At 61.4% G+C, this 57,259-nt stretch carries 52 protein-coding genes (1 of these 52 cut by a window edge); 24 read left to right on the top strand and 28 right to left on the bottom strand.

Features of this window, described 5'->3' with window-relative positions; translation table 11 throughout:
• The 9 genes from trpB to leuC all read right to left on the bottom strand — a co-directional run.
• Positions 1 to 1,186, bottom strand: partial view of a tryptophan synthase subunit beta gene (gene trpB / locus SB753_RS30210; RefSeq protein ID WP_020071052.1) — the 5' portion only. The gene continues 8 nt to the left of window position 1, outside the view; only the first 1,186 of its 1,194 coding nucleotides appear in the window; the start codon lies at positions 1,184 to 1,186; its stop codon lies off the left edge, out of view.
• A 52-nt stretch (positions 1,187 to 1,238) separates the two neighbouring features.
• On the bottom strand, positions 1,239 to 1,964 hold the full coding sequence (locus SB753_RS30205) for a phosphoribosylanthranilate isomerase (protein ID WP_310071945.1): 726 nt from the start codon (positions 1,962 to 1,964) through the stop codon (positions 1,239 to 1,241).
• Positions 1,954 to 2,772, bottom strand: coding sequence for a tRNA pseudouridine(38-40) synthase TruA (truA, locus tag SB753_RS30200; protein ID WP_131319599.1), 819 nt, complete (start codon positions 2,770 to 2,772; stop codon positions 1,954 to 1,956). The genes SB753_RS30205 and truA overlap by 11 nt, the downstream gene beginning before the upstream one ends.
• A complete protein-coding gene (locus SB753_RS30195) occupies positions 2,769 to 5,078 on the bottom strand; it encodes a FimV/HubP family polar landmark protein (RefSeq protein WP_410803515.1) in 2,310 nt (769 codons plus the stop codon). The genes truA and SB753_RS30195 overlap by 4 nt, the downstream gene beginning before the upstream one ends.
• Before the next feature lie 140 nt (positions 5,079 to 5,218).
• Positions 5,219 to 6,340 (bottom strand): aspartate-semialdehyde dehydrogenase, encoded by a 1,122-nt coding sequence (asd, locus tag SB753_RS30190; protein WP_027805102.1) that lies wholly within the window; start codon positions 6,338 to 6,340, stop codon positions 5,219 to 5,221.
• Between the two features lie 405 nt (positions 6,341 to 6,745).
• On the bottom strand, positions 6,746 to 7,813 hold the full coding sequence (gene leuB, locus SB753_RS30185; protein WP_410803512.1) for a 3-isopropylmalate dehydrogenase: 1,068 nt from the start codon (positions 7,811 to 7,813) through the stop codon (positions 6,746 to 6,748).
• 86 nt (positions 7,814 to 7,899) lie between these two features.
• Complete coding sequence (leuD, locus tag SB753_RS30180; RefSeq protein ID WP_020071058.1) at positions 7,900 to 8,553, bottom strand: 3-isopropylmalate dehydratase small subunit; 654 nt, start codon at positions 8,551 to 8,553, stop codon at positions 7,900 to 7,902.
• An 86-nt stretch (positions 8,554 to 8,639) separates the two neighbouring features.
• Positions 8,640 to 8,798, bottom strand: coding sequence for an entericidin A/B family lipoprotein (locus SB753_RS30175; RefSeq protein ID WP_020071059.1), 159 nt, complete (start codon positions 8,796 to 8,798; stop codon positions 8,640 to 8,642).
• A 5-nt stretch (positions 8,799 to 8,803) separates the two neighbouring features.
• Positions 8,804 to 10,213: a 3-isopropylmalate dehydratase large subunit gene (gene leuC / locus SB753_RS30170; protein ID WP_027779578.1), complete on the bottom strand. Its 1,410-nt coding sequence runs from the start codon at positions 10,211 to 10,213 to the stop codon at positions 8,804 to 8,806.
• Positions 10,214 to 10,583: 370 nt separating this feature from the next.
• On the opposite strand from leuC, the gene SB753_RS30165 reads away from it, so the two are divergent.
• The 3 genes from SB753_RS30165 to SB753_RS30155 all read left to right on the top strand — a co-directional run bounded on the left by SB753_RS30165 (position 10,584) and on the right by SB753_RS30155 (position 14,099).
• Positions 10,584 to 12,299, top strand: coding sequence for a putative bifunctional diguanylate cyclase/phosphodiesterase (locus SB753_RS30165; RefSeq protein ID WP_410803509.1), 1,716 nt, complete (start codon positions 10,584 to 10,586; stop codon positions 12,297 to 12,299).
• A gap of 280 nt (positions 12,300 to 12,579) precedes the next feature.
• Positions 12,580 to 13,545: a LysR family transcriptional regulator gene (locus tag SB753_RS30160; protein WP_087752695.1), complete on the top strand. Its 966-nt coding sequence runs from the start codon at positions 12,580 to 12,582 to the stop codon at positions 13,543 to 13,545.
• A 242-nt stretch (positions 13,546 to 13,787) separates the two neighbouring features.
• Positions 13,788 to 14,099, top strand: coding sequence for a DUF4148 domain-containing protein (locus SB753_RS30155; RefSeq protein WP_087752696.1), 312 nt, complete (start codon positions 13,788 to 13,790; stop codon positions 14,097 to 14,099).
• Between the two features lie 110 nt (positions 14,100 to 14,209).
• Here SB753_RS30155 and SB753_RS30150 read toward each other — a convergent pair whose 3' ends face one another.
• The gene (locus SB753_RS30150) at positions 14,210 to 14,776 is read right to left on the bottom strand and encodes a phosphate-starvation-inducible PsiE family protein (RefSeq protein WP_410803506.1); all 567 of its coding nucleotides are present in this window, start codon (positions 14,774 to 14,776) and stop codon (positions 14,210 to 14,212) included.
• A 291-nt stretch (positions 14,777 to 15,067) separates the two neighbouring features.
• On the opposite strand from SB753_RS30150, the gene SB753_RS30145 reads away from it, so the two are divergent.
• Positions 15,068 to 16,303, top strand: a complete 1,236-nt coding sequence (locus SB753_RS30145; RefSeq protein WP_410803504.1) for an NAD(P)/FAD-dependent oxidoreductase — start codon at positions 15,068 to 15,070, stop codon at positions 16,301 to 16,303.
• 59 nt (positions 16,304 to 16,362) lie between these two features.
• A complete protein-coding gene (locus SB753_RS30140) occupies positions 16,363 to 16,635 on the top strand; it encodes a UBP-type zinc finger domain-containing protein (protein WP_410803502.1) in 273 nt (90 codons plus the stop codon).
• Between the two features lie 53 nt (positions 16,636 to 16,688).
• Here the strand turns inward: SB753_RS30140 and SB753_RS30135 are convergent, their stop codons facing one another.
• The 3 genes from SB753_RS30135 to SB753_RS30125 form a co-directional block, all read right to left on the bottom strand.
• Positions 16,689 to 19,523 (bottom strand): AAA family ATPase, encoded by a 2,835-nt coding sequence (locus SB753_RS30135; RefSeq protein WP_408174729.1) that lies wholly within the window; start codon positions 19,521 to 19,523, stop codon positions 16,689 to 16,691.
• Positions 19,524 to 19,697: 174 nt separating this feature from the next.
• Complete coding sequence (locus tag SB753_RS30130; RefSeq protein WP_114199629.1) at positions 19,698 to 20,333, bottom strand: Hsp20/alpha crystallin family protein; 636 nt, start codon at positions 20,331 to 20,333, stop codon at positions 19,698 to 19,700.
• Between the two features lie 143 nt (positions 20,334 to 20,476).
• A complete protein-coding gene (locus SB753_RS30125) occupies positions 20,477 to 21,052 on the bottom strand; it encodes an HdeD family acid-resistance protein (protein ID WP_288830832.1) in 576 nt (191 codons plus the stop codon).
• Positions 21,053 to 21,499: 447 nt separating this feature from the next.
• Here SB753_RS30125 and SB753_RS30120 point away from each other — a divergent pair, with 447 nt between their 5' ends.
• A complete protein-coding gene (locus tag SB753_RS30120; protein WP_410803500.1) occupies positions 21,500 to 22,327 on the top strand; it encodes a helix-turn-helix domain-containing protein in 828 nt (275 codons plus the stop codon).
• Positions 22,328 to 22,443: 116 nt separating this feature from the next.
• Here the strand turns inward: SB753_RS30120 and SB753_RS30115 are convergent, their stop codons facing one another.
• Positions 22,444 to 23,097, bottom strand: coding sequence for a BON domain-containing protein (locus SB753_RS30115; RefSeq protein ID WP_131320587.1), 654 nt, complete (start codon positions 23,095 to 23,097; stop codon positions 22,444 to 22,446).
• Between the two features lie 433 nt (positions 23,098 to 23,530).
• Between SB753_RS30115 and SB753_RS30110 the strand changes: the two genes are divergently transcribed.
• From SB753_RS30110 to SB753_RS30080, 7 genes are all read left to right on the top strand, one after another.
• Positions 23,531 to 24,061, top strand: coding sequence for a DUF1269 domain-containing protein (locus SB753_RS30110; RefSeq protein ID WP_020071072.1), 531 nt, complete (start codon positions 23,531 to 23,533; stop codon positions 24,059 to 24,061).
• Positions 24,062 to 24,285: 224 nt separating this feature from the next.
• Entirely contained in the window at positions 24,286 to 24,945 is a 660-nt protein-coding gene (locus SB753_RS30105; RefSeq protein WP_410803498.1) for an SDR family oxidoreductase, read from the top strand.
• A gap of 191 nt (positions 24,946 to 25,136) precedes the next feature.
• Entirely contained in the window at positions 25,137 to 25,379 is a 243-nt protein-coding gene (locus SB753_RS30100) for a hypothetical protein (RefSeq protein ID WP_020071074.1), read from the top strand.
• 392 nt (positions 25,380 to 25,771) lie between these two features.
• Positions 25,772 to 26,986 (top strand): alkene reductase, encoded by a 1,215-nt coding sequence (locus SB753_RS30095; protein WP_410803496.1) that lies wholly within the window; start codon positions 25,772 to 25,774, stop codon positions 26,984 to 26,986.
• A gap of 89 nt (positions 26,987 to 27,075) precedes the next feature.
• Positions 27,076 to 27,432, top strand: coding sequence for a host attachment protein (locus SB753_RS30090; protein ID WP_087752704.1), 357 nt, complete (start codon positions 27,076 to 27,078; stop codon positions 27,430 to 27,432).
• A 328-nt stretch (positions 27,433 to 27,760) separates the two neighbouring features.
• Positions 27,761 to 28,888 (top strand): porin, encoded by a 1,128-nt coding sequence (locus SB753_RS30085; RefSeq protein WP_020071077.1) that lies wholly within the window; start codon positions 27,761 to 27,763, stop codon positions 28,886 to 28,888.
• 605 nt (positions 28,889 to 29,493) lie between these two features.
• Positions 29,494 to 30,117 carry a hypothetical protein gene (locus SB753_RS30080; protein WP_310071895.1) on the top strand — a complete coding sequence of 208 codons (624 nt, stop codon included), beginning with the start codon at positions 29,494 to 29,496 and terminating at the stop codon, positions 30,115 to 30,117.
• Positions 30,118 to 30,500: 383 nt separating this feature from the next.
• On the opposite strand, the gene SB753_RS30075 is transcribed toward SB753_RS30080, so the two are convergent.
• On the bottom strand, positions 30,501 to 31,904 hold the full coding sequence (locus SB753_RS30075; protein WP_410803494.1) for a PLP-dependent aminotransferase family protein: 1,404 nt from the start codon (positions 31,902 to 31,904) through the stop codon (positions 30,501 to 30,503).
• 389 nt (positions 31,905 to 32,293) lie between these two features.
• Here SB753_RS30075 and SB753_RS30070 point away from each other — a divergent pair, with 389 nt between their 5' ends.
• Entirely contained in the window at positions 32,294 to 33,529 is a 1,236-nt protein-coding gene (locus SB753_RS30070; protein ID WP_410803492.1) for an NAD(P)/FAD-dependent oxidoreductase, read from the top strand.
• 148 nt (positions 33,530 to 33,677) lie between these two features.
• Positions 33,678 to 34,829, top strand: a complete 1,152-nt coding sequence (locus tag SB753_RS30065; protein WP_020071081.1) for a branched-chain amino acid ABC transporter substrate-binding protein — start codon at positions 33,678 to 33,680, stop codon at positions 34,827 to 34,829.
• A gap of 143 nt (positions 34,830 to 34,972) precedes the next feature.
• Here SB753_RS30065 and SB753_RS30060 read toward each other — a convergent pair whose 3' ends face one another.
• The gene (locus SB753_RS30060) at positions 34,973 to 35,854 is read right to left on the bottom strand and encodes a hypothetical protein (protein ID WP_410803490.1); all 882 of its coding nucleotides are present in this window, start codon (positions 35,852 to 35,854) and stop codon (positions 34,973 to 34,975) included.
• A 466-nt stretch (positions 35,855 to 36,320) separates the two neighbouring features.
• Here SB753_RS30060 and sapR point away from each other — a divergent pair, with 466 nt between their 5' ends.
• The 7 genes from sapR to SB753_RS30025 are packed head-to-tail and all read left to right on the top strand — an operon-like array spanning position 36,321 to position 43,157.
• The gene (gene sapR / locus SB753_RS30055) at positions 36,321 to 37,199 is read left to right on the top strand and encodes a sap1 transcriptional regulator SapR (RefSeq protein ID WP_204523753.1); all 879 of its coding nucleotides are present in this window, start codon (positions 36,321 to 36,323) and stop codon (positions 37,197 to 37,199) included.
• Between the two features lie 5 nt (positions 37,200 to 37,204).
• Positions 37,205 to 37,771 carry a D-alanyl-D-alanine dipeptidase gene (gene ddpX, locus SB753_RS30050; RefSeq protein WP_027805108.1) on the top strand — a complete coding sequence of 189 codons (567 nt, stop codon included), beginning with the start codon at positions 37,205 to 37,207 and terminating at the stop codon, positions 37,769 to 37,771.
• Positions 37,772 to 37,828: 57 nt separating this feature from the next.
• A complete protein-coding gene (locus tag SB753_RS30045) occupies positions 37,829 to 39,436 on the top strand; it encodes an ABC transporter substrate-binding protein (protein ID WP_410803488.1) in 1,608 nt (535 codons plus the stop codon).
• A gap of 21 nt (positions 39,437 to 39,457) precedes the next feature.
• Positions 39,458 to 40,528 (top strand): ABC transporter permease, encoded by a 1,071-nt coding sequence (locus SB753_RS30040; RefSeq protein ID WP_410803486.1) that lies wholly within the window; start codon positions 39,458 to 39,460, stop codon positions 40,526 to 40,528.
• A gap of 58 nt (positions 40,529 to 40,586) precedes the next feature.
• Positions 40,587 to 41,501, top strand: coding sequence for a nickel transporter permease (nikC, locus tag SB753_RS30035; protein ID WP_410803585.1), 915 nt, complete (start codon positions 40,587 to 40,589; stop codon positions 41,499 to 41,501).
• Position 41,502: 1 nt separating this feature from the next.
• Positions 41,503 to 42,393: an ABC transporter ATP-binding protein gene (locus tag SB753_RS30030; protein WP_410803484.1), complete on the top strand. Its 891-nt coding sequence runs from the start codon at positions 41,503 to 41,505 to the stop codon at positions 42,391 to 42,393.
• A complete protein-coding gene (locus tag SB753_RS30025) occupies positions 42,390 to 43,157 on the top strand; it encodes an ABC transporter ATP-binding protein (protein ID WP_410803482.1) in 768 nt (255 codons plus the stop codon). The genes SB753_RS30030 and SB753_RS30025 overlap by 4 nt, the downstream gene beginning before the upstream one ends.
• A 37-nt stretch (positions 43,158 to 43,194) precedes the next feature.
• On the opposite strand, the gene SB753_RS30020 is transcribed toward SB753_RS30025, so the two are convergent.
• From SB753_RS30020 to SB753_RS29980, 9 genes are all read right to left on the bottom strand, one after another.
• Positions 43,195 to 44,223 carry a GntR family transcriptional regulator gene (locus SB753_RS30020; protein ID WP_392395422.1) on the bottom strand — a complete coding sequence of 343 codons (1,029 nt, stop codon included), beginning with the start codon at positions 44,221 to 44,223 and terminating at the stop codon, positions 43,195 to 43,197.
• A gap of 94 nt (positions 44,224 to 44,317) precedes the next feature.
• Positions 44,318 to 45,517, bottom strand: a complete 1,200-nt coding sequence (locus SB753_RS30015) for a PotD/PotF family extracellular solute-binding protein (RefSeq protein ID WP_310071863.1) — start codon at positions 45,515 to 45,517, stop codon at positions 44,318 to 44,320.
• Between the two features lie 32 nt (positions 45,518 to 45,549).
• The gene (locus tag SB753_RS30010) at positions 45,550 to 46,623 is read right to left on the bottom strand and encodes a CobW family GTP-binding protein (protein ID WP_410803479.1); all 1,074 of its coding nucleotides are present in this window, start codon (positions 46,621 to 46,623) and stop codon (positions 45,550 to 45,552) included.
• Positions 46,620 to 46,919, bottom strand: a complete 300-nt coding sequence (locus tag SB753_RS30005) for a hypothetical protein (RefSeq protein WP_020071093.1) — start codon at positions 46,917 to 46,919, stop codon at positions 46,620 to 46,622. Before SB753_RS30005 ends, SB753_RS30010 begins: the two co-directional genes overlap by 4 nt.
• Before the next feature lie 16 nt (positions 46,920 to 46,935).
• Positions 46,936 to 47,694 (bottom strand): SDR family NAD(P)-dependent oxidoreductase, encoded by a 759-nt coding sequence (locus SB753_RS30000; RefSeq protein WP_410803476.1) that lies wholly within the window; start codon positions 47,692 to 47,694, stop codon positions 46,936 to 46,938.
• Between the two features lie 58 nt (positions 47,695 to 47,752).
• Positions 47,753 to 48,508 (bottom strand): SDR family NAD(P)-dependent oxidoreductase, encoded by a 756-nt coding sequence (locus SB753_RS29995; RefSeq protein ID WP_020071095.1) that lies wholly within the window; start codon positions 48,506 to 48,508, stop codon positions 47,753 to 47,755.
• Positions 48,509 to 48,526: 18 nt separating this feature from the next.
• Positions 48,527 to 49,864 (bottom strand): MFS transporter, encoded by a 1,338-nt coding sequence (locus tag SB753_RS29990; protein ID WP_204523746.1) that lies wholly within the window; start codon positions 49,862 to 49,864, stop codon positions 48,527 to 48,529.
• Between the two features lie 68 nt (positions 49,865 to 49,932).
• Positions 49,933 to 50,814, bottom strand: coding sequence for a polysaccharide deacetylase family protein (locus tag SB753_RS29985; RefSeq protein ID WP_020071097.1), 882 nt, complete (start codon positions 50,812 to 50,814; stop codon positions 49,933 to 49,935).
• 22 nt (positions 50,815 to 50,836) lie between these two features.
• Positions 50,837 to 52,213 carry an amidase family protein gene (locus SB753_RS29980; RefSeq protein ID WP_410803474.1) on the bottom strand — a complete coding sequence of 459 codons (1,377 nt, stop codon included), beginning with the start codon at positions 52,211 to 52,213 and terminating at the stop codon, positions 50,837 to 50,839.
• 272 nt (positions 52,214 to 52,485) lie between these two features.
• Here SB753_RS29980 and SB753_RS29975 point away from each other — a divergent pair, with 272 nt between their 5' ends.
• A complete protein-coding gene (locus SB753_RS29975; protein WP_020071099.1) occupies positions 52,486 to 52,737 on the top strand; it encodes a GlsB/YeaQ/YmgE family stress response membrane protein in 252 nt (83 codons plus the stop codon).
• A gap of 145 nt (positions 52,738 to 52,882) precedes the next feature.
• On the opposite strand, the gene SB753_RS29970 is transcribed toward SB753_RS29975, so the two are convergent.
• On the bottom strand, positions 52,883 to 54,133 hold the full coding sequence (locus tag SB753_RS29970; RefSeq protein ID WP_410803472.1) for a DUF1479 domain-containing protein: 1,251 nt from the start codon (positions 54,131 to 54,133) through the stop codon (positions 52,883 to 52,885).
• 145 nt (positions 54,134 to 54,278) lie between these two features.
• Here SB753_RS29970 and SB753_RS29965 point away from each other — a divergent pair, with 145 nt between their 5' ends.
• Positions 54,279 to 55,370, top strand: coding sequence for a helix-turn-helix domain-containing protein (locus SB753_RS29965; RefSeq protein WP_410803470.1), 1,092 nt, complete (start codon positions 54,279 to 54,281; stop codon positions 55,368 to 55,370).
• A 154-nt stretch (positions 55,371 to 55,524) separates the two neighbouring features.
• Here SB753_RS29965 and gltA read toward each other — a convergent pair whose 3' ends face one another.
• Together gltA and SB753_RS29955 are read right to left on the bottom strand one after the other, a co-directional pair.
• The gene (gltA, locus tag SB753_RS29960; RefSeq protein WP_027805112.1) at positions 55,525 to 56,826 is read right to left on the bottom strand and encodes a citrate synthase; all 1,302 of its coding nucleotides are present in this window, start codon (positions 56,824 to 56,826) and stop codon (positions 55,525 to 55,527) included.
• Between the two features lie 72 nt (positions 56,827 to 56,898).
• On the bottom strand, positions 56,899 to 57,171 hold the full coding sequence (locus SB753_RS29955; RefSeq protein ID WP_020071103.1) for a succinate dehydrogenase assembly factor 2: 273 nt from the start codon (positions 57,169 to 57,171) through the stop codon (positions 56,899 to 56,901).
• Positions 57,172 to 57,259: the final 88 nt, after the last annotated feature.

Genomic DNA, 57,259 nt, shown 5'->3' with positions numbered 1-57,259 from the left:
GGATGCCCGATCGCTCGGCGACCGTGTGCATGTCCTTGTCGCCGCGGCCCGACAGGTTCACCAGAAGGTGCTTGTCTTTGGGCAGCGTCGGCGCGAGCTTCGTGGCGTAAGCCAGCGCGTGGCTGGACTCCAGCGCCGGAATGATGCCCTCGATGCGGCAGCAGTCGTGGAACGCCTTGAGCGCTTCTTCGTCGGTGATACCAACGTATTGGGCGCGGTTAATCTCTTTTAGCCACGCATGCTCAGGGCCGACGCCCGGATAATCGAGGCCCGCCGAGATCGAATGTGTCTCGATGATCTGCCCGTTCTCGTCCTGAAGCAGATAAGTACGGTTGCCGTGCAGAACCCCTGGACTGCCGCCGATCAGCGAGGCGGCGTGACGGCCCGACTCGATGCCGTCGCCCGCTGCTTCCACGCCGATGAGCTCGACCGCGGTGTCGTCGATATACGGGTAAAAAATGCCCATTGCGTTCGAACCGCCGCCGACGCACGCGATCACCGCGTCCGGCTGCCGCCCGATGAGTTCGGGCATCTGCACTTTGCACTCGTCGCCGATCACACGCTGGAAGTCGCGCACCATCATCGGATAAGGATGCGGCCCCGCCACCGTGCCGATGATATAGAACGTGTTTTCGACGTTCGTCACCCAGTCGCGCATTGCTTCGTTCAGCGCGTCCTTCAGCGTGCGCGACCCCGACTCCACTGGCACAACCGAAGCGCCGAGCAGCTTCATCCGGTAGACGTTCGCGGCCTGGCGGCGCACGTCCTCGGCGCCCATGTAGACCACGCATTCCATGCCGAAACGCGCGGCGATGGTCGCCGTGGCGACGCCGTGCTGGCCGGCGCCGGTTTCGGCGATCACGCGCGGTTTGCCCATGCGCTTGGCCAGCAATGCCTGGCCGATCACGTTGTTGATTTTGTGTGCGCCGGTGTGGTTAAGGTCTTCGCGCTTGAGAAAAATCTGCGCGCCGCCCAGCAGTTCGCTCCAACGCTGCGCGTGGTAAATCGGCGACGGCCGGCCAACGAAGTACTTTAGTTCGCGCTCGTATTCGGCGACGAACTCCGGGTCTTTCTGGAATTTCTCGTAGGCAGCACGCAGCTCGTCGAGCGCGTGCACAAGCGTTTCAGCGACGAACACGCCGCCAAACTGGCCGAAATGGCCTCTTTCGTCAGGCAAGTTGTACATGGTGATCACTCATATCTGGCGCGCGGCATTCTTTGGGTGCCGCGCCGCGAAATCATCCGGCATCCGCCGCGCGCACCGCGCGTACGAATGCCGCCATCCGGGCGTGATCTTTCACGCCCCTGGCGCCCGGTACTTCGATGCCGCTCGAGACATCGACCGCGTACGGGCGCACGCGATGGATCGCGTCACTGACGTTTTGCGCGTTCAACCCACCACTCAAAACGGCCCGACGCGCGAGCTCTGCTGGAATAAGTGACCAATCGAAAACCTTCCCGCCGCCGCCATAGCCTTCGACATGGGTGTCGAACAGAAAGCCGCTGGCAGCTGAATAGTTGAGAGCCGATTTTACCAAATCGGCCGGTTGAGTATCCGCCGCAACTCGCAGCGCGCGCAACCAAGGCAAACCCGCAACGCCGGCGAGCGATTCGCATTGGTCCGCCGTCTCGTCGCCGTGGAACTGCAACAGCGAAAGCCCGACGTTGCTCACCACCTCGCGCATCCAGTCGGGCGTGGGGTTCACGAACAAGCCGACCACCGACACGAACGGCGGCACCTGATGCACAAGCTCGACGGCCTGCGCAACGCTCACCGAACGCGGACTCGGCGGGTAGAACACGAGGCCGATGGCGTCGGCGCCGAGATCTATCGCGCAGCTGACGTCGGCGGGTTTCGACAGTCCGCACAGCTTGATGCGCGTTCGCCGCGGAATGCCTTGCTCAGGCGCGGCAGCGCCGGCTTCGTTCGCGAGGTTGTCAATCCCGTGATTTTCAAAGTTCATGATGTGCCTGCTCGTTCCATACGGTACTCCACGGCACGCTGCCGGTCTGCGGCGCGGGCACCGCGAAGTGCTCAGGATAGCCCACTTGCGCGAGATACAACCCGTCCGGCATGAAGGTCGGCGCCGCCCATTCGCGGTCGCGGCTCGCGAGCACTTCGGCCATCCACGCGACCGGGCGCCGACCCTTGCCGACATAGACCAGGCACCCCATCAGGTTGCGCACCATGTGATGCAGGAACGCGTTCGCCCGGAAACGGAAATGGATGAAGTCGCCCTGTTGCTGAATGTCGATCTGATACAGATGCTTGACCGGCGTCTTGGCCTGACATTGCGACGAGCGAAACGCCGAAAAGTCGTGTTCACCAATCAAAAGGGCGGCGGCCGCCCGCATCGCGTCTATATCGAGCGACGTGTGCACCCAGCCGGCGCGCGCTGCGAGCATCGGCGAGCGTACGGGATGGACGTACAACAGATAGTGATATGTGCGCTCGAACGCCGAAAACCGCGCGTGGAACGCTTCCGGCATCGGCTTCGCCCACTGCACGGAGATTGTTTTCGGCAAAAACGAGTTCGTCCCGCGAATCCACGAAATGTCCGCTCGATCGAGCTCCGTATCGAAATGCACGACCTGGCCGAGCCCATGGACGCCCGTGTCCGTGCGGCCGGCGACTACGGTGTGCACCGGCGTCTGTGCGAATTCGCGCAGCGCCTTTTCGAGCTCGTCCTGAACCGTGTTGCCATGCGGTTGCGACTGCCATCCGCAGAACGCCGAACCGTCGTACTGAACGCCTAAAGCAATCCGCTTCACGACAACGGAGCGAGCGTCGAGAGCAACGCGCGGGCGTCGTTGCGCGTGGCCGGATCGTTTGACTCGATCACTTCGTTAATCAGCGTGCGTGCGCCGGCAAGGTCGCCCAGTTCGATGTACTCGGCCGCCAGGTCCAGCTTGTTGCGCGCGATGCGGGCCAGGTCGGCAGGCGTGAACGCCGGTAACGGCTGGGCCGGGCTTGGCGGCAGCTCCAGATCGAAATCGAGCTTCAGCGCGCCGAAGCCCGCTGTACCGAGGTTGCCGGCACCGAGACCTGCCACGGCAGCACGGCCGGCGGTCCCGGCTGCGATTTCGTCCGCCGCATGCGGGGCTTCGTCCGCATCGGACGGCAGCACGGCCTGCCGCGCCGTTGCTTCCTGCGACGCGACGGGCTGTGTGCTCAGCGACTCGGGCGCATGAACGGTTTCTGCCGCCGACTCCACGCGCGGCGGCAAGGGCATATCGAGACTGCCGAATGCATCGAGGGCGTCGCGCGGGAAGTCCGCCGGCGCCTGGACGCGCGGCTGGTCGGCCGCTGCCGGTTGCGCGGGCGTGTCGACTTGATCGTCGTGGACTTGCGCGGTTGTCGCCAGCGGCTGCGGACTCAACGGCTCCATCGGCTCGGCCGGCAACGGCTCGTCGTCCCATTCGAGACGATGCGAAAGCGGTTCCGGCTCCCACGCTTCGTTAACCTGCTCGAGCGGCTCGAGCGGCAGCGCGTCGGCGCCTAGCTCGGCGGCGGCGTCGAGGCTGGCAACGGTCGTCGCAGCGTCCAGTTCGTGGTGAACCTGCACCGGCGGGGGTTCGGCTTGTTCCAGCGCAGCGGCTTCTGCGGGCGCGGCGTGGTCGTCGCTCAGCTCGGCGTTCGGCGCCGCGAAGTCCGCCGATGGCTCGTGCTCTCCGGCTGGCTGAGCCGTCTCGCGTACGCCCGCGACCTCGTCGGCAGCGCGTAGCGCAGTATCCCGCTCTGCTGCTCCCTGCTCTGCCGCCTGGCGCGCTTCAGCCTCGCGCGAAGCGGCTGCGCGAATTTCCGCCTCGCGCTCTGCAGCAACACGCTCCGACATTTCACGAGCGGCGGCTTCGCCCTCGGCAGCTTCGCGCTCGGCGGCGGCCATCGCGGCCGCATGCTGCGCGGCGGCGGCGTCCGCGTCGGTCAAGTTAGGCTCGACCACCTCGTCTGCAGGCGCAATCCGATTCGACTGCTCTGCCACGCCGGACGCCGCTGTGCCGTCCGCTGACGCCGCGTGTTCCTCCTGCGCCAGACGCTCACGCTTGCGCCGGCCAAGACGCAAGGCGGTCAACAGCACGACCAGCGCAGCGCCGACCGCCGCCGCGATAGCGAGGTTCGTCTGCGAAATGCCCGTATCGTTCGACGTGTTGGTCGCAGTGCCCGAACGACCGGGCACGACCGCGGCAGACGACGCACCCCCGGCCGATTGCGTGCCGCTTGCAACAGGCGCGACCGGCGCTGCCGGGGCCTTGCCGATGCCGTGCTTCTGCAACTCCATCAGCACGCGATTCTTGAGCGCGAGCAACTGCTGCAAGCTCGACACTTGTGCGCGCGGCTGCGAGGCGCCGGTGGCGGCGGCTGCCTCGCTTGCCGAGGGCTGGACCGAGCCGGCCCACACATGCGTGCCGCTCGCAGCCGATGCAGCTTGCGATCCGGCAGCAGTAGCAGCAGCCGACGATGCCGCGTCGCTCGTCACAGCGGAGCTTGCGTCGCTGGCTGAGCCCTGAACCGCAGGCGAAGTCGCAGCTTGCGTAGCGGGGCTCTGCCCGCCTGCCGCACTCGCCGCTGCTGCACTGCCAGGCGCGGCGCTGCTTACGCCGGATCCGGCTGCCGCATTCGACGACGAGCCGTTGTCAGCCGTCGGCACCGATGCCGGACCCGCTGCAGACGCGGCAACCGCGCCCGACGCGTCCAGCGCCGGCACGTTCAGCACTGAGCCCAATCGCATGCGGCTCGGATCGTGGCCCATGAAGGCGCTCGGATTCGCGTCGAAGAGCGCGCGGGCCGCGCGAGCGAGCGTGGCGCGGTCGTGTGACTGCGTGACGGCAATCGCCACGTCGTTCAGCGACTGACCGGGCCGCACCGTATATTGGCCCCCAGTCGCAGAGGAGACGGCCGCGGTTCCGGAAGCGGATACCGAAGCGCCGTCCGGCGCGCTCGCTGCGTCGACGGGCGCGGCCATGGCGCGGCTCGAAGCGGCGCCAGCCAGCATCACCGCCAAAGCGGCTGCGACCGCAAGGCGGCCGGTATCTGGGCGCGCAAACATGGCCCGAAGGGAAGAGAGTCGAAGATTCATCGGGACTCCTGGCGCGTCAGCGCGCGGCCCTTTTTTGCGGTTATAAAAAGACAAGATATTCGGAGCACACAAATGAAAAAAGCGCCGCGCAAGCGCGACGCTTCTTGAGTTTTCTACGCGTCGTGACCGCGTAGTTTACTTTACTTGTCGAGCACAATGCGAAGCATACGGCGCAGCGGCTCGGCCGCGCCCCACAACAGCTGGTCGCCGACCGTGAATGCCGACAGATATTCACCGCCCATGGCCAGCTTGCGCACCCGGCCGACCGGCACCGTAAGCGTTCCAGTGACCACTGCCGGCGAGAGGTCGCGCATGGACGCTTCGCGCTCATTCGGGACAACCTTGACCCAGTCATTGCCCGAAGCGAGGATGCTGTTCACTTCGTCGAGCGGCACGTCCTTGTTCAGCTTGATGGTCAACGCCTGCGAGTGGCAACGCATCGCACCGATCCGCACGCACAGGCCGTCTACCGGAATCGAACCCGGCGTGCCCATGGCCGGCTTGCCGAGAATCTTGTTGGTTTCGGCGCCGCCCTTCCACTCTTCCTTCGACATGCCGTTGCCAAGGTCTTTGTCGATCCACGGAATCAGCGAACCGGCGAGCGGCACGCCGAAGTTGTCGGTCGGCATGCGGTCGCTATTCATGGCGGACAACACGCGGCGGTCGATATCGAGAATCGCCGACGACGGATCAGCCAGATCTTCTTTGGCTGCGCCGTATAGCGTGCCCATTTGCTGCAGCAATTCGCGCATGTTCTGCGCGCCCGCACCTGATGCGGCCTGATACGTCATGGCCGTCATCCAGTCGACGAGGTTCTCGCGGAACAGGCCACCGAGCGCCATCAACATCAGGCTGACCGTGCAATTACCGCCGATGAAATTCTTCTGCCCCTTCACAAGGGCGTTCTTGATCACGTCGAGGTTGACCGGATCGAGAATGATGACCGCGTCGTCCTTCATGCGCAGCGACGAAGCCGCGTCGATCCAGTAGCCGTTCCAGCCGGCCGCGCGCAGCTTCGGGAACACCTCGTTTGTGTAGTCGCCGCCCTGGCAAGAGATGATTGCTTCGCACTTCTTCAGGTCTTCGATGCTTGTTGCATCTTTGAGCTTGGTCTCGTTTTTGGCGAACGACGGCGCGTTGCCGCCCGCGTTGCTGGTGCTGAAAAACACCGGTTCGATCAAGTCGAAATCGCCTTCCTGTTGCATGCGTTGCATCAGGACGCTGCCGACCATGCCGCGCCAACCTACGAGACCTACGTTCATGACTTCATACCCTTCGAGTGGAAACTTCCCCGCATCTTTGCCCGCAGTGACCGCGCGGGGAAGATGAGCGGGCACGACGGACGATCAGCGCTTCGTGATCGTTTTCGGGGTAATCGTTTTAATGGATGTTGCGGTGGTAATGGCGAGCTTAACCACACGGGCCGTTTTGCCGTGCAGTTTCGAAATCGAGGAGATTTGAGCCGTTTGTGCCATCGCTACAATATACACGAAAACCGGAATCCGGCGACGTCAATGTCCGTCGCTGCCGTCCGTATTACGCGCGAATCGGCCTTTTTGAAGGCCGATTCGCGTTTTTGACGCTGATTAATGACCTGGCTGATGAACTGACCGATCTTCCGTCAAGCCAGCCGCGCAGCCGAAAGCTTGTCGACGCGCGAGCGGTAGTTACAGCGCCGCGACGACGGCGTCGCCCATTGCGACAGTGCCGACCTGCTTGCAACCGGGCGTCAGAATGTCGCCGGTTCGGTAGCCTTGTTCAAGCACCTTCTTCACCGCATTTTCGATGCGATCCGCCTGCTCGGCCTTGTTCAGCGAATAACGCAGCATCATGGCCGCCGACAGAATAGTGGCCAGCGGATTCGCGACGCCCTTGCCCGCAATGTCCGGCGCGGAACCGTGCGACGGCTCGTACAAGCCCTTGTTGTTCTTGTCGAGCGAGGCCGACGGCAGCATGCCGATCGAGCCCGTCAGCATTGCCGCTTCGTCCGAAAGAATGTCGCCGAACATGTTGCCGGTCACGATCACGTCGAACGACTTCGGCGCCTTGACGAGTTGCATCGCGGCGTTGTCGACGTACATGTGCGACAACTCGACGTCGGCGTATTCCTTCGACACGTCGATCATGACGTCTCTCCAGAATTGCGACGTTTCGAGCACATTGGCTTTGTCCACAGACGTGAGCTTCCTGCCGCGCTTTTGCGCCGCCTGAAACGCGACGTGGGCGATGCGGCGCACTTCCGGCTCCGAGTAGCGCATCGTGTCGAAGCCTTCCTTCGAGCCGGCGAACAGGCCGTCCGGCGCTTCGCGCACGCCGCGCGGCGCGCCGAAGTAGATGTCGCCGTTCAGCTCGCGCACGATCAGAATATCAAGACCCGAAACGATTTCTTCTTTCAGCGACGACGCACCGGTCAATTGCGGATAGCAGATTGCCGGACGGAAGTTCGCGAACAATTGCAGATGCTTGCGCAGACCGAGAATCGCCTGCTCGGGGCGCAGCGCGCGTTCGAGCTTGTCGTACTTCCAGTCGCCGACGGCGCCGAACAGAATGGCGTCGGCTTCCTTAGCGAGCGCGAGCGTGGAATCGGGCAGCGGATGACCTTTCGCCTCGTAGCCCGCGCCGCCAACCGGCGCTTCTTCCAGTTCAAACTTTTCGCCAAGCACGTTCAGAACCTTCACGGCCTCTTTGACGATTTCGGGACCGATGCCGTCGCCCGGCAGCACTGCGATCTTCATGCGAATTCCTTAATGATTGTCTTCCAGGCTTCGAGCCTGAGCTAACAGGCGCGCCTCAAGCAATTAAGCACTCAAGCACGCAAGTCTTAACCGACGATGCGATGCGCGAGCCACGGCTGCTTCGCAATACGCTCGGCTTCGTACTGGCGAATCTTGTCGGCGTGACGCAGCGTGAGGCCAATGTCGTCGAAACCGTTCAGCAGGCAGTACTTGCGGAACGCAGCGACTTCGAACGGATACTCAGTGCCGCCATCCGAAGTGCGCACGACTTGCGCTTCGAGGTCGATGGTCAACTGAAAACCGTTGAACGCATACGTTTCGTTGAACAGGTGATCGACCTGCTGTTCGCTCAGCACGATCGGCAGCAAGCCGTTCTTGAAGCAGTTGTTATAGAAAATGTCGGCGAAACTCGGCGCGATGATCGCGCGAAAGCCGTATTGCTGAAGCGCCCAAGGCGCGTGCTCACGCGAGCTGCCGCAGCCGAAATTCTTGCGCGCGAGCAGCACCGAAGCACCCTGATAACGCGGCTGGTTCAGGACGAAGTCCGGATTCAGCGGACGCTTCGAATTGTCCTGACCCGGCTCGCCGTGGTCGAGGTAACGCCATTCGTCGAACGCGTTCGGACCGAAACCCGTTCGCTTGATCGATTTCAGGAATTGCTTCGGAATAATCGCGTCCGTGTCGACGTTCTCGCGATCGAGCGGGGCCACGACGCCTGTGTGTACGGTGAATTTATCCATGACGCTTGCGCCTGTTTCAGGACCGGGCGATGCGCGTGGCGGCATGAAAGCCGCTCGCCGCGTCGCCGGCAAAAATCAAAAACCGGTTATTTTTCAGCGTGATTGCTGATCGAATTGCCGAGGTGCGACATGTCCTGCCCAAATCCGTGCACCGTGTTGCAGCCGGTCAGACCGAGCAGTAGCCCAGCCAGAGTACCGAGCGCGAAGCGGCGCAAAAGAGCGGTGCGATTCATGTTCTTCATCATGCGATTTATCCCAGCTTGCGAATATCGACAAAATGCCCTTCGATGGCCGCGGCTGCGGCCATGGCGGGGCTCACGAGATGGGTACGGCCACCGGCGCCCTGACGACCTTCGAAATTACGATTCGACGTGGACGCGCAACGCTCGCCCGGATCCAGCCGGTCGGCGTTCATCGCGAGACACATCGAGCAGCCCGGCTCGCGCCATTCGAAACCGGCGTCTGTAAAGACCTTGTCGAGGCCTTCACGCTCCGCCTGCGCCTTGACCAGACCCGAACCCGGCACAACCATGGCGAGACGGATGTTCGGCGCGACGCGGCGACCCAGTTTCTTCACGACGTAAGCCGCGGCGCGAATGTCTTCAATGCGCGCGTTGGTACACGACCCGATGAAGATTTTATCCGGCTTGATCGACTCGATCGGCGCATTCGGTTCGAGCGCCATGTATTTGAGCGCGCGTTCCATTGCATCGCGCTTGACCGGGTCTTTCTCGCGCTCGGGATCCGGCACGCGGCCGTCCACGGCGGTGACCATTTCCGGCGACGTGCCCCAGGTAACCTGCGGCACGATGTCCGCCGCGTTGAGCTCGACAACGCGGTCGAACTGCGCGCCTTCGTCGGACTTGAACTGCTTCCAGTACTCGACCGCGTGATCCCACTCCGCGCCTTGTGGCGAGAACGGGCGGCCCTTGAGATATTCGATGGTCGTGTCGTCGACCGCGACCATGCCGGCACGCGCGCCCGCTTCGATCGCCATGTTGCAGACTGTCATGCGACCTTCCATGGACAGCGAGCGAATCGTCGAGCCGCCGAATTCGATGGCGTAACCAGTGCCGCCCGCCGTGCCGATCTTGCCGATGATCGCGAGCACGATGTCTTTCGCCGTGCAGCCGCGCGGCAACGGCCCTTCTACTTTCACCAGCATGTTCTTGCTCTTCTTCTGCAAGAGCGTTTGCGTGGCGAGCACATGCTCGACTTCCGACGTGCCGATGCCGTGCGCCAGCGCACCGAACGCGCCGTGCGTGGACGTGTGCGAGTCGCCGCAGACGATCGTCATGCCCGGCAGCGTAGCGCCCTGTTCCGGCCCGATGATGTGCACGATGCCCTGACGCAGGTCGTTCATCTTGAACTGCGTGATGCCGTAGGCGTCGCAGTTCGAATCGAGCGTATCGACTTGCAGCTTCGACACCGGATCGGCGATGCCGTGGCTGCGGTCCGTGGTGGGCACGTTATGGTCCGAGACGGCCAGATTCGCGCTGATGCGCCACACCGGTCGCTGAGCCAGCTTCAGACCTTCGAACGCCTGGGGGCTGGTCACTTCGTGCAGCAGGTGACGGTCGATATAGAGAATCGTCGTGCCGTCTTCTTCCGTGTGGATCACGTGTGTGTTCCACAATTTGTCGTAGAGAGTCTGTGCCATGGTATGCGGGGTAGTAATGACTGCGGGCTGACTGTGTCGGTCGATTATGCCACGCAAAGTCTCGCACCGGGGCGCCTCGCGATGGGAAAAAGCGATAAAAAACAGTGAGTTGGGTGGTAGTGTCGATACCTGTATCGACGTTACCCTGATGAGCGGGGAGATGCTGGTGGTGTTTGCAGAAGAAATCTGTTCCCGCTTGATCGACGGATTGATTGCGAACGCAATGCGCGATGAATGAGCGACTCGCTCAGCGGCGAGGCGCGACAGCTTTCAGTGTTCGAAAACGCTGACAAGTACGATTAGAATGCGACGAGCCCCGGTTTGCGCACGAGCGACGCCTTTGATCCGACGCGAATAGAAGGACAAAAAAATGGAACGACAGTCCGACTCTCGTCCTCCCCGCCCGACAGATGCCGGCTCCCGACAGTCTGCACCGACCCACCTCGCCGACATGCTCGACAGCTTGAGCGACGGACTCATGTCGATCGACAGGTCGTGGCGCTTCACCTATCTCAACCATACAGCTGAACGATTCTTGCAGCAGGAACGGCAAAATCTGCTCGGCCGCGACATATGGCAGTGTTACCCAGACCTGGTAGGCTCCGGCTACTATCGCGTCTATCAGGAGACGGCGGCAACGGGTCTTCCCGGCCGGCACACTGACTATTACGCACCGCTCGGCACGTGGTTCGAGGTTCGTTCATTTGCGCACGACGACGGCATTACCGTGCTCTTTCGCGACGTCACACGTGAACGCGAGCACGCGGCACAACTGGAATTCGAAGCGAGCCACGACTATCTGACCGGGTTGGCGAACCGGCGCAAGTGCATGGAAGTTCTGTCACGCGCGGTCGCTGAGGCTGCTTCGCCTCGCTCTACGCACGATGCTTCAGATGCGGTCCTGTTTATCGACCTTGACCATTTCAAGGAAGTCAACGACGCCTTTGGTCATGCTGTCGGCGATGAACTGCTGCGCGGCTTCGCGAAGAGGCTGATGGCCATTCCCGATCCAGCATTTTTCGCCGCACGCGTAGGGGGCGACGAGTTCGTTCTGTTGTTACGCAACACCACGGAAAGCGCGGCAGAAGCGTTCGCGCATGCGGTGCTTCGCGAACTTGCAGCGCCATTCGAAGTATCTGGAAGATCCATCTCGCTGTCGGCTAGCATTGGCATCGCGCTGCTAAGAGAAGCGCCAGGTTCGGCCGAGACGTTGCTCAATCATTCCGACGCGGCCATGTACGCAGCGAAGTCATCTGGCCGTTTCCAGGTGCGCTCGTACGATGGAGCCCTCGACCGGGGCGTGCGTGAGCGCCTTGCCTTGCGCATGGATCTTCGTGAAGCGTTTGAGGCGAACCAGTTCGAGCTTCATTTCCAGCCTCAGATATCACTCACGAACAATTCCGCAATCGGTGTCGAGGCACTTCTTCGCTGGCGTCATCCTGACCGAGGGTTGCTGACTCCGCACGCATTCCTCGCAGTCTTACTCGAGTCCCCTTATGAAGGGGCGCTCGTCGAATGGCTGCTCAATGCAGTTTGCCGGCATATTGCTGAATGGCGACGGCAGGGCATATACGTACCACGGGTCAGCCTCAATCTGTCGGCTCGGCAACTTCTGAGCGTGGGTCTTACAGACAAGATTCTCCATATCGCGACGAAATACGACGTTTCCCCCGCAATGCTCGACATTGAGGTCACGGAGGATTCGCTGGTAAGCGATATCGAAAAGGCAACGTCCATTCTGTCCGCGCTGAAGCAAGCGGGCATATCCACATCGCTGGACGACTTTGGCTCCGGGTACTCCAGCCTCGGCTATCTGGTCCGATTGCCTATAGACACGCTTAAGATCGACAAGTCGTTTGTTCGAGCACTGGCCGAGTCACAGAAGGCGTCGACGGTCATTCGAGGCATTGTCGGTCTCGCACGTTCGCTGGGCATGAAAACTATCGCGGAAGGCGTCGAGTGCCAACACCAGGCCGAAGAGTTGAAGGACGCCGGGTGCGATGCCATTCAAGGTTATCTGGTGAGCCGCCCGCTTGACTCGAAGGCCCTGGCGGAATTCATGTTGCGAGTGTCACAGCGCGATTGAAAGTAATGTTGGCGACTTCAGCTTGCAAACTGCGTGATGCTGATAATGCGGCTGATAATGCGGCCCGCCTGTTGTTTGTTCCAGGTTGTGCCGTGCACACGAATGCTCTCCGATCGACCCGGCGGGAAAGCATGTCGACAGCGAACGCAGTACACTCTCCATGACGGACTTGCAATGCTTGCAACAGCACAAGGCCCTGAGCACTGAGGCACAGTCAACGCGCCACTGCGCTTGAGCAAATAATCCCGACTCCCACTTCCGCTGCACGCGTCAGTGATCGATGGACACATTACAGAACATGCGCGTTTTCGTGCGCGTGGTGGAGGCCGGCAGTTTCACCGCCGCCGCTCAGTCTTTTAATTCGACGACCGGCGCCATGTCACGCGCAGTCTCCGAACTGGAGGCTCATCTGCGCACGCGCTTGCTCAATCGCTCCACACGCCGTCTCGCGCTCACTACCGCAGGCGAGCGTTATCTCAAGCGATGTCAACAGATTCTTGCGGATATCGACACAGCGGAAGAAGAAGCGAGTTGTGCCCACGAACGCCCGAGCGGCGCGCTCCGTATGCATAGCTTTGCGAGTATCGGACAACACTATGTGCTGCCCGCCATCGCACACTATCGCGCGCTTTATCCCGACGTGACCGTTGAGCTGACACTGTCGCAGCGCATGCCGGATCTTTTCGAAGGCAGCGCGGATGTCGCCGTGATTGGTGCTTCTGCACTACCCGATTCCGACCTCGTTTCGTTCCCGCTTGGAACGACGTTCAGCATACTGTGCGCATCGCCCTCGTATGTAAAAACGCACGGTGCGCCGCAGCGGCCGGCGGATCTTGCAGACCATGAGTGCCTGATTCTGCAGACGCCCGCATTCGCGCCGCACGAGTGGATACTCGACGGGCCAAACGGCAGTGAAGCGATGCAGATCGACGGCCCGGTTCAGGTGAATATCGCGGAGTCGCTCGTCGTTGCGATCCGGGAAGGGATGGGCATTGGCATGGTGCCGCTTTACGCGGCAATCGCCGGATTGAGGGATGGCACGTTAATACGCGTATTGCCGGACTACACGCTGCAGAAGATGCACGTTTATGCGCTGTATCCGTCGCGGAAGTTTATCGACGCAAAGACGAGGACATGGGTGGAGTTCTTGCGCGCGCATTTGCCAAAGGTGATCGCCCGCGACGAGGCGTTGCTGGCTGAGATTGGCCGAACCGATAGCGGCAGCGATGCGAAGCCGCGCGGATAGCGTGCCACACATAGGTCTGTCACACCTTGCAGATACCGAAATCTCTCACGAGCGGCGTGTGGAAGCGTCTGCCTTTGCACACGCGCAATGAGCTCCCGCGAACGAGAGGTTTACCCAAATCCAAGAACAATCTTCTGCACGAAGCACCCTTAATTTTAAGCGCCTGCTTATTTAGACTGTGATCACTGGTTTACGAACAGGGCTGTTCGTAGCAGGACAAACAAGTCTGGAGGTAGGTAATCATGAAGTCTCTCATTCACGCCGTTGTCGTTGCCGCTGCCCTTGCTGCTCCGGTAGTGTCGTTCGCGCAATCGAATGGGTCAGTCACCCGTGCACAGGTACGCGCCGAACTGACCCAGTTGCAAAACGCGGGCTATCACGTTGGTGACGGCGACAACGCACACTATCCCGAAGCCATTCAGGCTGCTGAAGCCAAGGTTGCTGCGCAGAACGGCGCGACAAGCGGTTACGGCGGTGAGGTGAAGGGTTCGTCGGAATCAGGACACCCGTCAGTGACAAATGCGGACTGGAACGCGATGTACAACCACCCGTAATGCATTAGTTTTGGATGTGCGCGGCAGGATGCCAAAGTATCTGTCCATCCCCGCCGTCGGGTTCCGTCGTAGATCGATATGCGGCCTGTCTCGTGTTGCCGGAACTCGGATCAATTGTCGCCCTGCTCGCCTTCGCCAGCCCCTGCCCTTTGCCGTCGCTGCGCGAGCGCAATGCGATCGCGTTCCGCTTGCGCGGCGGCCGTTGCGTCGATCGGGTCATCACGCTGCCGCATCAGCCAGTAGACGCTCCCCAGCGCCACCAACGCAAACGCAAGCGCCGCAATCTGGGCCGGCGCACCGGCGGGATCGAGAATAATAAATTTGCGGGCGATCGCCAGCAGCGCAACCAGAAGTACTGTTTTGACCTGCACGATGTGATCGCGCCGGGCCATCACGCGCGTAATCGAATGTTTGAATTCCATAGCGATCAACAGCGTCATGATCATGCCGAAAACGGTCTGATACACCTCGTGATCCAGCGGGTTCAGCGCGTTCGAAACCAGCAACAAAATCACCGCGCGAATCAACTGCCAGAGCGACACGAGGATGATGATAGAAATCACCACGCTCAGGACATGCGTGACAATCTGCTCGAATCTTTCATAAAAGGTGAGCAGATCCCACTGTACGCGTAGCGTATCGAGATCCTTACGCAGCCAGCTTTTCTTTCTTTCCATGATTTGGCTCCGCAGCGGCCGGATTGTCCAAGCATACCCGGATTAACGACTAGACTTGAAGCATCGTAGACGCATGCGCGGCAACAAGAGCGTATGCGTCATTCAATCGGAAGACGCGGAAGTCGAGCGCGACCCGATGTAAAGGAACGATCGGCGGAAAGCGAACAAAATCCGGGAGTATCGCGAAAGACGCCCACTCACCGTGTGCTTACGATGCACCAATATGGCGGATCGCGGTTATCCCAACGCGACCGCCTGCTCGTGAACGTCCTCAAAGGCGGATAGCATCTCATGGTCAGAATCTATGGACCCATGCGCAGCGCAAACGGCTACGCGATACGTGACTTCCTGCATCGGAGCGACATTCCGTTCGAATGGATCGAACTGCGCAGCGATAAAGAAGCGGAGGAACTGGCGCACGTTCAGCATCTTTCCGACTCGCGCTTGCCGGTTTGCGTCTTCCACGACGGCACGCGGCTCGAATGTCCGACCATCCGGCAAATCACGGAAAAGCTCGGCTGGTTCGCAAGTCCATCCCGTGAGGCCTACGATCTCGCGATTTACGGCGCGGGACCAGCGGGATTGAGCGCGGCAGTGTACGGTGCATCGGAGGGGCTGCAAACCGTACTGGTGGAGCGTTGGGCACTGGGCGGCCAGGCAGGCAGCAGCTCCAAAATCGAAAACTACCTGGGCTTCCCACGGGGCTTGAGCGGCGCGGAACTCGCAGAGCGGGCGCGCGTTCAGGCCATCAAGTTCGGCGCCGAAATCCTGCTGGCGCGCGCCGGCGTGCACGCGGAGTTTCCGCCAGGCCGTGGCATCGTATCTCTGGAAGACGGCACACGTATCACGGCGCGCACGTCTATCTGCGCGACCGGGGTGGCATATCGCACGCTGGCCCTCGCGGGTGAAGAGCGCTTTCTCGGCGCGGGGCTCTACTATGGCGCCGGTGCGAGTGAAGCCGAGCTGATCGATGGCGAAGACGTATATGTGGTGGGCGGCGGCAATTCGGCGGGACAGGCCGCCATGCATTTTTCGCAGTCGGCCAACCGCGTCTACATGGTCGTGCGTGCCACATCGCTCAAGAACACGTTGTCGCATTACCTGGTGGATCGCATCACGTCCGCGCCGAACATCGAAGTACGCACGTGCACCGAAGTTACCGCGCTCGCAGGCGGTGACGTGCTGGAGGAGGTCACGCTGACCGATATCCGCACCGGCCGGCAAAGCACGGTAAAGACGAACTGGCTATTCGTGTGCATTGGCGGGGTGCCACAGACCGAGTGGGCGCAGGAGGTCGGCATTGTCCGCGATGAAGGCGGCTACCTCGTGACCGGTCCCGACCTGCAGGAATATCGGGCGCACTTCAACTGGCCGTTAGAACGCGCGCCGCTGCATCTGGAAACATCTATGCCCGGCGTATTCGCAGCAGGCGACGTGCGTCACGCGTCGATCAAGCGCGTGGCGTCAGCAGTGGGCGAAGGCGCAATGGCTGTGGCGCTGGTGCATCGCTATCTCACTAGTGCTTGAGCGGACGCGCAACCTTGATCCACGCGCCTCTGCGCGTACCTTGTCCGAGGAGTACGAACATGACCCCTGGTTGCACGCACCAAGGCGCGGCCCGCATTTTCCACACACCCATCGACTATTGCGAGGACTGTGTGAAGCTCGGCCAGCCGTGGGTACATTTGAGGCTTTGTCTTTCGTGCGGACACGTCGGCTGTTGCGATTCGTCGCCCAACCGGCATGCAAGCAAACATTTTCTCGCGACCGGCCATCCGCTGGTCCGTTCAATCGAACCCGGCGAAACGTGGGTCTGGTGTTATCACGACGAGATCGTCGTAGGTGAACTTGAGTCGTAACGGCAAAACCGGCCGCACGTGCGGCCGGCTTTGCGTTCTTCGGCATGCCCGCGTCACGCATGCGCCGGTGCCTGTTTCGGCGCCTCGCTCGGCGCTTCTGCAGGCGCTGCTCCTTTTTGCACACGCACCGAATGCGTACCCGAGTCGTAGGTCATTGTGACCTTGTCGCCGTCGCGCACGTCGCCTCGCAGCAGCGCATCGGCGAGTTGCGATTCCACTTCGAGCCGAATCTTACGTTTGAGCATCCGCGCGCCGAACTCGGGGTCATAGCCGATCTGCGCAAGGTGATCGCGCAAGCCATCGTCGAACGACAGATCGATGCCTTGGGCCAGCGCCGTACGCCGTACGCGCGCAAGTTGCAGATCGACGATGCTGCGAATCTGCTCCTTGCCGAGAGCATGAAACACAACCACCTCGTCGACGCGATTGAGAAACTCCGGCTTGAAATGATGCCGCAGGATTTCCATCAACCGGTCGCGCAGTGCAGGATAGTCGAGCTGCTTCGAGTCGGCCTTCATGTTGTCCTGGATCACCTGTGAGCCAACGTTGCTGGTCGCGATGATGATCGTGTTGGTGAAATCGACCAGACGTCCCTTGCCGTCGGTGAGGCGCCCTTCGTCGAACAGTTGCAGCAGGAGGTTGTGCACCTCCGAGTGCGCCTTTTCGATTTCGTCGAGCAGCACTACGCAATATGGCCTGCGCCGCACGCGCTCGGTGAGTTGGCCGCCTTCCTCGTAGCCAACATATCCGGGCGGCGCACCAACTAGCCGTGCCACCGTGTGACGCTCGGAATACTCGCTCATGTCGATGCGCACCAGCGCGTTCTCGTCGCCGAACACCGAGGCGGCAAGCGCCTTCGCGAGTTCGGTTTTGCCGACGCCCGTTGGGCCCAGGAAGAGGAAGCTGGCAGTCGGCTTGCCGGCTTCTGTCAGACCGGCGCGCGAAAGCCGCACTGCTTTGGCGACCGCGGAGACGGCTTCATCCTGGCCGACCACGCGCTCCTTCAGGCGGTCTTCCAGTCGCAACAGCTTTTCACGGTCCTGAGCAGTGAGTTCAGCCAACGGTACACCCGTGAGCGACGAAACGATCTGCGCAATGTCCTCCGCCGTGACTTCCTGCGAACTGGTGCCGCGCTCTTTCTTCCACGTTTCAGTGGCTTCATGCAGGCGTTTCTGTTCGGCGACGAGCCTCTCTTCCAGTTCCTTGGCTTTATCGAATTTCTTTGCAGCGCTGGCTGCGTCCTGTTCCTGTTTGATGCGGCGGATGGTCGCCTCGACATCGTGCAATGGCTGCGGACGCGAATTCGACGAAATGCGCACGCGTGCCGCGGCCTGATCGAGCAAATCGATTGCCTTGTCTGGCAGAAAGCGTGCGGCGATATAGCGGTCCGAGAGCTTTGCAGCAGCATCGATCGCCTCTTCGGTGATCTTCACCTTGTGATGCGCTTCGAGCCGGTCGCGCAGTCCACGCAGAATCTCGATCGTTTCCTCGACGCTCGGCTCAGGCACCATGACTGGCTGAAAGCGCCGCTCCAATGCCGAATCCTTCTCAATGTACTTCTGGTATTCATTCAACGTGGTCGCGCCCACGAGGTGCAACTCACCGCGAGCGAGCGCGGGCTTGAAGACATTGCCGATATCCAGACCGCCTTCGCCGCCGCCCTGGCCGGCGCCGACAATGGTATGCAGTTCGTCGATGAACACCACCAGACGGTCCTGGTTCTCGATGATCTCGTCCAGCACCTGCTTGACGCGTTCCTCGAACTCGCCACGATACTTCGCGCCTGCCACGACGCTATTGATATTCAGCTCGACCACCCGCTTGCCACGCAGCACTTCCGGCACCTGGTCCTGAGCAATGCGTTGCGCAAGGCCTTCGACAATAGCGGTCTTGCCGACACCGGGCTCGCCGATCAGCACCGGATTGTTCTTGCGCCGCCGCGCGAGCACTTCAATGGTGGTTTCAATTTCCTTGTCACGGCCGATCACCGGATCCAGCTTGCCTTGACGCGCAAGCGCGCTGAGATCGCGCGCGTACTTGTCGAGCGTGGGCGTGGTCGAGCGGCCCTCCATCTTGCCGTCTTCGGCACCCTGGCCGACCACCTTGACTGCTTTTTGCCGCAGCGATGGCGACGACAGCCCGAGCTTGCGCAGCAATTCACCTGCAAAGCCGTCTTCTTCCTCGACGAGCCCTATCAGAATATGTTCAGGCCCGACGTAGCTGTGACCCAGTTCCTGCGACGCCTTCAACGCGTTTTCCAGTGCACTTTTGGCGCGCGGCGACACGCCGATCTGCTCGTTGTCGCTCGGCTCCTTGCGGGTACCGCGCGGCGCCGTCTGGTCGATGGTCTTCTTGATCTCTTCCGGATCGAGCTTGAATTCCCGCAGGACTTCCTGCACGACATTGTTATCGGCGAGCGCCAGCAACAGGTGTTCCGTATCGACTTCGTTCTTGCCGTATTCGACGGCTGCTTGCGCCGCAGCTTGCAGGCGGTCCAGACCGCTCTGGCTCAGGTACGTCTGCAGGTCCACCGCTTCACGCGCCCGGCGATGACGGCGTGTCCGGCCGCCCGACTGTCCGCCCGCTGAATCGCCGATTTGTCCGCTACCGGTGCCTGTATCCTGCTCCGCGCCGCCGGATTGTCCCGGCGCGCGTCTAATGCGTGACCGGCTGCCGCGGTCGTCTTCCATCTGCGGCCACATGTCGTCGAACAGACTTTCGAAAAGTCCGCCGTGAAAGAGGGACTCGAGCGGCGACAGGCGGCGCTGATTACGCGCCATGAACTCCATGTAGTGCTGATCGCACAGCATCAGCTGACGGCGTTGGCCGTTTTCGGTGATCGTGATCTGCGAGGTTGCTGGCTTTCCACAAACACTGCACTCGGCCATGATGATCTCCTGTCCGTCCGAGAGCGCATCGCTTTGCGGGCGGGTAATGGGTGGGTGGAAAATCTCTGTTCCGCTGCTTATTCCGATGCCGCCCCTGTTTGCGCGCCGGACTTCATCGAGACCGCGGAAGGTGACCGGTTGTTCACGACAGGCATGACTGCGGAGCGCGGATCTTCACTTGATCTCGATGCGCCGCTTCGGTGCCGGTTCTCCGGCCGCTTTGGGAACGCGCAGCGTCAGCACGCCGTTTTCAAATCTGGCCTCTACCCGATCGAGATCGACGCCTGCGGGCAGTGGGACCGCGCGCTGAAAGTGTCCAAACGACCGCTCGACGCGATAGCATCCTTGTTCTTCGCTCGTCGATTCCAGGCGCTTTTCGCCACTGATGATCAGCATGTCTTCAACCACTTCGAGCTCGACGTCGTCACGGGTCATGCCTGGCAATTCGGCGACGATACGCAGTGCGTCGCCTTCGTCGGTGACATCGATCCGCGGTTGAAACTCGCTGGCGCTGAAGTCGCCGAACCAGCTTCCGAGCGGTCCACGGCCGCCGAACGGATCGCGTATCAGTTCGGCCAACAGATGAATCGGATCGGGCAGCGGCCAGGTGGCAGCTGAAAGTGCTACCGGCGCAGCAGCGGCTGCCGCCGGTGCACCGTTACCCGTTTGCGTGCCGCCAGTCTGTTGCGCATTTGACCTCGCGCTTTGCTGACTGGTGTTCGGCGCGCCGGCGCCGCCCGATGCGCTCTGTTGCGCGGGGTGCGAGCGCAAAAACCGGAACGGGTTCCATTTGTCGAGATCGAGAAGCATGTGATTCTCCCTTCGTGAGGTACGCCAGTGCCAGACCTGAGGCTGGACCACTGGAGGAGACGGACGGTCCACTCGATCTCCGGATGCGAGGTTTGCCGCGGGCGTGACCTTTTGACCCACGACGAGTCCCGCCAGCGGTGCACTTACGGATGTAAAGGCGCGTGTGGCTCGCCGGTCAGGCCGTCATGGTGCCAGGCACGCGCAGTGATGCCGACTACGAAAAGCAGCGCGCCCGTGAACAACGCATACACGCCGATCAGCCAGACAAGCGTCAGTGCGCCGGCGCCCGGAAAGACCAGCACGAAGATGCCGAACAGCACGGCGAGCACTCCGGTGAGCACCAGCATCCACGCGTTGCGCAGACGCCTATGCAGCCGGGTTGCCGCAATCAGATCGAGTACGCCGGTGATAATCGCGTTTGCACCGATGACGGCGATCAGCACGAGCGTGGTAAGTCCCGGCACTAACGCGGCTATCACACCAGCTGCGACGCTGCAGATACCCAGCAGCAAGAGCACCCACCACGTGCCGTGCGTCGAGCGGTAGCGGATGGCCGCAACGATCGTGACAATGCCGCCGGCAATTGCGTAGGCGCTGAAGAGAGTGATGAGCAGTAGCAGAGTAAGACCCGGCCAGAACAGCGCCAGCATGCCGAACAGCAGCGCTACCGTGCCGCGCAGAATGAGCATCCACCAGGCGCGCCCAAGTAGTTCATCCATGTGGGACTCCGAGCCGTAACGTCAGTTGATGAACCTCAGTCTAGGCCCCGCGCATCTGCGATTCTTTCGCGTTTCTGCCATGTGTTTCGCAATTCTGCGTTGAGTCAGGACGCATGGCGAACAGCATCCAGACTGGTATCCCGGATGCACCGAAATGACCCGATCCATCACCGCGTCTTATAGCGGTTCGCCGTGAGGAGTTCTAACATGAACTTTTGCAGCGCGCGGTCCGTGCATTGCGTCATTCATGACATTCTTGTGGCACAGGACCGGTCGGTATCGTTTTGAATCGTCGTGTCAAACGTCGTGCCGGGTTGCCCAGCAATGAAACTGCGCTCCGTCAACGAAGCCGGTTGCTTCTGCCCATATTACGAACCCGCCTAAAGCAGCCTTCAATTCGGCCTAAGCTTAGGTATGCGCCAACGCAAGAAGGAGACTTTGCTCATCATGAAGCAAGCAATAGGATCGACTCCTGATCACGGGTTACGCTGCCAACCGATGAACGTCGTTTTCACCAATGGCGAGCTGAATCTGGTGCAAGGATTTCGGCTCGTCATACCCACGGGTAACACTGTTGTGCAGGCTGTGGGCTCCGACGACCTTGGAACGAGTCACTCGATTCTCATAAGTGCTCCATTTGTCGCAGTTATTACTGGGGCGGCGCAGTTGGCCACGAACGCTGACAACGATCCCAGCGGATGGCTTATCGAACTTAGACCGAGCGTAATGGGCCAAGTCTCGCAAGAAGCGTTTGACGCCCTCCCGAAATGGTCCGAGTCTTGGGATCCCTTTTTGCGCGAGGCCGCGGATACATTGAATGCTTTGGCGAACGCGGATCTTTTCGACGCTGCGTGCACCGACGCTTTTGCCGATGTCTTTTCGGTGCACATCGCTGTCCGTTACGGGCACTGTGCTGGTGCGATCGAACCGGACATGCCTATTACGCGTCAAATGCTGGCTCGCATTCAAGCCTTCGTTCATGAGAACATCGCCGAAACCATTCTGGTCGAGCAACTCGCAGTTCTGGTGAACATGAGTGTTTCAAAGTTTGCACGCGTTTTTAAAACGGCGACAGGAAGCCCGCCCCATCTGTACGTGACACTCGAACGAGTGAAATTTGCGAGAGCGATGTTGTGCGACGAGACCATTCCGTTGGTCGACGTTGGCGCACGCGCGGGATTTCAGACGCAGCAGCATTTCACCGACGTGTTTCATAGATATACCGGTGTGACGCCGCGCGCATTCCGGCTTTCCCACCGGAGCTCCGGTAATTAATTCGTTTAGCGAAGTTGCGAACAGGTAACAACCGCTGTACTTCCGCGATCGCGATTGATGCGCCCGTAGCGGGGGAACTATGCGGGTTCGCCTTGATTTTATGACCCACGAACCTATCAGTAATCGACGGTGATCCGGTTGTCGACCCGCATCACACCGGGGGCAAGCCATGCTACCCGCTCGGCCTCCTCGCGTTCGGCCCACGAGCGGACCGTGCCGCGCAGGACGACATTATTGCCTTCGGCCTCCACAGTGATGTGCTGTGCGTCGACTTCCGCGTTGCGCTTGAACGCGTCCTCGATCTTGCGCTTGAGGTCGTCGGGCTCGACCTTCGGCTTGATCTCAATCTCGTTCGTGAGGCCGGTTACGCCGCTCGCCCGTAGCGCCGTATCTGCCGCGCGGCGGCGCTGGTAGTCCCATTCGACTTCGCCCTTCAACGTCACATCTCCGTCCCTGACAACCACCTTGATGGTGTCCGCCGCATCAGGCAATTCGACCTGCAGTTGGGCAATGATCTCGCGCACGATCTCCGGATCGGGCGGCCTGTTGATCAAAGGCAACCGCACCTCCACATCGTTTGCGACACCCCTCACGCCGCGCACGCGCGTCGCGTCCTCTTCGGCCTTGCGCCTTTGCCGGAAGCTGCGCGCGAAACCGGACAATGTGACCGCACCGTCCCTGACTGCAACTCCGATATCCGATGCATCGACGTCCGGATCCCACTTCAGTTCGTTCTCTACGTCTCGCTTGAGGTCTTCGTCGGCGCTCATCACGCTCCTCGTCGGTTTGTTGATGGACTAACGCGCGCACGCGGACCACGCCCTACTCCACACGCATCGGTCCGCGGTAGGGCAACGGTATGACGCGCCGGGCCCATTTTCTTCCGTACGCCTGCGCAGTTTTGCGCAATGCCACCTTACGTTCACATTCGAAAGCCGCGCAGCACAGCGCAGAGATCCGACACGTCTTCGCAGGAATGAGGAAGAAGTGCAACCGTCAAGAACCTAGTCTTGAGGTCATCGTCATCGCGTCAATGACCCGTCCAAATTCCAGGGTGCGCGCCGGGCGCGACATGCACGGTTGGCTGGCACCGCTGCTGTTTTGCGGCGCGGTCGACGTCTTGCGCGCGGCACTGAGCATGAGTTCAACCGTCTTGCCGCGCGTAACGGTCTGCGCTTATTTCCAGAGAAAAGGAGCAAATCGATGAGCGATTTAGTCGTTGTAAGCTTTAAAGGCGAAGAAACGGCCGACCAGGTGTTGACCAAACTCCAGCAGATGCAAAAGGAGCACCTGATCGACCTTGAGGATGCCTGTGTTCTGGTCCGCAGCGCGAATGGCAAGGTACACCTCAAGCAAGCCGTCGATCTCGTCAAGATCGGCGCGCTCAGTGGCGCGGCGTGGGGTGGCCTGTTTGGTGCGCTGGTTGGTCTCATGTTGCTCAATCCGCTCGCCGGACTGGCTACAGGCATGGCCATCGGCGTTGGTACGGGCGCGCTGTCGGGCGCGCTCTCGGACTATGGAATCGATGATGATTTCATGCGTTCGACGGGCCAGAACATCGAGCCGGGTTCGTCGGCACTCTTCATCCTCGTGCGTCAAGTGAATTTCGACAAGGTCCTGCCTGAGCTGAAGCCTTTCGGCGGAAAGGTATTGAAAACGTCTCTCACAAACGATCAGGAGGAACGCCTGAAAAAGGCACTAGAGAGCCTGAACAGCAGCGGCACGACAGCATAAGCATCACTGCGCTGCATCACGGTCGTGGTCGTGAGTTGTGTCGAAGTTCGCAGTTGGGTCGGATCGACACCCGGACGCGGAGTACGAACTGAAGTGCGATCCGGACATCGCTTCCAACCGCGCGCGAACCCATGCAAGCTGACCATGCCGCCCTTGACCGCAACCCCGCTATCTGATGGCTTGCGGGAAAGCGGCAGCACACCGAAAGCTCGCGCAACCCGCGGATGCCTTCCTGGAGAGACACGATGAACATTGCATTAATTGGCGCCACCGGCCGCACCGGTCGGTTAGTCGCGGAAAAATTGCACCGTGCGGGCATTCCGTTTCGTGCATTGCTGCGCGACGAGGCGCAGCGGGCCCACTTCGAAAGCCTCGGCGGGAGCCCTGTGATCGTCGACCTGACGCAGGACTTTTGCGCGGCGCTTGCGGGGGTTAATACGGTTATCTTTGCCGCTGGCTCCGCTGAATCCGAGGGCGCCGAGCAGGAGCGTCAGATCGACCGGGACGCAATCATCAAGGCGGTCGATTGCGCAAAGCAGTATGGCGCGGACCGCTTCATCGTCGTCAGCACGTTGCTGGCATACGCCCCTGAATCCGCTCCAGATGCGCTTCGGCATTACGCCCAGATGAAGCGCGCATCTGACGATTATCTGATCGGCAGTGGACTCGATTATCTTGTGCTGCGTCCCGCCACACTGACTATGGAGCCCGGTACCGGGAAGATTGAGATCGTGGCCGACGCGCAGTCCGCTCGTGCTCCCGTTGCGCGCGAGGATGTTGCCGATGTCGCGCTTGAAGCGCTCAGGATCGGCCTTGTCAACACGATCGTCGGATTTGCTGGTGGCAGCAAACCGATCGACGACGCGTTGGCCGCGCTTCATTGACGTTGCGCGCCGCTCATGCCAGATCGTCGCGCCATAGGCGGTGACGCAGGCCGCCAGTTGCGTCGAGCACTCACACGCGCGCAACGGCGCGAACGTCCGGGCGAACATTCCGACAATACGAACTAGACTGAAATGTCGGCCGCCTGCCCGCGAGAACAAAGCCGTGCGGCCCGTCGCGATGGAGAACTCCCATGCCGAAGACCGTTTTCTCAGCCGAGCAGATTCGCGATGAAGCGCAAAGTCGCGTGGCAAAAATTAGCGCGAATACGCCGGAAGAACTGCGCGTGCGCATACCGCTGCCCGAACGGCACCCGCCCGATGCCGCCGGCAGGAACTGGAACATGGTGCCGCTCAACGAGAAGGGCACCGACTTCACCCACGAGGTCCGGCGCATCGTCGAAGACATGCGCACCGAGTTCGTTCTGCCGGATTGACGCTGCAACGCCGCAGGATCGCGTGAGCGGTTCCGTTGAACGAGGTCGGGCACACAACGGCTTGTATGGTCGGGCGATGAGTTCGGAGAGTGAACCGGACGATCTGTGCGCGGCACTCACGCTGTACGCCGATGACGGCGGCGTGGAACTCGACCGGAACGCAGCCGGACATGCGTTGGGTCGTTGCAGAGGACCAGATCCGGCCCGATGAAGCGATAGACCGCGCGGCGGCAGGATCGCGACAGATCTGGGCAGAAACCGGAAAGAAGCTTGCGCGGACCATGGCTAGAGTGGCTAGAAGCGGAATCAGGACGACGTGATCCGACGCCGACGCCTGGAAGCGTCCATGGCAGTACTTTTCGGGCCGAGTCAAAAACGCAAGGAGCGAATTCATGCCGGATACGGAAACCACGTTTGCTGCCGCCGGGCAGCACGACGATCAGATCCCGCTGCGCAAGCTCTTCGAACCCGTCAAGGTGGGGCCGTACAACCTGCGACATCGTGCCGTGATGGCACCGCTGACGCGTTCGCGCGCGAGCCGGCCTGGCAACATACCGTCTCAGCTCAATGCCTGCTATTACGCGCAGCGTGCATCGGCCGCGCTCATCATCAGCGAGGCGACGCAGGTGTCGATGCAAGGACAGGGCTATGCATGGACGCCCGGGATTCACAGTCGCGAGCAGGTCGAAGGCTGGCGGCTCGTGGCGAACGCCGTGCACGAGGCAGGCGGGTTGATGTTCATGCAGCTCTGGCACGTCGGACGCATATCGCACCCTTCGTTGCAGCCTGATGAAATGCTGCCTGTTGCGCCGTCTGCGCTCCAGCCGGAAGCGGAGGCGTTCATCGAGAACGAGCGCGGGGAAGGTGTCCTCGCGCCCTGCGTCACGCCCCGCGCGCTGCAGATCGAAGAGATGCCATACCTCGTGCGCCAGTATTTCAGGGGTGCGCGCAACGCAAAGGCTGCCGGTATGGACGGCGTCGAAGTGCACGCAGCGAATGGGTATCTGCTCGACCAGTTCCTGTTGTCGGGCACAAACCACCGCACGGACGAATATGGCGGGTCGAGCGAGCGCCGGGCCAAGCTGCTGTTTGAGGTGATCGAGACGGTTTGCGAAGTCTGGGGGCCCGAAAGGGTGGGCGTGCGGCTTTCCCCTCTCGGCAGCTTCAACGACATGCATGACGACGATCCCGAGGCGACGTTCTCTTACGTCATCGAGAAACTCAATCGATACCGGCTCGCTTATTTGCACATCGTTAATCCCGCGCTGGCGGCGACCGGTGAGGACGGCACTTTCACGGAGCGTGCGAAACGCATGAGCGAGATGATACGGCGCACCTATCGCGGTGTGCTGATGGTCGCAGGCGGGTTCGACGGCAGCAGTGCGGAAAGATGGCTCGAGGATGGCAACGCGGACCTGATCGCGTTCGGACGCCCGTTCATCGCCAATCCCGACCTGCCCGAACGCCTCCGGCTGCACGCTCCGCTCAATTCGCCGGACCCGTCCACGTTCTACGGAGGCGGCGAGCGCGGATACACCGACTATCCGTCGCTTGCGCAGGAGCGCGGGGAGGCCCCACGGTCCGTCATCGACGGGCGTTGGAGATAGACCGTCGTTGACCGGCGAGCCCGCTGACGTCACGCGACGATTTGCGATGGCCGCAGAGTCGGCGATCGATCATTGCTGAGAGGCGCACCATGGTTGTGACTACCTGGGTTGTCGTTGCCGACGGCAGCCGTGCACGAATCTTCGAGACACCGGGACTTAAACTGGAATTGCGGGAAATCGAAGACCTCGTCAATGTCGGCCCAAGTGGACCGGCGCTGAGCGAGAAGGATCGCGAAAAGTTCGCGAAGACCGTCGCCGACTATATCGAACAGGGGCGGCTCCATCAGCGGTATCAGCGATTGCGGTTAGCCGCCGAGCCGAAGTTTCTCGGGATGCTGCGCGCGCGCCTGAGCGAGGAGACGCGTCAGATGATTTTCGAAGAGATCAACGAAGACCTCTCGGCCCTCGATGCGCGCGAAGTTCAAGCGCACCTGCGAAGTCATTGACGGCGAACTGCCCGGTCGTAGGCCGCATTCAATGCGTCAAGCCGTCAGAGAGTCGGGCCTGCACGCGGGCGTGTTCTCTCTGGTTCGCGGCGGCGGCTAACCCCGATACCGTCGCTTCGATACAACAGCGATTCGAGCCGTGGGATGAAGCACGGAAGCGCTGCGCCTTGTGGGCTGGGACACCACCAGAATTGTGGCGAAATTGTGGCGAATTACTTCGGAAATACGCAAAGGTCCAATCCAGACCGGAAATGAAGTGCGCCGCCTGGGCGGTTTTATACTCGCCCCGCTGTCTTCTGACGCAATCCCAACACGCTCGAGTTAATTCATGAAAAAGATTCGCATCGCCCTCGCTGTCTCCGTTGCGCTTGCCGCGACGGCCGCCCACGCACAGACCTCGGTCACGCTGTACGGCCTCATCGACGCCGGTATCACGTACACGAATAACGTCGGCGGAAGCAGCCGGGTTGCACTGGCGAGCGGCAACATCAGCGGTAGCCGCTTCGGCCTGCGTGGCACGGAAGATCTCGGTGGCGGCCTGAAGGCCGTCTTCGTGCTCGAAAATGGCTTCAACGTCAATAACGGCACGCTCGGCCAGGGTGGCCGGATGTTTGGTCGTCAAGCGTACGTCGGCCTGAGCAGCAACAGTTTTGGCACCGTCACGTTGGGTCGCCAGTATGACTCCATGGTTGATTTCGTCGCACCGCTGTCTGCCACGGCAGGCCCGTTCGGTGACTCGGGTTTTGCGCATCCATATGACAACGACAACCTGCAACATAGCGTTCGCTTCAACAACGCGGTCAAGTTCACCAGCCTTGACTATGCGGGCTTCAAGGCTGGCGGTATGTATGCGTTCAGTAACACCCAAACAGGCTTTGCTGTCGATCGTGCGTACAGCGCGGGAGCCAGCTACAAATTCGGCGGCTTGAACGTGGCTGCCGCCTACCTGCAGATCAATGGTTCGGGCGCTTCGAATCCGAATACGACGGGTGCCGCTGATCCAACCGAGTTCAAGGGTGGCCTGACGTCGGATGTGCAGCGTACGGCTGGTGCAGGCGTGAGCTACGGCTTCGGCCCTGCGACGGTCGGCTTTGTTTACACGCACAGCCAATATCAGAATACGAACGCGTTCGGGCTGAAAAATGGTGGCGCTCATTTTGACAACTACGAACTCAATGGCAAGTACGCAGTTACGCCAGCGCTCATGCTCGGCGTTTCTTATGCCTACACCGATGCGCATCTGAGTGGTGCAACGTCGTTCGGCGCCGATCCGAAGTGGAATCAAGTCAACGCGATTGCGCGCTACTCACTGTCGACGCGTACGGAGCTTTATGCCGAAGCCATGTACCAGCATGCAACCGGCAACAAAAACGTCGCAGTCATGTACAACGCAGGTGGCGCTTCGTCGACGGGCAATCAGGTCATGGGTTCGGTCGGTATACTCACCCGCTTCTAAGGAAGTCTGGCGCACAGGGCTAGCGAGTTAGCCCTGTATCTGCGCAAGAGCCGTGTGCGCCGGCGAGCCACCCGCCGGCGCAGATTCACCTTGGGCTCGGGCACAGCGCACTTCAACGAAGACTCTTCGGAGTCGTCGGGAATCACTCGATAAAGTCCATCGTCCTCTCAACGCGATTCTGAATGCGCCTGCGTTTTGTCCGATATTCGTTTGGCATCGGCAAAGTTTGTGGACTACGCTCCCCTTTGCTATGCGACATTAAAGCGTGGCTGACTCACGAAGTCACAAATTCGCGGACTTTCGTGCACCCCTTCTGCACGTGCCTGCCGACACCGGGCAAAACTACTGCTTGGTGAAGCGTTTCGCCAGTTAGTTTTGCCAGTTAACTAGCTAGCGAACGACGAGCTTTCTCGCATCCTGTGAGCCAAAGCTAATAGCACCGACGGCCCTCTTTCTTCCATCGCTCGTTTCCGCAAACAGCGGCAGCCCTATCGCTGCACCGATTCTCTAATTCCATTCCGTTTGAATTCGGCGTCTCATCCCGCCAGGCAATGGGCCCCTGCGCTGAGATGGTTCGCGCCAGATTGGGTAACAAGGAGATTATCGTGAAGATCAAACCATTCAGCATTCTCTCAGCAACCGCCGTGGCGCTTCTCTTACTCAGCGGCGCCGCGCAAGCCGAGGGTCCCGGTGGACACGACAGCCACGAGGGACACGACGGACACGGCGGCCCACGCGGCCTTTGTTCGAACGCAACGCTCAGAGGACCGTATGCATTTACCGGTCACGGCGAAATTATCGGATTGATAGGACCGAATAATAAAGTCGCTCCCTATGCGTCCACGTTGATTCTTGATGACGTCGCCCTCGTGACGTTCGATGGCACGGGCGGCTTCACGCGCACCGACTTCGGCATGATCGGCGGGCTGCCGAAAGGGGGCCTGACGACCTTCAATCCAAACCAGAACGGAACATACTCGGTGAACTCCGATTGCACCGGCACCATGAAAATCATTTATACCGCCGGGGGAGCCGTGCCGGCGGGTGTCGAGACTGACCTGAACATGGTCATCGCTGCGGATGGGACGCTCGTCGAATCCGTTGTTTACAGGGCGGTCACTGTCTCTGGCGCGAGCGGAGACAACTCGGTAACGTGCCCGCAATATTGCGAGCAGGCTGTGCAAGAAAATTTCGAGGGGAAGAAAATCGTTGTCTACGGCTTCCGCTAATCGGGTTCCAGATGGGCTCACGCTCGCTGAGGCGCTTGCCATGAGCGGCGCTGAGCCCAGCCTTCGGCGAAAATTCCTGGTCCTTTAGTTCCGCACCGTCCGCCTGACGATGGGGTCGCCTACTCGACCTCTCGCACTCATCTAAATTCTTGTGCAACCCCGGCGAAATACAGCTAGGTGAAAGTCAACGTTCACGGACTCGACGCAATCACGTTGCACATTGATGGTCCGGCAGGTTGTTGCGTTACCCATCATCGCGGGGAGACGGCGATCACGGCAGGCACAATGAGGTCGAACATGTGCTTCTCGTCAGCTTCGACGGTTTGCACGAGTAGTAGATAGCCTGAAGCGAAACCGCCTTTGCGACATCGACGAGCCAGAACTCAGATCGTCCCAAACAATGCCCTCGGCCGATCCTTTAGCGTGCCCGCCAGCAACCGCAACGCGCTCACGAGCTGATCGCGGCTCGATGCACACGCGAGATTGATACGCACGCCATGCTCGATTTCCGAGCGATCCACCGCGAACGCCGACGACGGCATGACCACCACGCCGCGCGCCTTCGCGTTGGCTGCAAAATCATCGGCGCGCCAGGGCGGCGGCAGCTTCAGCCAGACGAACATGCAGGCGGGATCGGTCTGTAGCAACGACTGCGGCAACAACTCCCGCGCGAGCGCCTGACGCGCGCGAATCTCCGCGAGTTGCGCATCCATGATGTGGCGCGCGGTACCGTCCTCGATCCAGATCGACGCGATCAGCATCGACATCGGCGCGGGCATCCACGCGGTAGTGCGCACGGCCTCCGCGCACAGCGCGGAACTGTCGGGCGGACTCGCCAGATAGCCGAGCCGCAGCCCGGGCGCGAGAATCTTCGACGTCGCGGCAATATGGAAGGTCAGCTCCGGACACAGACTCGCGAGTGTCGGCAGACGCTGAGACACCAGTGGTCCATATACGTCGTCTTCGATGATCGCGACACCGTGCCTGCGCGCGATGTCGACGAGCGCCATCCGGCGCTCGAGACTCATCGTCGTGACAGTCGGATTCTGCAGATTGGGCACCGTGAAGATCGCCTTGACCGGCATGCGCCGGCATGCGGCGTCGAGTTCATCTGTCAGCAGGCCGTCGGCGTCGCTCGGAATGCCTACGATCTCGAACTGGAACACGGGCGCAAGCGCCTTCAGCCCGTAGTAGGTGAGCCGGTCGGCGAGGATCACGCCGTCCGTGCCGATCAGACTGTTCAGCACGGCATACAGGCCGTGCTGCGCGCCGCTCGTGACGACCACGTGCGCGGCATCCGGCGTAAATCCGGGCGCCGCCATCCAGCGTGCGCCAGCCGCGCGCGCCCATTCGGGGCCTTGCGGCGGCTGGTATTCCTGCAATTGCGAATAGCGTGGATCGCGTGGCAACTCGGCGAGCGTGCGCGCCAGACACTCCAGAAATTCGCCCGTGGCCGGCCGGTTCACCGTCAGGTCGATGGCGGCATTGTTCGTCGCGCGCGCCGGTTCAACGCTCGGCATCGCGCCGCCCGTCACTAGCGAGCCGCGTCGCTTGCTGCCGATCACCAGCCCGCGCAATTGCAATTCCTTGTAGGCGCGCGACACCGTCGACACGTTGATGCCCAGTTCAGTCGCCAGTTGCCGCTGCGGCGGCAGACGGCTGCCGGGCGGATAGACGCCGCTGCGGATTTCGCTCTCGATCGAGCTAGACACTTCGATGTAGGTCGATCGCTTCGTCTGCTCCGGCGCGCCGTTGGCCGCGCGGGCTGCGTCTTTGCCAGAAGCCATAAGATCAACTGTCTCCATACAAACCGGCTTTGTCCGCAATTGTGCGGAGGTGTGGCGATTCTATACCAGACACGCCCGAGCGTATGCCTTCCTGACGGTCCCGACGTGGTCGTGGACAGCGGCGAAGATTGTGCCCGCCTTCATCCAGGGAAAATGCCAGGACCACACAACAGTCGTTTTAATTGCACACAAAAATTTATTGTGTGATTCTAGATGCCAGAGTTTGTCTGGTAGCGAGCGTGTCGCGACGCCGCCAGGCATCGTTCGGGAATCAGCCAGCAGGAGTGTTCCAGTGCGTGTTACGCAGTCCACGGTCTCCGACGCACCGCCCAAATCCGGCGCGGCTTTACGTCAACAGCACGTCACGATGATCGCGATGGACGCCAGTAATGTCTGAGATCGCCATCGTCGGCGCGGGATTCATCGGCCTTGCCAGCGCTGCTTCGTTGATGCGCGACGGACATCGGGTCACGCTATTCGATCCGTCCGGCGTCGGGCAAGGCGCATCGTTCGGCAACGCAGGGACGTTCGCGCATTACGCATGCATTCCGGTGAACAACCCGTCTGTGTTCCGTGACCTGCCGCGCTACCTGTTTTCAGGCGACAGCCCGTTCAGGCTGCGCTATCAATACCTGCCGCACCTGGTGCCGTGGCTCGCGCGCTTCATGATGAGTTCGCTGCCGCGCCGCTATGAGGCGAGCGCGGTCGCGCTCGCTGCGCTGCTCGCGCAAGCGCAGGAAGGCTATGCGCCGTTGCTGGCGAATGCCGAACTCGCGCGCTTCGTGCGGTCACGTGAATGCCTGTATCTCTACTCCAGCGCAGCTACGTTCAACGCGGCGCGTCCCTCGCTCGATCTACGCAAGCAGCTCGGTGTCACCTTCGACGTGCTGGGCGGCAACGACATTCGCGCGCTCGAACCATCGCTCGCGCCGATTTTCGAGCGCGGCGTGCTGTTCAGCGACAGCTGGCATTTCTCGGATCCGCAAGGCTTCCTGCAAGCGCTTTTTGAGCAACTGGCGGCGCAGGGACTGACGCTGCAGCGTTCGACTGTCAGCGCGGTGCAGCCTTCCGGCGATGGCGCAAGCGTGACGGCCGACGGAGTCACGCGGCGCTTTGGCCATGTGGTCATCGCTACGGGCGCGCGCTCAGCGCAGTTCGCGCGGCAATGCGGCGACGTCGTGCCGCTCGACACCGAGCGCGGCTATCACGTGCGTTATCCGGGCGCGCAGCAACTCATTTCGCGGCCTGTCGGCTGGGCCGAGCGGGGCTTTTACATGACGCCGATGAGCGACGGCATCCGCGTCGCGGGAACCGTCGAACTGGGCGGCTTCAGCGACACGCGCAACCGCTCGTTGCTCGACCTGTTGACGTTCTCATCACGACGCGCGTTGCCTCTGCTCGAAACGCCGGACTCCAGCTGGCTCGGCTTTCGTCCGACCTTGCCCGACGGTGTGCCGGTGCTCGCGCGCTCGCGTGCAAGCGAGCGTGTGATCTATGCATTCGGTCACCAGCATCTTGGGCTCACGCTGGCCGGCGTGAGCGGGCGAATCGTCGCGGCCCTGGTTGCGCGTCGTTCGCCTCCGCTCGATCTTGCGCCATATGCGGCGACGCGTTTTGGCATTTAGCGAAGGACCAGACTGCGGACAACTCACCGGACACAGCAGCGACAGGTTTCAGTTTCATCTACCCATACGTGGGACGGTTTCGACGCGTCGCGCATCGAACCGCTCGTTCGACATAACGCGCGACGTGACATCTCGCAAGGAGCTCATCATGAATCGCCGCAACTGGCTGTTGAATTTCGCCGTCTGCCTGCTCGGCGCGCAGACGCCGTTTGCGTCGGCAGCCGATCCGGAAGTCGTCAAGATCGGCTTTGTCGGACCTTTAACGGGCCCTGTTGCGCGGGTTGGGAAAGACCTGCAGTACGGCGCGCAACTGGCGATCGACGAAGAAAACGCACGACATCCCACTGTCGGCGGGAAGCCAGTCAAATTCGTGCTCGACGTGCAGGACGATCAGGCCGATCCGCGCGTTGCGATCCAGGTCGCGCAGAAGCTGGTCGACGATGGCGTGGTCGGCGTGATCGGCCATTACAACTCGGGTTGCAGCATTCCGGCGTCGACGGTCTATCACCAGGCAAATGTTGCAATGATCACGCCGGGCTCGACCAATCCGCAATTGACCAAGCAGGGCTACAAAAATGTGTTTCGCACGATGGGCCACGATGGCATCGGCGGTGTGGTCGCAGGACATTTCGTGGTGGAGCAGATGAAGGCGAAGCGAATCGGCATCATCGACGACCGCACAGCGTTCGGCCAGGGTCTCGCGGACGCCTTCGAAAAGGGCGCCAAAGAAGCAAACGGCAACATCGTTGTTCGCGAATTCACGAACGACAAAGCGGTCGATTTTCGCGCCATCCTGACGACGTTGAAGAGCAGGAACGTCGATCTGATTTTCTTCGGCGGCCTGGATGAACAGGGCGCAATGCTGATCAAGCAGATGCGCTCTCTGGGCATGAACGCGCAACTGTTCGGCGCGGGCGCGTTGAAGAGCAATGCGTTCCTGCAGATCGCCGGGACCGCGGGCGACGGCACGCAGGATCTGGAACCAGGTCCCGCGCTCGACAAGCAGCCGGCTGCGCTCGAGTTCGGCAAGCGTTACAAGGCACGCTTCAATCAGGACGTGGAACTGTACGCGCCGTTTGCGTATGACGCGGCGCTCGCGATGCTCAAGGCGATTCACACGGCGAATTCGCTCGACCGCTCGAAGATCGTCGACAGTCTGTCGAAGGTCAACGTCACGGGCGTGACCGGACAGATCGCGTTCGATCCGTACGGCGATCTGATCAAGCCGCCGTACACGTTGTTCCAGGTTCAACAGGGTCAATGGAAGAGCATGAAAACGCTGGGAGGGAGCGGCGCCTGAAATGCGCAATTACACACCTACACGAAGTGTCGGCGGCGTCTAATGTGCTTGCTCTTCGCAACCGCGACGAGCCATAAAGATCCGCACTGGTCTGCTCGCAGTTCACCGTGTCTGCGAACAGCCAGGTGTGGCGGTGAGAAAAGTTACTCGTCCAACGAGGACGCCTGCGCAATGTCCTTATATGGCTTGCCCGACTCGAGTTCTTTCATCGTCTCGACGGGCTTGTTGTAGTACTTGTCCAGAACGGCCTGGGCCGTGGCCGGTGACGGCGGCTCAGAATTGCGTCGCTCAGGCGCTTGCCGCCTGATAGTGGATGGATCGGCTCTGCTCTGCCCGCCGAGCGGCTTGCCCTCAATAGTCTGGTTGTCCCCGAACTTACCAAAGCGGCTCAGCCGTTCGAACTCGGAGGAAGAACCGCCATCACTGCGCTTGACGCGCGCATAGGAGCCGCCGAACTCGCCGGGCTGGCCAGGAAGATCCGTCTGATTCAGAGAATGTATGCCGCCAGGCGGGTGATATTCGACTTCATTCGATCCAAGCGGTCTGGTTGGCTTGGGTGGCTTGGGCGCACTGCCCAATTTCTGCTGGCCGAGGGCCTTCTCAAGTTTCTTTCCTTCCAGTTGCGGATTCTGGTCCTTAAAGGCGCCGACATCCGCTTCATGTTTTGCCAGCTTAGCCTGATGGTCTGCGTTTCGCTGAGCCATCTCATCAGCGGAGAACTTCTTCGTATATGTGCTCTTGACGACAAATCCGCCACCCTCCTGGAACGCAACGTCCTTATGTGCCTTTCCCGCTTCGAGTTTCGGCTGCAGCTTGGTTTCGACACCCACGTTTCCGGTGCCTTTGAACTTCTGCGCGGCCTTTGCAACGAGGAACAGGCGGCCAGCGGAAGCGCGCGGACTGGTCGGTGAAGGTGGCAAAGCGGCCAGCGCCGGATTCCTGGCGCGCGCTGACGGTGATGTACTCAACGGCTCAGACGAGCCCGTGGACGAATGTTGCGTGACGCTCGACGTGTTGATCGTCAAATTGGGTTTCGTTTTAATACTGGACACAGCTAGCTCCTTGTTCGAGACGAGTCCTCCAGCCAGTTCTGCAGTCTCAGCAGAGCGAGCGCAGACACGTGAGGGCGCGAGTCAAGACTAGCGGACGTTGTCGAGATACGGCGCGTAGCCGCGAAGCTGCCCTACGCGGACGCGAAGCAACCGCAACGGAATTCGAAGCGCTCGCCGTGGATGTCGATCCCGATCCTGGTCAACCACGCAGGTTGGTCACACTTCCGGACGCCGAACCAAACAGCAATCCGCAAAATGCGATCTGAACGCATGCTTCAGCAGCTTTGCTGCCCGTACACCTTCGCACTTCGAATCGACTATTGACTGGATGTCTTCGATTGAAAAATTAAGGTAGCGTCCGCTTTATTGTCCTTGTCAGATAGCTACCAGCGCACGTCGCTGTGACAGATAAATAACGCACACTAACGCACAAGATCCGATGCCCACTGCGTTCGCCCATACCGTCAAAGAGAGCTTTACGACGCTCACGCCGACGGCCAAGCGCATTGCGAGCTATATGCTGGCGAATCTCGACCGGCTCGGTCTTGAAACGGCCGATCAGATTGCACAGCAGACAGGAACGAGCGGCATTTCCGTTGGACGCTTCCTGCGCAGCGTCGGTTATCGCAATCTCGATGAGCTGAAGCGCGAGTTACGCGGCGCGCAAACGCGTCCCTGGTTCATTACCGATCGCCTCGATGCCTATCGCAGCGAGCGCCATCAAGAAGACACGCAAGGCACGAGTTCGCAAGGCGACTCACTGGCACGGTCAATGGAGCTGGAGGTAGACGCCGTACGCGATGTCTATCAGCTCGCACGAAGCGAAGGATTTGGGCGAGTCGCAGAGCGCGTTGCCACGGCTGACGCCGTGTATGTCGTGGGCATTCAATCGACTCGCGGCATCTCGAATGCGTTTTTCAGCTACCTCGAATACCTGCGACCACGCGTGTTCTATTCCGACGGAATGTCGGGCTCGTACGTGGATTCACTGAACTCCGAATTTGCATCGCCCTACCTGATCGTGACGGACACGCGCGCCTATTCACGCATCGCACGCCGCTATTGCGAAGCCGCGACGCAGCGCGCCATCGCCTTCGCGCTCGTCACCGATCTCTATTGCCCGTGGGCGCGCGATTTCGAATGCGATCTGTTGCAAGTCAAGACGGACGTCGGCCAGTTCTGGGACTCGCTTGCGCCGCTCACGTGTCTCTTCAATCTTCTGCTGAGTTCAATTGTTGAATGTCTCGGCCCCGCCATCGACGGGCGCGTTGCGCGCAATCGCGAACTGCAGCGCGAACTCGATCAATTCGAATTCTGATAGCCATGACCGACACTCCTCGCCTGATACCTATCACCCCCGACACACATCGGGTGGATATCGACCTCGTTTATGCGACGTCCCGCAACTTCACGGGCAAGCCGATCTACCGCGAAGCGCATTGCCTGCTGCTCGAACCCGCCGAAGCTGCATTGCGCAAAGCCGTCGAACTCGCGGACAGCGCAGGCATGACGTTGCGTATCTTCGACGCCTATCGGCCGCCGCAAGCACAAAAGGTGCTGTGGGACTTTCTGCCCGACCCGACGTACATCGCCGAATTGGGCCGTGGCTCGAATCATAGCCGTGGCACAGCCGTCGACCTCACGCTGATAGACGGCGACGGTCAACCGCTAGACATGGGCACCGGTTTCGACGAGATGGTGAAGGCTTCCGAGCATTTCCATCAAGGGCTGCCGCAGTCTGTGCAGCGCAATCGCCTGCTGTTGCTCGGCATCATGCACGCGGCCGGCTTTGCGCACATCGCAAGCGAATGGTGGCATTACGAATTGCCTGGCTCGCGTGCGCTGCCGGTTATAGACAACAGCGAAAGCGGCCCGTTGAAGTTGATGTGACCTGGTAGGTTCTGGCTGTCCGTTTGCAGGTTCTCTTCCTTTACATGCGGAGCAAGTATGAATCTGGTTTTGCGCAATGCGCTGGCAGCGGTCGCGGTGGCATCCGCGATGACGTTTTCCATCTCGATGACAGGCAGCGCGCTCGCGGCGACGCCGAAAGACATGCTTGTCATGGCCACGACGCTCGACGAATTTTCGACGCTCGATCCCGGCGAGGTCTACGAACTGGTGCCGGAAGAATACGTCGCGAACACCTATGACCGCCTGGTACGGGTCGACCTGAAAGACCCATCGAAATTCAACGGGGACGCCGCGCAATCCTGGACCGTGAGCCCCGACGGACTCACATTCACCTTCAAGATCCGCTCCGGTCTCAAGTTCCACTCCGGCAACCCTCTGACGGCCGATGACGTCGCATGGTCGATTCAGCGCTGCGTGCTTCTCGACAAAGGCGCTGCCGCTGTGCTGCAGGGCATCGGGCTCACCAAAGAGAACGCGCTCGACAAAGTCAAAAAGATCGACGATTCAACGGTCAGTATCACGACCGATCAGAAGTACGCGCCGACCTTCGTGCTGAACGTTCTGGGCGCGTGGCCCGCTTCCGTGCTCGATAAAAAACTGCTGATGTCCCATCAGAAAGGCAATGACTTCGGCAACGAATGGCTGCGCACGAACGAGGCCGGATCGGGCGCCTACAAGCTGGTCAAATGGACCGCCAACGACAGCATCATTCTGCAGAAATACGACGATTACCGCATGCCGCTCGCCATGAAGCGCATCGTGCTGCGACATGTTCCTGAAGCATCGAGCCAGCGCCTGCTACTCGAAAATGGCGACGCGGACATTGCGCGCAATCTGAGCCCGGACGACCTCGCTGCATTGACGAAGTCGAACAAGGCTCACGTGACGGCCGTACCGCAAGCCACGTTGCTGTATCTGGGCTTGAACGTGAAGAACCCGAATCTCGCGAAGCCCGAAGTGCAGGAAGCAATGAAGTGGCTGATCGATTACAACGGCATTCAGACGAACGTGGTGAAGACGACCTATAAGGTTCATCAAACGTTTTTGCCAGAAGGTTTTCTTGGCGCGCTCAACAGCAACCCCTATCACCAGGACGTCGCAAAGGCAAAGGCGCTGCTCGCCAAAGCGGGCTTGCCGAACGGCTTCAACGTGACGATGGACGTGCGTAGCGCCTATCCGTACAACGAGATCGCGCAGGCGGTGCAAGCCAATCTGGCTCAAGCCGGCATCAAGGTCGACATTATTCCGGGCGATAACAAGCAGACGCTCGCCAAGTATCGCGCGCGCCAGCACGACATCTACATCGGCGAATGGTCTGCCGACTACATCGACCCGCACAGCAATGCGCAGGGCTTCGCGTGGAACCCGGACAACTCCGACAAGTCCTCGTACAAAATGCTCGCGTGGCGCAATTCGTGGGACATCGCCGGTCTGACGAAAGAAACTAATGCCGCACTTGCCGAATCGTCCACTGCAAAACGCCCGCAGCTTTATCAGGCGATGCAGAAGGAAATGCTCGCGCAGTCGCCGTTCGTCATCATGTTCCAGCAGGTATCACAGGTAGCGATGCGGCCCGGCGTGTCGGGGCTCGAAGTTGGGCCGATCAACGACCTGGTGTCGTACCTGCACGTGAAGAAACAGTAATCGCCGGGCGGCGTCCGAACCATGTCGACAACGTTGACTCCTATCGACCGCATTCGCGCCGCGTCCGCGCGCTGCGCGAGCGTGCGCTGGACGCTGCGCCTGTTGCGCTGGGCGCTGACGCTCGCCATCACCTTCACGGGTCTGCTCGCTGTGACGTTCGTGATCGGCCGCAAGGTGCCAATCGATCCGGTGCTCGCGATACTCGGGGATCGCGCGTCGGCCGCCGCCTATGCGGCCGCGCGCATCCAGCTGGGTCTGGACAAGCCTCTCGCCGAGCAATTTCTGATCTACGTGAATGCGGTCTTGCACGGCAACCTTGGCGTGTCGCTGCTGACAGCCAGTCCGGTACTCGACGACATTCGCCGCGTGTTTCCCGCCACGCTCGAACTGGCCACCTTGGCGACCATCGCCGGCGTGCTGGTCGGCGTGCCGCTCGGCGTAGTGGCCGCGACGCGCCATAACCGCTGGATCGATCACGTCGCGCGCTTCGTGGGCCTCATCGGCAGTTCCGTGCCCGTTTTCTGGCTCGGGCTGATGGGCCTGTTGCTGTTCTATGCGAAGCTGCATTGGGTGTCGGGCCCCGGGAGATTAGACCCGGTGTTCGACGGCATGGTCGAGCCGCGCACAGGCAGCCTGCTAGTCGATTCGCTGATGGCCGGCGAATGGGATGTGTTCTTCAATGCCGTCTCGCACGTCGCGTTGCCCGCGGCAATACTCGGCTATTACTCCGTCGCGTACCTGAGCCGGATGACGCGCTCGTTCATGCTCGATCAATTGAACCAGGAGTACATCACGACGGCGCGCGCGAAAGGCGTGCCCGAGCGGCGCGTCGTGTGGGTGCACGCCTTCGGCAATATCGCTGTGCCGCTGCTCACGGTGATCGCGCTGTCGTACAGCTTCCTGCTGGAGGGCTCGGTGTTGACCGAGATCGTATTCGCGTGGCCCGGCATCGGATCGTATCTGACGGGTGCGTTGCTCAATGCCGACATGAACGCCGTGCTTGGCAGCACGCTTGTGATAGGTGCCACTTTCATCGCGTTGAATCTGCTCACCGACGCGCTCTATCGCGTGTTCGATCCACGCGCCCGCTGATGCAACGGAGACTTTCGACGTGCGTCATCCTCTTGAACATTCGACGCAGGACTGGCCGATGAATGCCGCGCGCCTAACGTGGAAGCAATGGCTGCTCACCGACACGCCCGCGTCGCGCAAACAGGCAGCGTTGGGCCTCGCCTATCGACGCTGGCGGCGTTTCGCGGGCAATCCGCTTTCGGTATTCGGTTTTGCGATCCTCATGGTGCTCGTGATCGTCGCGATCATCGGACCGTGGATCGCACCGCATGATCCTTTGCGTCAGGTGCTGTCGGACCGCCTGCTGCCGCCGGGCTCGCCATCGCACTGGCTCGGCACCGACCAGCTTGGGCGTGACATTCTCTCGCGCATCATCTACGGCTCGCGCCTCACTTTGTCGATAGCCACACTCGTGGTCGTCGTAGTGGTGCCGATTGGCCTCATGATAGGCACGACAGCGGGCTTTTTCGGCGGCTGGGTCGATAACGTGCTGATGCGCGTAACCGACATCGCGCTGGCGTTTCCGAAAATCGTGCTTGCGCTCGCCTTCGCCGCAGCGTTGGGACCCGGTGTGATCAATGCCGTGATCGCAATCTCCATCACGGCGTGGCCCGCATATGCACGTCTCGCTCGCGCCGAAACCTTGAGGCTGGTGCAGGCCGATTTCATTCAGGTTGCACGTCTGCAAGGCGCGTCGAATCTGCGCATCCTGCTGCGCTACGTGGTGCCGCTATGCATGTCGTCCGTGATCGTGCGGGCGACGCTCGACATGGCCGGCATCATTCTCACGGTCGCGGGTCTCGGCTTTCTTGGGCTTGGCGCGCAACCGCCGAGTCCCGAATGGGGCTTCATGGTCGCTTCCGGGCGCAACGTGCTGCTCGATTCATGGTGGGTCGCCACGATACCGGGCTTCGCGATTCTGCTCGTGAGCCTCGCGTTCAACCTGCTCGGTGACGGGCTGCGCGACGTGTTCGATCCGCGTCATGGAGACTGACATGCACACGAGCGAAGCGGCCCATCCGCTGTGTGAAATCGACGACCTGCGCATTGCGTTTCGCGCGCATGACGGCACGCTGAACGAAGCGGTACGCGGTCTCTCGCTCACGTTGAAAAAGGGCGAGCGACTCGGCATTGTCGGCGAATCGGGCTCGGGCAAATCGCTCACAGGCCGCGCGCTGCTCGGCTTGTTGCCGCCCGCCGCACATTGCACGGCCAAAAGTCTACGCTTTGACGGCCAGGACATGCTGGCGATGCCGGCCCATAAACGCCGTCGCTTTTGCGGCTCGCAAATGGGGATGATCCTGCAAGACCCGAAGTATTCGCTCAATCCGGTCATGACAGTCGAGCAGCAGATGCGCGAAGCATTCGCGCTGCGCGATCCAAAACTTGGCCGTCGTGAAATGCGGGCAATGGTCGTCGCGGCGCTCGAGTCCGTGCATATTCGCAACCCTGAACGCGTCGCCCGCTCGTACCCGCATGAGTTGTCAGGCGGCATGGGGCAACGCGTGATGATCGCGATGATGGTCTCGACAGGTCCACGCCTGCTGATCGCAGATGAACCGACGAGCGCGCTCGACGTGCTGGTCTCCATGCAGGTGCTGGCCGTGCTCGATGAACTCATCGAAAAGCACCAGACGGGCCTCATTTTCATCAGTCACGACTTGCCGCTCGTCATGTCGTTCTGTGATCGCGTGGTGGTGATGTACGCCGGTCGCGTCATTGAAACCTGCGCGGCGCGCGATCTGGTCAATGCCCAACATCCGTACACGCGCGGGCTGCTTGCCGCGAACCCGCCGCTTGTGGATCCCCCCGCCGAGTTGCCCGTGCTCTCGCGCGACACGGCGTGGCTCAACGACTTAAACGAACAGCAAGGAGCGCCGTTATGATTCGCGTCGATGCACTGACCGTTCGCTTCAAGACGGCCACGGGACTCGTCGATGCGGTTCGCGGCGCAAGCTTTCATGTCGCGGCAGGCGAGGTATTCGGTCTGGTCGGTGAATCGGGCTCCGGCAAGTCGACTATTCTTCGCGCGCTGAGCGGACTCACACCCGTTGCAGAGGGGTCCCTGCATATCGCCGGTTCAGATCGCGACATGCGCAGGCGCGATGTGCAGATGGTGTTTCAGGACCCCTATGGCTCGCTGCATCCGCGCTTCACCGTCGATCAGACGTTGCGCGAGCCGCTACGTATCAACGGCATTGGCGATCATGAAGCGAGAATCGTGAACGCGCTGCGCGAAGTAGGCCTGAATCCGTCTTTTCGCTTTCGCTATCCGCATCAACTGTCGGGAGGGCAACGGCAGCGGGTGGCGATCGCGCGAGCGTTGATCGTCGAACCGCGCATCGTGCTGCTGGATGAACCGACGTCCGCGCTCGATGTCTCGGTGCAAGCCGAAATCCTCAACCTGTTGAAGCGCCTGCATCACGAGCGCAATCTGACGATGATCCTCGTCAGTCACAATCTCGCCGTGGTCGGCTTTCTGTGCTCGCGCGTGGCGATCATGCGCAATGGAGAGATCGTCGAAGAGCTCCCTATAGAAAGCATTCGGGCGCAAAAAGTCGAGAGCGAGTACTCGCGCAGCCTGATGCTCGCGACAGGCGGTTATCAGCGTAAGGTCGCGGAAGCATTCGGCGTGGACGCGTCGTTATGAAGCAAAAATGCGGGCAGAAATCGCCCACGTTCGCGGCTTATGCAATCCGCTGCATGTAACTAGGCAGATCCGGATCGGGCAGCACGGCGAGCACCTTTAATCGCTGACGTGTACGCGTTTCGCCATGCCGAAGGTGCACGGCGAGCGCCGTTGACGCCGCGGCGAACTCCCCGCGCAGCAGGAGTTCGATCACGGTCCGGTGCTCCGTGAGCGTGCTCATCTCCGGATGCAGCCGGAACGCATCGTAGAAAGCGTGGTTCACGATTAGCGGCATATGCGCCTGGCTGATCGTCGCGAGCAGCTTGCGGTTCGGCGCACCGCTCAGGAACGTATCGTGCAGCGTGACTTCCAAGTGGTACAGCGTGCTTGCATCGACTGAGTCCGGGTCTTCTATCGCGCGCTCGACGTCGCGCAGTGCTGCTTCGAGCTGCTCACGCGACAGTGACGGCGCGCTCGCCAGCAGTGCCGCCGGCTCAAGCAACGTGCGCAACTCGTAATCCTGCCGCACGGCGCGGGCGGTGAGCGGACCGCACAGCCAATGCGAGTACGCGGACTTCTCGACCAGCCCGCGGTCACGCAGCCGGTTAAGCGCTTCACGCACGGTTCCGCGACTCACACCGAAGACTTCGGCCGCATTGCTTTCGTCGATACGAAAATGCCCGAACACGATGCCAAGCGAGATGGCGGCCTCTAGCGAGTCGTAAATGCGCTCGCTGTTCGAAGGGATATCTAGCGGTTCAGAGGGACGGTCGAAGCCCAGCGTGTCTTCGGAGATCGGCGCGCGCAGCGGCTCGGGTGCGCTGCCGTCCGCATTCGCCACGAGGTAGCCCCGTCCTTCGAAGGTGAGCAGCAGGCCGCCGGCGTGCAGCATCTCGAAGGCCTTTCTTACCGGCACGCGGCTCGTGCCGAAGATGCGCGCGACCGGTCCTTCCAGCAGCACGAGTCCCGGCGCGATATTGCCGAGCGCAATGGCCGACTTGAGCCGGTCGTGAATCACGCGGTAGCGCAACCGGTTATCGGCTTCGGGCGATACCTCCGCGGAATCGGTCGGATGGACCGGGTCCACAGTCAGCGGCGCCGCCGGCCGATGCGCGGCTGGATGTGAGCGGGAAGATCGGGAAGCGCCTGCGCGTCTTGTCATCGTCAAACGAACTTCGCCGTCAGGACCGCATGAACTCGGTCCAGCGGCGCACCAGGTAATTGTGCTCATCCATCACCGAATCCCATACGGCGACCCGGCTCATACGCGCGACGTAGCTGCCCCCGTCCCGCATCTGACCCGCGGGCACGAGATGTTTGCTGATGGGACCGGGCAGATCGGCCGACGCGCGCGCACCATCGTACCAGTATGCCCATTCGTTGGCTTCCATATGTGCCCGCGAGCGCTCGGGATTCGAAATGTAGAAGCCTTGCCGGGCGACTGTCGCGCCGGCCCAGCCTTCAAGCCACCAGTTCAGATACTCGTAAGCGGCGTCGAGCACGCGACCATGCGCGAGCCGCGATATGCCGATGCCCCCGAACCACGCCCGATACCCTTCACGCGGCCGCGCGAGCCTGAACTTGAGACCCGCGCGTTCCAGTTCGACGGTGGCGGGCGACCAGATGCTCTGAATCGCCACCTTGTTAGCGATCATCAGTTGCGCGGCCTCGGCGAAGCTCGACCAGAACCCTGCGAAATGCCCACGCCGCTTGAAGTCGATCAGAATCGCGATCAGCCCGTCGATTTCCTCGATACTCAGATTGCCGATGTCGTCGAAGCGCATGAGCCCGCTGGCTTCGACGGCGAGCGCCGCATCGATGGCGCCGATTGCTGCATCCGCCTGCAGTGCGACGCGGCCAGCGAGTTCGGGCGCGAGCAGCCAGGCCCAACTCTCTTCGCCTCCGGTGAGCGAAGCAGGCATCGCATCTTCCAGATAGACGAAGCTGTCCGCATTGTGCGTGAGCGGCAGCATGCTGATGCGCTCGCTCGGCTTGCGCGCGAGCGAGCCGTCCGGCTGGACGTAGAGCCGGTCGGCAGGTGTGCAGCCCGCACCACTGAGCTTGCCCGCCGCATGCCGTGCGGGCGCGCGGCCAATGCGCCCCGTGCGCGGCAGCACGTTGACTTCGTCCCAGCGGCGAATGCGCGCAAGCTCTATGGGTTGCAGCGCATGAGTAGGCCACAGGCAATCGAGACTGTGGAACCACTGGTCGTAGAGTTCATAGCGGTCGGGATGCATCGCGCCGTCCCGCTGCACGGCGCCGCCATCCTGAACGATGAAGCGCAGCCGGATGCCCAGATCCTGCTCGGCTCGTTTGCGGATGTGCTCCTGAAGCGTAACGGTCGTGCCGAGCACGCGCAGTTCGACCCTGGAGGGGTGCACGGCAGGGGCGGGCAAGCTCGGACGGTCGGATTTCAATCTATTAGGGCTTCGGCTGTTTGAAGATGCCGGCACAGACGCCGGTAGGATGCGGCAACCGCGTCTCGCGTGAGACCTTGCGCAATGATGACAAGGCGCGAACGAGGCGCTTCTTCCTTGCCGGCGCCAGGCCATGCATCCAGATGCAGAACAGGATGCACGAGATGATGCACAGCATGCAGCACCACCGGTTGGTCCGCGCCGGCAAGCGCGAGAATGCCTTTGACCCGCAAAATGTTATCACCGTGGCGGTTAAGCAGCAGCGTCAGCCACAGCGTGAAGACGGGCCAGTCCAAAGGTTCGTCGAACTCGATGCAAAACGCTTCCAGCGCCGCAAGTCCTTGACGGTGCGCGGGCGTCGCGTTGAGTCCCGCGAGGGGATTGTCTGCCTGACGGGACTCCCGTGCCACCATGCTCGTGCGCCGAACGAAGTCCCCGAAGTCGTGCTCGTTCGCCGCCGGGTCCAGTACGACCGACGCATCGTCCGCGCACGTGCGGCGTGTGATGCTCGCGGCCGGGTTCAGTTGTGAGAGCGTTTGTTCGAGTACAGCGAGCGCGGCATCGCCGGCAAGATCGGCCTTGCTGACGACAATGCGATCTGCAGCCGTCACCTGCGCAAGCCATTCCGGATGCCGCGCACGTTGCTGATCGGCGTTGACGGCATCGACCACCGTAACGATCGCGCCGATCGAATAATGGCTCGATACCACGCGGTCGGCGAGCAGCGTCGCAACGATCGGCGCGGGCGTCGCGAGACCCGTTGTCTCCAGCACGACGCGAGAGAACGGCGGCACCTCGCCGCGAGCGCGCCGCGAGAACAGCGTGGCGAGCGCTTCCTTCAGTTCGCCGCGTATCGCGCAACAGACACAACCGTTATCGAGCAGTACGGTCTGCGCATCTACCTCGCCGATCAACAGGTGATCGAGCCCGACCTCGCCGAACTCGTTGACGAGCACGGCTGTGTCACGCGCGGCATCGCCCTTGAGAACGTCGGCGAGCAAGGTGGACTTTCCACTGCCGAGAAAGCCCGTAACGATAGTCACCGGAATCACGTCATAGGCGAGGCTCATGGTTGCGCCTCGTCTTCAGCAAACATGGTGAGCGGGTCAAGCGGACGGCCGAGCATGGTCTCGGCGGCTTTCCATATCTGCATGAAATCTTCGACGATGATCTGCGCGCCCGTCGGCGAAGACAGCACGAACGATTGCCCGTGGAAATCCGCGAGCTTGAGCCGAAAGCTTTCGAGCACCCGGTTCGCATGCGCGACCTGCACATACCGCTGCCGCCGCGCGCTCACGCTTTCGCCTGCTGCCACGGTGTTGGACCAGTGACGCCCGCCGCCGAGCAATCCGCACATGCCGCACATTTGCACTCTCCACCGTTTAAGGCATGACGTCGCCGGAATTAGGGCCGAGCGTCTGTCCGACGAACAGGTTGCCGCCCGGGTCGGAGGCGAGCAGCACGGCGGTCGGTGCGACCTCGTCTGCACGGCCGAAACGTCGCAACGGCAATTCCTTTGACTTCGCTTCCTTCCATGATGCGCTGATTCCATCCACGAGGGGCGTCTCGATCGGACCCGGCGCGATAGCGTTCACGAGCACGTTGTCGGGAGCGGCTTCGAGCGCGAGAGACTTCGTAAAGCCGATCACGCCGGCTTTCGCCGCAGCATAGTGCGTGAGTTCGGCGCCGCCCTTAATGCCGAGTTGCGAGGCCACGTTGATGATGCGGCCCCAGCGTTGCGCGGTCATTGACGGCAGCGCGCGCCGGGAGCAAAGGAAGACACTGCGCAGATCGACGCGCAGCATGTCGTCCCACATCTGGGTGGTGAGATCGGTACAGCGCGCCTGCGTCAGCATGCCCGCGTTGTTGACGAGGATGTCGATGCCGCCATAAGCCGCGATGCAGCGATCGACGATGCCGTGCGCGCCCGTCTCGTCCCCCACATCGGCGACGATGGTTTGAACCTCCACGCCGCTTGCGCGGCAGGCGTCGGCATGAGCGGCGAGCCGGGCCTCGTTCAGGTCGGCGAGCACGAGGCGCGCGCCGGCCTGCGCATAAGCGAGCGCAATGGCGGCGCCGATGCCGCTCGCCGCACCCGTGACGACCGCGCGGCGGCCGTCGAGTGAGAACATTGATGCCATGTTGATGAGCGTCCTGTCTGTGTCCTGTCTGTGTCCTGTGTGTGTCCTGATCGAAGGCCTAGCCGGGCCACCGCACGGTGAGACCGCCGTCCGCGATGATCGACTGCCCGGTGATGTATGAAGCGTCGTCGCTTGTCAGATAGCGGATCAGCGACGCGATCTCTTGCGGTCTGCCGACACGTCCAAGCGGAATACCCTTGGCCGCCTCGCGCAGACCGTCCGGGCCGAGCGAATTGACCGCGTCGAGCGATTGCGGCGTTTCGATGAGACCGGGAATCACGGCGTTACAGCGGATGTTGCGCGGCGCGAGTTCCATCGCGACGGCGCGGCACAATCCGGGCACGCCCGCTTTCGCCGCCGAGTAATGCGTGTGGTTCTCCCATCCATACACCCCGCCGGCGATCGACGACACCGCGACCATTGCGCCACCGTCCTGCATGTGGCGCGCTGCGGCGCGAAACGTGCGCATGACGCCGGACAGATCGACATCGAGCATCTGATGCCACTGCTCGTCGCTCATGTCCGTCAGCGGCGATGCGCGCAGCAGACCCGCGTTGGCGACCGCGTAATCGATGCGGCCAAAGCGTTCCACTGCCGCGGCCGCGAAGGCCTCGACCTGGTCCGCCGAGGTGACATCGACGGCCTGCATTAGACATTGACCGCCAGCCTGCTCGACGGCTTGTACGGTCAACTGCGGGTCGTGCGGATCGCCAGAAAAATACCCGCCGACCACGGCGACGCCGGCTTGTGCATACGCTACGGCGAGCGCCTGCCCGATACCGCTCGCGGCGCCCGTTACTAAAGCCACTTTCACAGAGATTCTCCGGTCGGATTACCTGGTTTCGGCAGGGTTGACGTGCCGCGCGAAAAGAATGAGGACGCCGGACAGGAAGCACGGCACCGCGCCGAACCACAGCGCCGCGTGCAGCCAGTCGCCGCCATGATTGAGCATCCAGGTCACGCCCACGCCGGCGAGAATGGCGCCGATCGGACCCATCGCGTGGACGATCGAACTGCCGGTGCCGCGGATCGCCGTGGGATAGCTCTCGCCAATGAAGAACAACGCCGCCGAGTACGGTCCGATCAGGAAGAACAGGCCCAGGCTATAGAGCGCCACCACGACGCCCGCGCTGCTCGGACCGAACAGCATGCCGGCAAATGAAAGACCGCCGAGCATCCAGCCGATGGCGAGCGTATTGCGCCGGCCGATCTTGTCGCCAATGAACCCGTGGCTCAGATAGCCGCAATAGCCGATCACATTCGACAACACGAGAATCAGCAGGGAATTCTCGAACGAAACGTTATGCACGCGCGTCAGCACCGTCGTGCCGAGAACGCTGAACACCTGAATAGCGGACCAGTTGAGCAGAATGCCGCCGCCGAGAACGAGCGTCGCGCGTAGCGCATTGCCGCGAAACGCTTCAGCGAGACCGGCGCGGCTATGCTCTTCGTAATCGACCGCATGGGCGCTCGCGAGCGTGCGAGCTTCGCCGTCCTGTCCTGTTTCACGCAGCTGTTTGATGCGCTTGTGCAGCAGAAACTGGGGACTTTCTTTAAGACGACGCGTCATGAAGAAGATGACGATGGCGGGAAACGTCGCGAATACGAAGCAACCCTGCCAGCCAATGCGCGGCAACAAAAGCGCGGTGAGTCCCGACGCGATCAGCGCGCCGATCGGCCATCCGCCTTGCACGAGGCTGTAGATAAAACCCTTGTTGCGGTTGAGCTTCGGGTCGTTGGCAGCCGAGTAAAGCTCGTTCAGATACGTGGCATTGACGGTCTCTTCGGCGTAACCGAGGCCCGACAATGAGCGGATCAACACGAGCGGCACCTGTCCCATCGCCCCGCCGACCACCGTGAGCCCCGAGCACAGCGCCGCGCCCGCGACCGTCCACAGCAGGCCGGCTTTACGGCCGAGCCTGTCGAGTAACGGCCCGATCGCGAACGCGATCACCGCCGTGCCGACGGCGACCAGCGTAGCGATTTCCGCCTGCGCCGCGGCATCCCAGCCGTAGTGTTTGCCGATTTCCGGCAGCAGCGTGCCGAACAGAATGAAGTCATAAACGGCGAACACCCACGCGAAGAACGCTACTACGGTCGCCCGCTTCACGTCGGACGGCAGGATCTGCTCCAGCTTGAAACCGGAAGCATACAAAGGGTTTTCTTTCATCGTGGCGCTCCTTCGGAGCTCGGGAGTGGACATGGTCGGGACTCGCGTTGGTCGACTTGGTGTTGTGATCAGGATTGACGAGGCTGACGCCGCAGGAAGTCGTCGGCGATTTCGTCACAGGTGCAAAAGCGCACGCCCTCGTGCTTGCGGAAATGCGCAATCAGGCGTTCGAGCATGAGCAGCACCTGCGCGCGACCGGAGACGTCTGGATGAATCGTGATGGGGAACACGGCGTAGTCGTGTTCGCGATACACCCAGTCGAACTGGTCACGCCACATCTGTTCGATGTCGCGCGGATTGACAAAGCCGTGGCTGTTCGGCGCCTTCTTGATGAACATCATTGGCGGCAGGTCGTCGAGGTACCAGTTCGCCGGGATCTCGACGAGATCCGTTTCACGACCGCGCTGCAGCGGCTTCATCCATGTATCGGGATGCTTGCTGTAGTCGATCTTCGTCCATGAGTCGCCCACGCGCACGTAGTACGGGTGGTAGTCGTTGTGCATCAGGCTGTGGTCGTACTTGATGCCCTTTTTCACGAGCAGCTCGTTGGTCACGTTGCTGAATTCCCACCACGGCGCGACGTAGCCAGTCGGCCGCTTGCCGCTCAGCCTGGTCACCAGATCGATGCTGCGATCGAGCACCGCTTCCTCCTGCTCGGGCGTCATCGCGATCGGGTTTTCATGGCTGTAGCCGTGAATGCCGATCTCGTGTCCGGCATCGGCCACCGCCTTCATCTGCTCGGGGAAGGTTTCGATCGAGTGCCCGGGAATGAACCAGGTCGTCTTGATCTTCTCGCGCTCGAAAAGCTTGAGCAGGCGCATCGAACCGACTTCACCGGCGAAGAGACCGCGCGAGATGTCGTCCGGCGAATCTTCGCCACCGTATGAGCCGAGCCAGCCCGCAACCGCATCCACGTCGATGCCGAATGCGATCAGAATTTCCTTAGCCATCTTCAGTTCTCCTTTGAGCAAATCAATCGAGGGCGACCGTCTGTTCGACGGCCAGCGCGAGCGCGATGAGCGCATCGTCGTCGTTCTGCGCGCGCATCAGTTGCACGCTGGTAGGCAGTCCCGCCGGGTCAGCGCCGGTTGGCATCGCGAAGGCGGGGGTGTCGAGAAAGCTGCCGGGCATGGTCATCGACAGCGTTGCGGCATTGACGGCTGCAAAGCGCTGCGGGTCCGCTTCGAGCGGCGCGCATTCCGGCGCGACATGGGGGACGGTCGGCAAGAGCAATGTGGCGCCGTCGATTTTGGCGCCGAACTGGCCGAGCAGGCGGCCGCGCTCCGCGAGCAGCTCGGCAAGCCGCGACGCCGGCACGTCGCGGCTCAGTTCGAGCCGCGTACGCACTCGATGGTCGATGCGCTTGGCATCGTCGGAGTCGAGCACACTGCGATAGGCCTCGAACGCTTCGAGGGAGCCGAACCAGCCACGCGTCGCGATGAGGTCGCATGCTGCATCGAAGGCGCGCACACGCACTTGCTGGATACGCGCGCCGGCCTTCGACAGACGCGCCACGAAGCGCATGAAGTTGTCGCCGACGTCGTTCGTCACCGCGAAGCGCGATTCCCAGCCCAGCGGTACGACGAAGGGTTGTCCACGCAAATCGGCGAGCGCGCGAGGCAGCTCGCGTCCGCGCACAACGGCGTCGAACGCCGCGCAATCGGCGACGCTGCGTGCAAGCGGTCCGCAGGTATCGGCCGATTTCGACAGTCCGATCATGCCTTGCTGCGGATAGCGCGCGCTGCTGGCGCGATAGCCGACCACGCCGTTCAGCGCGGCAGGTATGCGTATCGAGCCGGCCGTATCCGTACCGACCGCGATCGGCACGACGCCCGCAGCGACGGCAATCGCCGCGCCCGACGACGAGCCGCCAGGAACGCGATGCCCGCCGCCTTCGACTGTCGCATCGAAAGCGGAATTGAACGGCGTACCGAAGTGCGGATTAAGCCCGAGCCCGGAATACGCGAACTCGCTGAGGTTCGTCTTGCCGATGCACACGAAGCCTGCACGCGCGCCTGCGGCGACCAACGGTGCATCCGCGGTGGCAGGCGGCCGGCCGCGGAACAGTGCCGAGCCCGCCGTGCTGACGGTGCCCGCGACATCGAACAGATCTTTCCAGGCAATCGGCACGCCGTCGAGCGCGCTGGCCGGGCGCTTTTCGCGCCAACGCGCGGCCGCAGCGCGTGACTCCTCGAGCGCGCGAGTCTCAGTGACGTCGATGAAGGCAGCGTTGCAGGCGCGTGCCCGGTCAATCGCCTCACGCACGGCGCCTTCGACGTCGGCCGAGCCTTCGCCATAGGTATGGGCAAGGCCGACGGCGCTGCGCCGGTCCCACGATGGAACATTCAATTCAGTTCTCGTTCAGAATGTACTTCGTTGACAACATACGTTTACGGTGACGAGGTCAAAAAAAAACAGCAACACAGGGATTACCCTTGGTTGCTGTCTTTTCACGGGGATCCGCGCATCCGGAACCGCGGCGCGGTTGTTGCTGAAGCATCCGACGCGCGGACCGGCACACATGGACAGCCGGCTCGCCTGTATGCTCGGAAATGCATCGCGGCAGCGAAGCAGCCCGTAGTTAATGAAAACGGTAGTACTCACACTCTTGGGAGGTCAGCATGCTTTCCTTCATCGGTACGGTGATCGTAGGGCTCGTGGTCGGGTTGATTGCACGGGCGGTCAAGCCCGGAGACGACAGGATGGGGCTCATCATGACCATCATTCTCGGTATTGCCGGCTCGCTGATTGCGGGCTATATCGGGCGTGCGCTCGGCTGGTATCAACCGGGTCAGGCGGCGGGCTGGATTGCGTCGGTGATCGGCGCGATCATTCTGCTGGTCATTTATGGCATGGTGCGCCGGCGGGCCTGAACTCTCGCGCGTGACGCGCCTAACATTGGCGATAGCGAAAAGGGCCCGCTCCGGATAAGAGCGGGCCCGGCAGGCTAGCTAGTTCAACCGGCGCGCGAGACTGGATCTAGCGAGGCGGTTCGCTGACCGCCTCTCATTCGACGGCTCAGCGCGATAGATCGAAACCGAGTTGCGCGCGCCCAAGCGGCGTCAAATCGCTTTCTTGCGCCCGTCCGATAAAGTCCGTCTCGAAGTGGTCGGCCGGAAAATCGGGGGGACTTTCGCCGCGCAAGAAGCTCGGCAACTGACGCTTCAGATAATCTTCGTTTTTTGCGCACCACGGCGCGGACGCAATGTACATCACGTTGCTGTAGCCGTTGCCGCGGTGTGCGTCTTCGACCGAATGGATGACGTCGCTGTGCCAGAACACGGCGTCGCCCGGTTGCATGTGGGGGATCGGCGTCACCGCTTCGAGCAGCAAGCGGTGCCACTCCGGCTTGATCGACAGCGCGCGAGCCGGTTGAGCGCCGCAGAGTTCGTCGTCGGGAACGTCGTCCTGCAGCGCGCGCAGCATCACGTAGGCCATGACGTTGGCGATCGGAATCAATTGCAGCGTGCCGTCGCCGGGACCCTGCGGCGTCAGCGCGGTCCAGCCCTGAAAGGTGCGAAACATCGAGCACACGGCCGGCGATGGGATTTCCTGAACGTCCGGCCGATACGCCGCGTCGAACGGATCGTAGTCGCGCCAATTGCCCGCCAGCACATGCCGATACACCTTCTGAAAATTCGGATCGAGCCAACGCTCGACCGAGCCGCCATCCACGTGCGGCGACAGACCCAGCGACTCGGAACCGGGCGGCCGACGACGAATGCGGTCCGCGTAGACAGGCACCCGCTCGGGATCGAAATGCCGCCTGCCTTCGCTTTCCGACGTCCATAGGCGATTCAGGAACACTCGTGTGTTCGTCAGTTGTTCCGACTGACGGGCGGCCGTTTGCGGCTTCGACCAGTAAATGCCGTAAATCTGCGGCTTGCTCGACGACAGGGTGCCGAAATACCTGTCTTCCGCGCGATGTGCGAGTTTGGCGTCGAGGTCGTTGCGCTCGACGTATTCGGTGATTTCGTCGTTCCAGTCGCTCGCCTGCTGCCGGTCGAAAACGCCGCGCACAACGCATGCGCCGCGAGCTTTGATGCCGAGGATCGTGGCTGGATCGACGTCGCCGGAAACGACTGACGAATAGTCGAACACGGGAATCGCATCGCGCCCCTGCGCGCGGTCTCGCTGAATGGCGTCGACCTGTCGACGGATCGCGCCCTCCACTTCGCCGAACACCTGCTTGTAGTTCGGCAGCGCGGCTCGCAGCGCGCGCTTGGTCGCGCGAACCGCCTCCGGAAGATTGTCGATGATAAGTGGCATGGTTCGTCTCCTTCAAGCGGTCTGTGTGGTGTTGTCTCATTTGAAGAGTAAGGACGTTTGGCCGTCGCGAAACATGCTTAATGGCCAGATACCGATACAATTCAGACATTGCCGCGTCTCCCCCCGCGCGGCCAGGCAGACCAGCGTGAAACCTCAATACGAACGCGTCACCATTCCCGACGGCTGCTCGGTCCGCGTCTACCACCGGCAGCTCGCGCAAATACCGTTCGAGTGGCACCATCATCCCGAGTACGAACTCACGCTGACGATGAACAGTCGCGGCCGCCGCTTCATTGGCGATCACATCGCCGATTACAGTGGCGACGATCTCGTGCTCGTGCCGCCTGACATGCCGCATACGTGGGCGTCGACTGAACCGATCGATGCCAGCGCGCCTCAGGTGGCGATCGTCGTGTGGTTCAGCGGCGACTGGGCGCGCCGAATGGCGGACTGCTGCCCCGAGTTCGCGTCGCTGCGCACGCTGCTCCGGCGTGCCGCGCCGGGGCTGAGATTCTCCACCGAGGCCGCGACGCTGATGCGCGAGCGAATGGAAGCGTTGCTCGATCAGTCGCCGCGCGTGCGGCTTGGCGCCGCGCTGGATGTGCTGGCGCAACTCGCGGACGCGGCATCCGAGCCGTTGGCGTCGCCGGCTGCGCATAGAGACGGAACGAGACGACACGGCGTACAGGGCGACAACGCTATCCGGTCCGGCAGACGGGACCGATCCAACAACTCAGCCAATTCAGCCGAGGCCGGAAAGCGGTCACTCGCGGGCCCAGCGCTCGCGACGCCGGGCGGCAGCGCGTCCGAGGCAGAACGTCTGAACCGCGTGCTCGATCTGCTCGACAGGCGTTTTCACGAGCCGCTGCGCATTGCGGAGCTGTGCGAGGTGGCCAACCTGTCGGAGCGCTCCTTGCACCGCTACTTCGTGCGGCATCTCGGCGAAAGCGTGGGGCGTTATCTGAGCCGCTTGCGGATCGGCTACGCAACGCGGCAACTGACGGACACCGCGTGGCCCATCGCGCTAATTGCCACGAAAGCCGGCTTTCCAAACCTGGCCAACTTCAATCGACAGTTTCTGTCCGCGCGCGGCATGACGCCCAGCGCGTATCGACGCTTCTTCGAAACCCACGGCCACCCACCGAAAGATGCGGGCACGGCGCCGCACAATCTGCAAGCGCGCCCGCCGTCGCTCGAAAGATCGGGTCGGCGGCAACGAAATACGCCATCGGCTTGAACCGCGCACACGACGAACGGATTGCGGCAGACATACGCCCGAAAATGAAAACGCCCCAACGGTGTAACCCGTTGGGGCGTTTTCTCGTAAAGCCTTAGGATTCGCCTTTGTCCATAGCAAACCTCTTGCTATGGACAGGCAAATTCAAACCCGATTAGCGTTGCGAAATCGGCTTCGCTTCACGTTGCGTGTCGCCGATAAACAGCTGACGCGGACGGCCAATCTTCTGTTCAGGATCCGCGATCATTTCGTTCCACTGCGCAATCCAGCCGACCGTGCGAGCCATCGCGAAGATACACGTGAACATCGACGTCGGAATCCCCAGCGCGCGCTGCACGATGCCCGAGTAGAAGTCGACGTTCGGGTACAGCTTGCGCGACACGAAGTATTCGTCTTCCAACGCGATCTTTTCCAGTGCCATGGCCAGCTTGAACAGCGGGTCGTCGTGCAGGCCCAACTCGTTCAGCACTTCGTGGCAGGTTTCGCGCATGAGTTTCGCGCGCGGATCGTAGTTCTTGTACACGCGGTGGCCGAAGCCCATCAGCTTCACGCCCGAGTTCTTGTCCTTCACCTGCTTGATGAACTCAGGAATGTTGTCGACGGAGCCGATTTCTTCCAGCATGTTCAGCGCGGCTTCGTTCGCGCCGCCGTGCGCCGGGCCCCACAGACATGCGATACCGGCTGCGATACACGCGAACGGATTCGCGCCCGACGAACCGGCGAGACGCACGGTCGACGTCGATGCATTCTGCTCGTGATCCGCGTGCAGGATCAGGATACGGTCAAGAGCGCGCACCAGCACGTCGTTGACCTTGTAGTCCTCGCACGGGTTCGAGAACATCATGTGCATGAAGTTCGCGCTGTACGACAGGTTGTTGCGCGGGTAAGCAAACGGCTGACCGATGCTGTACTTGTACGCCATGGCGACCAGCGTCGGCAGCTTCGCGATCATGCGGATCGCCGAAACTTCACGGTGACGCGGATTGTTGATGTCCAGCGAGTCGTGATAGAACGCCGACAGTGCGCCGACTGCGGCGACCAGAATCGCCATCGGGTGCGCGTCGCGACGGAAACCGCGGAAGAAGAAGTGCATTTGCTCATGCACCATCGTGTGGTTCGTGACGGTCTTCACGAACTCGTCTTTCTGTTGCACGTTGGGCAGTTCGCCCTTCAGCAGCAGGTAGCACGTTTCCAGAAAGTCGGCGTTTTCCGCGAGGTTGTCGATCGGGTAGCCGCGGTACAGCAGTTCGCCCTTATCGCCGTCGATGTAGGTGATCGCCGAATTGCACGCCGCCGTGGACATGAAGCCAGGGTCGTACGTGAACTTGCCAGTCTGGCCGTACAGCTTGCGGATGTCGATCACGTCCGGGCCGAGAGTGCCCTTGTAAATCGGCATTTCAACGCTCGGCGAGTTGTCGCTGAACGATAGCGTGGCTTTAACATCTGACGGGGTCATAGCACATCCTCAATCGAAGTATGTAAACAGGGTTTCGATAATTGCACGCCTGGAACAACGCACTCGCGGCGCTCAAGCGTTGCGCAGCAGCTCCAGGACCCGGATCACATCCGGGTCGGCAAGCTCGCCTTCAGGTTCCTTGCGCGCGAGAAGCAAGTCCATCAGGTCGTTATCGCTCAGCTCGAGCAAGCGCGTAAGTGCGCCCACATCTGCATCGCTGAGGTCATGCTCATATCGGCTGAAAAAACGTTCAAAAATCAGATCGTTTTCCAGCAGGCCTCGTCGTGCGCGCCAGCGAAGGCGCGCACGGCGGAGAGGGTCGGACTGATGCGATGGTTCGTTCATGTCGGTACGTACCGGGCCGCTCACAAGCGTACTAACCGCCCGTTGAGGCAGCGAACGATTGTGAGCGTGAGGTTATTCATCCTAGACA

The sequence above is a fragment of the Paraburkholderia sp. SIMBA_053 genome (assembly GCF_046534895.1).
Classification (GTDB): domain Bacteria; phylum Pseudomonadota; class Gammaproteobacteria; order Burkholderiales; family Burkholderiaceae; genus Paraburkholderia; species Paraburkholderia caledonica.
The sequence above is the reverse complement of the archived record's forward strand: the minus strand, read 5'-3'. Positions and strand labels throughout refer to the sequence as shown.

What these genes read in the sequence shown, in the direction of transcription:
- SB753_RS30205 (WP_310071945.1), bottom strand. Translation starts at nt 1,964, where the DNA reads ATGAACTTTGAAAATCACGGGATTGACAACCTCGCGAACGAAGCCGGC.
- SB753_RS30195 (WP_410803515.1), bottom strand. Translation starts at nt 5,078, where the DNA reads ATGAATCTTCGACTCTCTTCCCTTCGGGCCATGTTTGCGCGCCCAGAT.
- asd (WP_027805102.1), bottom strand. Translation starts at nt 6,340, where the DNA reads ATGAACGTAGGTCTCGTAGGTTGGCGCGGCATGGTCGGCAGCGTCCTG.
- leuB (WP_410803512.1), bottom strand. Translation starts at nt 7,813, where the DNA reads ATGAAGATCGCAGTGCTGCCGGGCGACGGCATCGGTCCCGAAATCGTC.
- leuD (WP_020071058.1), bottom strand. Translation starts at nt 8,553, where the DNA reads ATGGATAAATTCACCGTACACACAGGCGTCGTGGCCCCGCTCGATCGC.
- SB753_RS30175 (WP_020071059.1), bottom strand. Translation starts at nt 8,798, where the DNA reads ATGATGAAGAACATGAATCGCACCGCTCTTTTGCGCCGCTTCGCGCTC.
- leuC (WP_027779578.1), bottom strand. Translation starts at nt 10,213, where the DNA reads ATGGCACAGACTCTCTACGACAAATTGTGGAACACACACGTGATCCAC.
- SB753_RS30165 (WP_410803509.1), top strand. Translation starts at nt 10,584, where the DNA reads ATGGAACGACAGTCCGACTCTCGTCCTCCCCGCCCGACAGATGCCGGC.
- SB753_RS30160 (WP_087752695.1), top strand. Translation starts at nt 12,580, where the DNA reads ATGGACACATTACAGAACATGCGCGTTTTCGTGCGCGTGGTGGAGGCC.
- SB753_RS30155 (WP_087752696.1), top strand. Translation starts at nt 13,788, where the DNA reads ATGAAGTCTCTCATTCACGCCGTTGTCGTTGCCGCTGCCCTTGCTGCT.
- SB753_RS30150 (WP_410803506.1), bottom strand. Translation starts at nt 14,776, where the DNA reads ATGGAAAGAAAGAAAAGCTGGCTGCGTAAGGATCTCGATACGCTACGC.
- SB753_RS30145 (WP_410803504.1), top strand. Translation starts at nt 15,068, where the DNA reads ATGGTCAGAATCTATGGACCCATGCGCAGCGCAAACGGCTACGCGATA.
- SB753_RS30140 (WP_410803502.1), top strand. Translation starts at nt 16,363, where the DNA reads ATGACCCCTGGTTGCACGCACCAAGGCGCGGCCCGCATTTTCCACACA.
- SB753_RS30135 (WP_408174729.1), bottom strand. Translation starts at nt 19,523, where the DNA reads ATGGCCGAGTGCAGTGTTTGTGGAAAGCCAGCAACCTCGCAGATCACG.
- SB753_RS30130 (WP_114199629.1), bottom strand. Translation starts at nt 20,333, where the DNA reads ATGCTTCTCGATCTCGACAAATGGAACCCGTTCCGGTTTTTGCGCTCG.
- SB753_RS30125 (WP_288830832.1), bottom strand. Translation starts at nt 21,052, where the DNA reads ATGGATGAACTACTTGGGCGCGCCTGGTGGATGCTCATTCTGCGCGGC.
- SB753_RS30120 (WP_410803500.1), top strand. Translation starts at nt 21,500, where the DNA reads ATGAAGCAAGCAATAGGATCGACTCCTGATCACGGGTTACGCTGCCAA.
- SB753_RS30115 (WP_131320587.1), bottom strand. Translation starts at nt 23,097, where the DNA reads ATGAGCGCCGACGAAGACCTCAAGCGAGACGTAGAGAACGAACTGAAG.
- SB753_RS30110 (WP_020071072.1), top strand. Translation starts at nt 23,531, where the DNA reads ATGAGCGATTTAGTCGTTGTAAGCTTTAAAGGCGAAGAAACGGCCGAC.
- SB753_RS30105 (WP_410803498.1), top strand. Translation starts at nt 24,286, where the DNA reads ATGCCTTCCTGGAGAGACACGATGAACATTGCATTAATTGGCGCCACC.
- SB753_RS30100 (WP_020071074.1), top strand. Translation starts at nt 25,137, where the DNA reads ATGCCGAAGACCGTTTTCTCAGCCGAGCAGATTCGCGATGAAGCGCAA.
- SB753_RS30095 (WP_410803496.1), top strand. Translation starts at nt 25,772, where the DNA reads ATGCCGGATACGGAAACCACGTTTGCTGCCGCCGGGCAGCACGACGAT.
- SB753_RS30090 (WP_087752704.1), top strand. Translation starts at nt 27,076, where the DNA reads ATGGTTGTGACTACCTGGGTTGTCGTTGCCGACGGCAGCCGTGCACGA.
- SB753_RS30085 (WP_020071077.1), top strand. Translation starts at nt 27,761, where the DNA reads ATGAAAAAGATTCGCATCGCCCTCGCTGTCTCCGTTGCGCTTGCCGCG.
- SB753_RS30075 (WP_410803494.1), bottom strand. Translation starts at nt 31,904, where the DNA reads ATGGCTTCTGGCAAAGACGCAGCCCGCGCGGCCAACGGCGCGCCGGAG.
- SB753_RS30070 (WP_410803492.1), top strand. Translation starts at nt 32,294, where the DNA reads ATGTCTGAGATCGCCATCGTCGGCGCGGGATTCATCGGCCTTGCCAGC.
- SB753_RS30065 (WP_020071081.1), top strand. Translation starts at nt 33,678, where the DNA reads ATGAATCGCCGCAACTGGCTGTTGAATTTCGCCGTCTGCCTGCTCGGC.
- sapR (WP_204523753.1), top strand. Translation starts at nt 36,321, where the DNA reads ATGCCCACTGCGTTCGCCCATACCGTCAAAGAGAGCTTTACGACGCTC.
- ddpX (WP_027805108.1), top strand. Translation starts at nt 37,205, where the DNA reads ATGACCGACACTCCTCGCCTGATACCTATCACCCCCGACACACATCGG.
- SB753_RS30045 (WP_410803488.1), top strand. Translation starts at nt 37,829, where the DNA reads ATGAATCTGGTTTTGCGCAATGCGCTGGCAGCGGTCGCGGTGGCATCC.
- SB753_RS30040 (WP_410803486.1), top strand. Translation starts at nt 39,458, where the DNA reads ATGTCGACAACGTTGACTCCTATCGACCGCATTCGCGCCGCGTCCGCG.
- nikC (WP_410803585.1), top strand. Translation starts at nt 40,587, where the DNA reads ATGAATGCCGCGCGCCTAACGTGGAAGCAATGGCTGCTCACCGACACG.
- SB753_RS30030 (WP_410803484.1), top strand. Translation starts at nt 41,503, where the DNA reads ATGCACACGAGCGAAGCGGCCCATCCGCTGTGTGAAATCGACGACCTG.
- SB753_RS30025 (WP_410803482.1), top strand. Translation starts at nt 42,390, where the DNA reads ATGATTCGCGTCGATGCACTGACCGTTCGCTTCAAGACGGCCACGGGA.
- SB753_RS30010 (WP_410803479.1), bottom strand. Translation starts at nt 46,623, where the DNA reads ATGAGCCTCGCCTATGACGTGATTCCGGTGACTATCGTTACGGGCTTT.
- SB753_RS30005 (WP_020071093.1), bottom strand. Translation starts at nt 46,919, where the DNA reads ATGTGCGGCATGTGCGGATTGCTCGGCGGCGGGCGTCACTGGTCCAAC.
- SB753_RS30000 (WP_410803476.1), bottom strand. Translation starts at nt 47,694, where the DNA reads ATGGCATCAATGTTCTCACTCGACGGCCGCCGCGCGGTCGTCACGGGT.
- SB753_RS29990 (WP_204523746.1), bottom strand. Translation starts at nt 49,864, where the DNA reads ATGAAAGAAAACCCTTTGTATGCTTCCGGTTTCAAGCTGGAGCAGATC.
- SB753_RS29985 (WP_020071097.1), bottom strand. Translation starts at nt 50,814, where the DNA reads ATGGCTAAGGAAATTCTGATCGCATTCGGCATCGACGTGGATGCGGTT.
- SB753_RS29975 (WP_020071099.1), top strand. Translation starts at nt 52,486, where the DNA reads ATGCTTTCCTTCATCGGTACGGTGATCGTAGGGCTCGTGGTCGGGTTG.
- SB753_RS29970 (WP_410803472.1), bottom strand. Translation starts at nt 54,133, where the DNA reads ATGCCACTTATCATCGACAATCTTCCGGAGGCGGTTCGCGCGACCAAG.
- gltA (WP_027805112.1), bottom strand. Translation starts at nt 56,826, where the DNA reads ATGACCCCGTCAGATGTTAAAGCCACGCTATCGTTCAGCGACAACTCG.
- SB753_RS29955 (WP_020071103.1), bottom strand. Translation starts at nt 57,171, where the DNA reads ATGAACGAACCATCGCATCAGTCCGACCCTCTCCGCCGTGCGCGCCTT.